55 protein-coding genes, 4 pseudogenes and 1 riboswitch (1 of these 60 running past the window's edge) are annotated in these 57671 nt (G+C 52.2%); of the genes and pseudogenes, 21 read left to right on the top strand and 38 right to left on the bottom strand.

Annotated features, from left to right (window positions below):
• The 3 genes in view from O9H85_RS05110 to O9H85_RS05100 are tightly spaced (each overlapping or abutting the next) and all read right to left on the bottom strand, a layout consistent with a single transcriptional unit that may run on beyond the window.
• Positions 1–1987, bottom strand: partial view of a hybrid sensor histidine kinase/response regulator gene (locus tag O9H85_RS05110; protein WP_269880210.1) — the 5' portion only. 1067 nt of this gene lie to the left of the window's left edge; only the first 1987 of its 3054 coding nucleotides appear in the window; the start codon lies at positions 1985–1987; its stop codon lies off the left edge, out of view.
• The gene (locus O9H85_RS05105) at positions 1984–2421 is read right to left on the bottom strand and encodes a bacterial transcriptional activator domain-containing protein (RefSeq protein ID WP_269880209.1); all 438 of its coding nucleotides are present in this window, start codon (positions 2419–2421) and stop codon (positions 1984–1986) included. The genes O9H85_RS05110 and O9H85_RS05105 overlap by 4 nt, the downstream gene beginning before the upstream one ends.
• The gene (locus tag O9H85_RS05100) at positions 2318–3142 is read right to left on the bottom strand and encodes a response regulator (RefSeq protein ID WP_269880208.1); all 825 of its coding nucleotides are present in this window, start codon (positions 3140–3142) and stop codon (positions 2318–2320) included. Before O9H85_RS05100 ends, O9H85_RS05105 begins: the two co-directional genes overlap by 104 nt.
• Before the next feature lie 408 nt (positions 3143–3550).
• Here O9H85_RS05100 and serS point away from each other — a divergent pair, with 408 nt between their 5' ends.
• Positions 3551–4849: a serine--tRNA ligase gene (gene serS / locus O9H85_RS05095; RefSeq protein WP_269880522.1), complete on the top strand. Its 1299-nt coding sequence runs from the start codon at positions 3551–3553 to the stop codon at positions 4847–4849.
• A 139-nt stretch (positions 4850–4988) separates the two neighbouring features.
• Here the strand turns inward: serS and O9H85_RS05090 are convergent, their stop codons facing one another.
• From O9H85_RS05090 to O9H85_RS05060, 7 genes and pseudogenes are all read right to left on the bottom strand, one after another.
• Positions 4989–5948: a methylenetetrahydrofolate reductase gene (locus O9H85_RS05090; protein ID WP_269880207.1), complete on the bottom strand. Its 960-nt coding sequence runs from the start codon at positions 5946–5948 to the stop codon at positions 4989–4991.
• Between the two features lie 320 nt (positions 5949–6268).
• Entirely contained in the window at positions 6269–6955 is a 687-nt protein-coding gene (locus O9H85_RS05085; protein WP_269880206.1) for a phosphatase PAP2 family protein, read from the bottom strand.
• A 23-nt stretch (positions 6956–6978) separates the two neighbouring features.
• Positions 6979–7377: pseudogene (locus O9H85_RS05080) on the bottom strand (magnesium transporter); the annotation flags it as partial.
• A gap of 22 nt (positions 7378–7399) precedes the next feature.
• On the bottom strand, positions 7400–8536 hold the full coding sequence (gene ftsW / locus O9H85_RS05075; protein WP_269880205.1) for a putative lipid II flippase FtsW: 1137 nt from the start codon (positions 8534–8536) through the stop codon (positions 7400–7402).
• 14 nt (positions 8537–8550) lie between these two features.
• Positions 8551–9084, bottom strand: coding sequence for an FG-GAP repeat domain-containing protein (locus tag O9H85_RS05070; protein ID WP_269880204.1), 534 nt, complete (start codon positions 9082–9084; stop codon positions 8551–8553).
• Between the two features lie 72 nt (positions 9085–9156).
• The gene (locus O9H85_RS05065; RefSeq protein WP_269880203.1) at positions 9157–10554 is read right to left on the bottom strand and encodes a sensor histidine kinase; all 1398 of its coding nucleotides are present in this window, start codon (positions 10552–10554) and stop codon (positions 9157–9159) included.
• A gap of 4 nt (positions 10555–10558) precedes the next feature.
• A complete protein-coding gene (locus O9H85_RS05060; RefSeq protein WP_269880202.1) occupies positions 10559–11269 on the bottom strand; it encodes a response regulator transcription factor in 711 nt (236 codons plus the stop codon).
• Positions 11270–11563: 294 nt separating this feature from the next.
• Here O9H85_RS05060 and O9H85_RS05055 point away from each other — a divergent pair, with 294 nt between their 5' ends.
• Entirely contained in the window at positions 11564–12235 is a 672-nt protein-coding gene (locus O9H85_RS05055; protein ID WP_269880201.1) for an MBL fold metallo-hydrolase, read from the top strand.
• Positions 12236–12374: 139 nt separating this feature from the next.
• Here O9H85_RS05055 and O9H85_RS05050 read toward each other — a convergent pair.
• Positions 12375–13604, bottom strand: a pseudogene (locus tag O9H85_RS05050) (SulP family inorganic anion transporter); the annotation flags it as partial.
• 158 nt (positions 13605–13762) lie between these two features.
• Complete coding sequence (locus O9H85_RS05045; RefSeq protein ID WP_269880200.1) at positions 13763–14089, bottom strand: ArsR/SmtB family transcription factor; 327 nt, start codon at positions 14087–14089, stop codon at positions 13763–13765.
• A gap of 267 nt (positions 14090–14356) precedes the next feature.
• Here O9H85_RS05045 and O9H85_RS05040 point away from each other — a divergent pair, with 267 nt between their 5' ends.
• From O9H85_RS05040 to O9H85_RS05030, 3 genes are all read left to right on the top strand, one after another.
• Entirely contained in the window at positions 14357–14785 is a 429-nt protein-coding gene (locus O9H85_RS05040) for an exosporium protein C (RefSeq protein WP_269880521.1), read from the top strand.
• A gap of 155 nt (positions 14786–14940) precedes the next feature.
• On the top strand, positions 14941–15267 hold the full coding sequence (locus tag O9H85_RS05035) for a YnfA family protein (RefSeq protein WP_269880199.1): 327 nt from the start codon (positions 14941–14943) through the stop codon (positions 15265–15267).
• 182 nt (positions 15268–15449) lie between these two features.
• Positions 15450–15591: riboswitch (cyclic di-AMP (ydaO/yuaA leader) on the top strand.
• 110 nt (positions 15592–15701) lie between these two features.
• Positions 15702–17537 carry an APC family permease gene (locus O9H85_RS05030; protein WP_269880198.1) on the top strand — a complete coding sequence of 612 codons (1836 nt, stop codon included), beginning with the start codon at positions 15702–15704 and terminating at the stop codon, positions 17535–17537.
• Positions 17538–17791: 254 nt separating this feature from the next.
• Here the strand turns inward: O9H85_RS05030 and O9H85_RS05025 are convergent, their stop codons facing one another.
• Complete coding sequence (locus O9H85_RS05025; RefSeq protein WP_269880197.1) at positions 17792–17914, bottom strand: hypothetical protein; 123 nt, start codon at positions 17912–17914, stop codon at positions 17792–17794.
• A 340-nt stretch (positions 17915–18254) separates the two neighbouring features.
• Here O9H85_RS05025 and O9H85_RS05020 point away from each other — a divergent pair, with 340 nt between their 5' ends.
• Both O9H85_RS05020 and O9H85_RS05015 read left to right on the top strand, forming a co-directional pair.
• Positions 18255–19028 (top strand): alpha/beta fold hydrolase, encoded by a 774-nt coding sequence (locus tag O9H85_RS05020; protein ID WP_269880196.1) that lies wholly within the window; start codon positions 18255–18257, stop codon positions 19026–19028.
• Positions 19029–19168: 140 nt separating this feature from the next.
• A complete protein-coding gene (locus tag O9H85_RS05015) occupies positions 19169–19753 on the top strand; it encodes a DUF421 domain-containing protein (protein ID WP_269880195.1) in 585 nt (194 codons plus the stop codon).
• Positions 19754–19922: 169 nt separating this feature from the next.
• Here O9H85_RS05015 and O9H85_RS05010 read toward each other — a convergent pair whose 3' ends face one another.
• From O9H85_RS05010 to O9H85_RS05000, 3 genes are read right to left on the bottom strand one after another with little or no spacing between them, the layout of a single operon-like run.
• Positions 19923–20819 (bottom strand): glycine betaine ABC transporter substrate-binding protein, encoded by an 897-nt coding sequence (locus O9H85_RS05010; protein WP_269880194.1) that lies wholly within the window; start codon positions 20817–20819, stop codon positions 19923–19925.
• Positions 20820–20822: 3 nt separating this feature from the next.
• A complete protein-coding gene (locus O9H85_RS05005) occupies positions 20823–21662 on the bottom strand; it encodes an ABC transporter permease (protein ID WP_269880193.1) in 840 nt (279 codons plus the stop codon).
• Complete coding sequence (locus O9H85_RS05000; protein ID WP_269880192.1) at positions 21637–22857, bottom strand: quaternary amine ABC transporter ATP-binding protein; 1221 nt, start codon at positions 22855–22857, stop codon at positions 21637–21639. Before O9H85_RS05000 ends, O9H85_RS05005 begins: the two co-directional genes overlap by 26 nt.
• Before the next feature lie 253 nt (positions 22858–23110).
• Here O9H85_RS05000 and O9H85_RS04995 point away from each other — a divergent pair, with 253 nt between their 5' ends.
• A complete protein-coding gene (locus O9H85_RS04995) occupies positions 23111–23695 on the top strand; it encodes a GbsR/MarR family transcriptional regulator (protein ID WP_269880191.1) in 585 nt (194 codons plus the stop codon).
• Positions 23696–23980: 285 nt separating this feature from the next.
• On the opposite strand, the gene O9H85_RS04990 is transcribed toward O9H85_RS04995, so the two are convergent.
• The 5 genes from O9H85_RS04990 to O9H85_RS04970 all read right to left on the bottom strand — a co-directional run bounded on the left by O9H85_RS04990 (position 23981) and on the right by O9H85_RS04970 (position 29079).
• Positions 23981–24754 carry a spermidine synthase gene (locus tag O9H85_RS04990; protein ID WP_409348105.1) on the bottom strand — a complete coding sequence of 258 codons (774 nt, stop codon included), beginning with the start codon at positions 24752–24754 and terminating at the stop codon, positions 23981–23983.
• 423 nt (positions 24755–25177) lie between these two features.
• On the bottom strand, positions 25178–25681 hold the full coding sequence (locus O9H85_RS04985; RefSeq protein WP_269880190.1) for a DinB family protein: 504 nt from the start codon (positions 25679–25681) through the stop codon (positions 25178–25180).
• A 429-nt stretch (positions 25682–26110) separates the two neighbouring features.
• The gene (locus O9H85_RS04980) at positions 26111–26686 is read right to left on the bottom strand and encodes a dihydrofolate reductase family protein (RefSeq protein WP_269880189.1); all 576 of its coding nucleotides are present in this window, start codon (positions 26684–26686) and stop codon (positions 26111–26113) included.
• 50 nt (positions 26687–26736) lie between these two features.
• Entirely contained in the window at positions 26737–28140 is a 1404-nt protein-coding gene (locus O9H85_RS04975; RefSeq protein WP_269880188.1) for an MFS transporter, read from the bottom strand.
• 129 nt (positions 28141–28269) lie between these two features.
• Complete coding sequence (locus tag O9H85_RS04970; RefSeq protein WP_269880187.1) at positions 28270–29079, bottom strand: helix-turn-helix domain-containing protein; 810 nt, start codon at positions 29077–29079, stop codon at positions 28270–28272.
• 330 nt (positions 29080–29409) lie between these two features.
• Between O9H85_RS04970 and O9H85_RS04965 the strand changes: the two genes are divergently transcribed.
• A complete protein-coding gene (locus tag O9H85_RS04965) occupies positions 29410–29817 on the top strand; it encodes a hypothetical protein (protein WP_269880186.1) in 408 nt (135 codons plus the stop codon).
• Positions 29818–29886: 69 nt separating this feature from the next.
• Here O9H85_RS04965 and O9H85_RS04960 read toward each other — a convergent pair whose 3' ends face one another.
• The gene (locus tag O9H85_RS04960) at positions 29887–30789 is read right to left on the bottom strand and encodes an SGNH/GDSL hydrolase family protein (RefSeq protein ID WP_269880185.1); all 903 of its coding nucleotides are present in this window, start codon (positions 30787–30789) and stop codon (positions 29887–29889) included.
• Positions 30790–30990: 201 nt separating this feature from the next.
• Positions 30991–31755, bottom strand: coding sequence for an NRDE family protein (locus O9H85_RS04955; RefSeq protein WP_269880184.1), 765 nt, complete (start codon positions 31753–31755; stop codon positions 30991–30993).
• A gap of 186 nt (positions 31756–31941) precedes the next feature.
• Here O9H85_RS04955 and O9H85_RS04950 point away from each other — a divergent pair, with 186 nt between their 5' ends.
• Together O9H85_RS04950 and O9H85_RS04945 are read left to right on the top strand one after the other, a co-directional pair.
• A complete protein-coding gene (locus O9H85_RS04950; RefSeq protein ID WP_269880183.1) occupies positions 31942–32112 on the top strand; it encodes a hypothetical protein in 171 nt (56 codons plus the stop codon).
• A gap of 136 nt (positions 32113–32248) precedes the next feature.
• Positions 32249–32536, top strand: a complete 288-nt coding sequence (locus tag O9H85_RS04945) for a hypothetical protein (protein ID WP_269880182.1) — start codon at positions 32249–32251, stop codon at positions 32534–32536.
• A gap of 66 nt (positions 32537–32602) precedes the next feature.
• On the opposite strand, the gene O9H85_RS04940 is transcribed toward O9H85_RS04945, so the two are convergent.
• A complete protein-coding gene (locus O9H85_RS04940) occupies positions 32603–34579 on the bottom strand; it encodes an amidase family protein (protein ID WP_269880181.1) in 1977 nt (658 codons plus the stop codon).
• 465 nt (positions 34580–35044) lie between these two features.
• Here O9H85_RS04940 and O9H85_RS04935 point away from each other — a divergent pair, with 465 nt between their 5' ends.
• The 3 genes from O9H85_RS04935 (at position 35045) to O9H85_RS04925 (ending at position 38375) form a co-directional block, all read left to right on the top strand.
• The gene (locus O9H85_RS04935) at positions 35045–36340 is read left to right on the top strand and encodes an MFS transporter (protein ID WP_269880180.1); all 1296 of its coding nucleotides are present in this window, start codon (positions 35045–35047) and stop codon (positions 36338–36340) included.
• 79 nt (positions 36341–36419) lie between these two features.
• Complete coding sequence (locus O9H85_RS04930) at positions 36420–37625, top strand: MFS transporter (protein WP_269880179.1); 1206 nt, start codon at positions 36420–36422, stop codon at positions 37623–37625.
• A gap of 153 nt (positions 37626–37778) precedes the next feature.
• On the top strand, positions 37779–38375 hold the full coding sequence (locus O9H85_RS04925; RefSeq protein ID WP_269880178.1) for a hypothetical protein: 597 nt from the start codon (positions 37779–37781) through the stop codon (positions 38373–38375).
• A 79-nt stretch (positions 38376–38454) separates the two neighbouring features.
• Here the strand turns inward: O9H85_RS04925 and O9H85_RS04920 are convergent, their stop codons facing one another.
• From O9H85_RS04920 to O9H85_RS04905, 4 genes are all read right to left on the bottom strand, one after another.
• On the bottom strand, positions 38455–39870 hold the full coding sequence (locus tag O9H85_RS04920; RefSeq protein ID WP_269880177.1) for a family 43 glycosylhydrolase: 1416 nt from the start codon (positions 39868–39870) through the stop codon (positions 38455–38457).
• Positions 39871–39921: 51 nt separating this feature from the next.
• Positions 39922–40842, bottom strand: coding sequence for an ABC transporter substrate-binding protein (locus O9H85_RS04915; protein WP_269880176.1), 921 nt, complete (start codon positions 40840–40842; stop codon positions 39922–39924).
• A gap of 77 nt (positions 40843–40919) precedes the next feature.
• Complete coding sequence (locus O9H85_RS04910; RefSeq protein WP_269880175.1) at positions 40920–41243, bottom strand: hypothetical protein; 324 nt, start codon at positions 41241–41243, stop codon at positions 40920–40922.
• A gap of 127 nt (positions 41244–41370) precedes the next feature.
• On the bottom strand, positions 41371–42210 hold the full coding sequence (locus O9H85_RS04905) for an AraC family transcriptional regulator (protein WP_269880174.1): 840 nt from the start codon (positions 42208–42210) through the stop codon (positions 41371–41373).
• 137 nt (positions 42211–42347) lie between these two features.
• Between O9H85_RS04905 and O9H85_RS04900 the strand changes: the two genes are divergently transcribed.
• A complete protein-coding gene (locus tag O9H85_RS04900; protein ID WP_269880173.1) occupies positions 42348–42512 on the top strand; it encodes a hypothetical protein in 165 nt (54 codons plus the stop codon).
• Between the two features lie 59 nt (positions 42513–42571).
• Here O9H85_RS04900 and O9H85_RS04895 read toward each other — a convergent pair whose 3' ends face one another.
• Together O9H85_RS04895 and O9H85_RS04890 are read right to left on the bottom strand one after the other, a co-directional pair.
• On the bottom strand, positions 42572–43327 hold the full coding sequence (locus O9H85_RS04895; RefSeq protein ID WP_269880172.1) for a divergent polysaccharide deacetylase family protein: 756 nt from the start codon (positions 43325–43327) through the stop codon (positions 42572–42574).
• Between the two features lie 113 nt (positions 43328–43440).
• On the bottom strand, positions 43441–45054 hold the full coding sequence (locus O9H85_RS04890; protein ID WP_269880171.1) for an S-layer homology domain-containing protein: 1614 nt from the start codon (positions 45052–45054) through the stop codon (positions 43441–43443).
• Positions 45055–45326: 272 nt separating this feature from the next.
• Here O9H85_RS04890 and O9H85_RS04885 point away from each other — a divergent pair, with 272 nt between their 5' ends.
• The 3 genes and pseudogenes from O9H85_RS04885 to O9H85_RS04875 all read left to right on the top strand — a co-directional run bounded on the left by O9H85_RS04885 (position 45327) and on the right by O9H85_RS04875 (position 47161).
• A complete protein-coding gene (locus O9H85_RS04885; protein ID WP_269880519.1) occupies positions 45327–45923 on the top strand; it encodes a bifunctional transcriptional activator/DNA repair enzyme AdaA in 597 nt (198 codons plus the stop codon).
• Positions 45907–46455, top strand: a pseudogene (locus O9H85_RS04880) (methylated-DNA--[protein]-cysteine S-methyltransferase). The gene O9H85_RS04885 and the pseudogene O9H85_RS04880 overlap by 17 nt, the downstream one beginning before the upstream one ends.
• Complete coding sequence (locus O9H85_RS04875) at positions 46448–47161, top strand: 2OG-Fe(II) oxygenase (protein ID WP_269880170.1); 714 nt, start codon at positions 46448–46450, stop codon at positions 47159–47161. Before O9H85_RS04880 ends, O9H85_RS04875 begins: the two are co-directional and overlap by 8 nt.
• A gap of 350 nt (positions 47162–47511) precedes the next feature.
• On the opposite strand, the gene ytaF is transcribed toward O9H85_RS04875, so the two are convergent.
• The gene (gene ytaF, locus O9H85_RS04870) at positions 47512–48246 is read right to left on the bottom strand and encodes a sporulation membrane protein YtaF (protein WP_269880518.1); all 735 of its coding nucleotides are present in this window, start codon (positions 48244–48246) and stop codon (positions 47512–47514) included.
• Positions 48247–48280: 34 nt separating this feature from the next.
• Here ytaF and O9H85_RS04865 point away from each other — a divergent pair, with 34 nt between their 5' ends.
• Positions 48281–48937, top strand: coding sequence for a DUF1232 domain-containing protein (locus tag O9H85_RS04865; RefSeq protein WP_269880169.1), 657 nt, complete (start codon positions 48281–48283; stop codon positions 48935–48937).
• Positions 48938–48961: 24 nt separating this feature from the next.
• Here O9H85_RS04865 and O9H85_RS04860 read toward each other — a convergent pair whose 3' ends face one another.
• The 7 genes from O9H85_RS04860 to O9H85_RS04830 all read right to left on the bottom strand — a co-directional run bounded on the left by O9H85_RS04860 (position 48962) and on the right by O9H85_RS04830 (position 56782).
• Entirely contained in the window at positions 48962–49378 is a 417-nt protein-coding gene (locus O9H85_RS04860; RefSeq protein ID WP_269880168.1) for a DHHW family protein, read from the bottom strand.
• A 116-nt stretch (positions 49379–49494) separates the two neighbouring features.
• Positions 49495–50118 carry a HutD/Ves family protein gene (locus tag O9H85_RS04855; RefSeq protein WP_269880167.1) on the bottom strand — a complete coding sequence of 208 codons (624 nt, stop codon included), beginning with the start codon at positions 50116–50118 and terminating at the stop codon, positions 49495–49497.
• 24 nt (positions 50119–50142) lie between these two features.
• Positions 50143–51420, bottom strand: a complete 1278-nt coding sequence (locus O9H85_RS04850; protein WP_269880166.1) for an NAD(P)-dependent malic enzyme — start codon at positions 51418–51420, stop codon at positions 50143–50145.
• A 39-nt stretch (positions 51421–51459) separates the two neighbouring features.
• Positions 51460–52740, bottom strand: coding sequence for a Glu/Leu/Phe/Val family dehydrogenase (locus O9H85_RS04845; protein ID WP_269880165.1), 1281 nt, complete (start codon positions 52738–52740; stop codon positions 51460–51462).
• Between the two features lie 31 nt (positions 52741–52771).
• Positions 52772–54055, bottom strand: a complete 1284-nt coding sequence (gene hutI, locus O9H85_RS04840) for an imidazolonepropionase (RefSeq protein WP_269880164.1) — start codon at positions 54053–54055, stop codon at positions 52772–52774.
• Between the two features lie 64 nt (positions 54056–54119).
• Positions 54120–55784, bottom strand: coding sequence for a urocanate hydratase (gene hutU, locus O9H85_RS04835; protein ID WP_269880163.1), 1665 nt, complete (start codon positions 55782–55784; stop codon positions 54120–54122).
• Between the two features lie 29 nt (positions 55785–55813).
• The gene (locus O9H85_RS04830) at positions 55814–56782 is read right to left on the bottom strand and encodes an agmatinase family protein (protein ID WP_269880517.1); all 969 of its coding nucleotides are present in this window, start codon (positions 56780–56782) and stop codon (positions 55814–55816) included.
• Between the two features lie 116 nt (positions 56783–56898).
• Here O9H85_RS04830 and O9H85_RS04825 point away from each other — a divergent pair, with 116 nt between their 5' ends.
• The gene (locus tag O9H85_RS04825) at positions 56899–57123 is read left to right on the top strand and encodes a rhodanese-like domain-containing protein (protein WP_333474169.1); all 225 of its coding nucleotides are present in this window, start codon (positions 56899–56901) and stop codon (positions 57121–57123) included.
• A 304-nt stretch (positions 57124–57427) separates the two neighbouring features.
• Positions 57428–57671 (top strand): annotated as a pseudogene (locus tag O9H85_RS04820) (class II aldolase/adducin family protein); the annotation flags it as partial.

The following is a 57671-nucleotide window of genomic DNA, read 5'->3' as shown; positions in this document are numbered from 1 at the left end:
AGCGCAGTTCAACCGCCAATTCGTCGCCTCGCTGAAATCGCGCGCTCTCCTCCGGCCGGGCAAGCGGGAGGCTGAACGTAAACGTCGTTCCTTCTCCCAGGCGGGAGGCGACCCGGATCCGCCCGTTCTGCAGCTCCACCAGCTGCTTGACGATCGGCAGGCCCAGGCCGAAGCTGCGGTCGGCATCTGCGCTCAGCGACTTGAACGGCTCGAAGATGAACGCGAGGTCGTTCTCCCCGATCCCTTCGCCCGTATCCGTTACGGAGACCTCCAGCATGTCTCCGTGAACGGCTGCACCGACTGCGATCATCCCGAAATGCGTATGCTTCGCGGCGTTGTCGAGCAGGTTGCTGAGAATTTGCTGGAACCGGCTTTCGTCCGCCAGCGCGAGCGGAAGATGCTGCGGTACGTTGTTTACCAGCTGAACCGGCTTGCCGTCCGTCAGGAAGGACAGCACCTTGACGATGACTTCCGAAGCGGAACGGACGTCGAGCGGAGCGCATTCCACCTTCATTTCCCCGCGGGTCAGCCTTGACAAATCCAATATATCGTATACGAGCCGGGATAACCGTCCGGCAATGTCGGAAATGAGCTCCAGCTTCTCCCTCTGGCCTGCGGTAGCCGGATGGCGTTCGTCGGTCATCATGGACTGCGCGATATGGATCATGCCGTGAAGCGGCGTCTTGAACTCATGCGCCGTCCTGGTTAAGAAATCGTCCTTCAGCTTATCCATCTCTATGAGCCTTGAGGAGAGCTTCTCATTTTGTTTATAGGCATTCGAGAAGCGTAGCGACATTAACAAGGCAAGCATCAGGAGAAAAACGAACACTTCCGCCGGAGGAAATAAAAAGACGGGAACCGCGAAATAAACGTTGGCGTTGATCAGAAACGCGTGCACGTTCAGGGCAAGCGCGGCGACGGCCAAATAAAGACTTCCCTCCGATCTTCTTAAGGCGGCCGATAAGAAGACGTAAAGAGCATAAAATACAGAGAATGACGAGTATACGGAATGGAGCGTCAGCGTCAACCGGTGATAGGCGATGTTGAAGAAGCCGACGCTGAGCACCAGGAAAGCGAACCCGAGCGCCAGAGATATGCGGATCACTTGGCTAGAGCAGTAGGGACGAAACGCCGAATAGACGTAAGATAACAGACCCATGCCTACGGCAAGCGAGGAAACCAGCTGAAGCCGCAAAAAGAGTCCCGCCGGAAGCCGCCCGAACATGTCGTAGATGATTCGTTCTCCGCTCGTCGCCGAGAATACCGCCAAGAACAGACAGACCAAGCCGAAGATGAACAGGAAATTATCCTTCCTTCGCTGCGAATACAAGCCGATGAAATAAAGCCCGATGATTAGAAACGAAGAAACGGTAATCCAATCGTGGGCGAGCGCCTTGGATTGTAGAGCGGCGATTTGTTCCTGGGTCCCCAAGTAAATCGAATTATTGATGCCGCTGCTCCCCGGAAAGTCGTAATTGGCGACTTGGACGATCAATTCGTTCCGTCCCTGCTTCAACGGAAAATAAGCGGCCACGGTTTTATTCATACCGGCATAATCCTTCGGGTTATCCGCCGGCTGCCCGCTTCCGCCGATCGGCTTGCCGTTTACGAAAATGCGGGAGGCCATCTGAATGGATAGTGTCTTCAGCCCGTACCATTCGCCTTCGTCGCGTACATTGACCAGCAACCGGTAGGTGGCGGTTCCGAGCGTCCCGGTCTTGGCAGCCCATGATCCCGGCACCGTGATCGTCTGGGGAGCGGCACCTCTGAAATCGCCGGCCGCCATCAGGCGTCCAGGATAAAACTCCCACTCGCCGTCCAGCTTGACGGGTCCGCCTTCCGCGAAGTTCCATCCGGACAGGTCGATAACGCCTCCGGCGGCTTTGGGCGCTCCGTTGTCGCCGTACTTCTGAAGAAGCGGGATGGTGCCGTATGTACAAAGCAGCATCCCGGCCATAATCAGGATGGCCAGCCAGCGACGGCTCATGGCATCCTCCCGCTTCCGGAAGAGGAAGAAATCATTTCGAGGTACAACCTCGCCGTTTCATCCTCCAGCTCGATGTCCAGCCGCTCTCTCACCGAGCGCTCCAGCTCCTTGAAGACTTTCATGGCCCCGCTCCGGTTGCCTCCCTCCAGATACAGCTTGATCAGCTCGCGTCCGTCCTTCTCGGAATCCGGAGCGATCGCCAGCAGACGGTGCAGGCATTCGGCCGCGTAGGCGGGCTGATTATTCATTTTAAAGAACGAGCACAGCCGCGTTAATGCCTCCGCATACCGTCCGGACAGCTGATCCCTTCTTCCGTGACTCCACCGGTAATCACAATCCATGAAATAATCCCCCTTGTATAAAGCGGCCAGCCGTTCCAGCCTTACGGCGCCAAGCTGATCTCCCCTCAGCGTTTTGTCCAGCAGCTCGTCCAATTCCGCGGCATCGCAGTGGATATCGCCAAGCTGGAGGGCATAATCCGTTCCCTATTTTGTTGACGGTCAGCGGCAGGCCGTGGGAGCGCAGGTTTTTTCTCTGTAACGAGATGCAAGTATAAAGATAAGTTCTGGCCTTATCCGCATCGGATTCAGGCCACAGCGCCTCCATGATGACGGATTGCTCGACGGCCTGGCCGCCCCGGTGAACGAGAAACGCGCACAGCTCCTTTTCTTTGGTGGTACGCCAGGAGAGCTGACCCCGTCTAGCAGTCCCCAGCTGTACGGCAAAGCCGCCCAAGCATTGAAGGGCCGGCTCCGCAGCCGCCGCAGCTCTGTGAATCACCCGGGCCTCCCGGATCCGCTGAACGCTCTGGCGCAGCCTTTCCAAACGGATAGGCTTCAATAAATAATCGATCGCCCGGAACTCGAACGCTTCGATCGCATGCTCGGCATAGGCCGTTGTAAACACGACCTGGAGCTTCGGCCGGGCCGCCTGAAACGCTCTGGCCAGGTCCAATCCGTTCATGCCGGGCATTTCGATATCCAAGAACACCCCGTCTGCCTGAAGATGCTGCAGCGCATCCAGTGCCTCCAGAGGATTCGTATAGGTTCCGACTACGGCTACACCGCCGATTTCACGCAGCAGTATATCCATCATCCCGAACGCATGCTCCTCGTCGTCCACGAGCATGACTCGTATGTTCTCCGCCCCTTCCACCGGACTTCTCCTTTCGGTTAACTATTGTTTCATTTATCATACCATCTTCTATTCGCCTCTTGTACAATCCGGCCAAGACAATTTTCGGCGGGGCATGACTGCCGGATTAGAACTGTCGCCGCGATGGGCCCCCGCCCTTGATTTAGCTCCAAAAATGTAGTATGCTACGTCAAAATGAATGATTCAATCATGCCTGTGAAGAGCATCCAACTCGGAGGCGTTCTCGTCAAGGGACATCTTGTCCCCTAAGTTTACCGGACCCGCCCGTTATCGCGGAACCAAAGCGGATCGGACCTGCATGTCCGGTCAAGTTGGGTGGCACCGCGAGTCCTAGCGCTCCTCGTCCCATACGGATGAGGGCGCTTTTTGCGTTTTTTTAATACAAGAAACCGGAAAGGGACGATGACCATACTTAACATTGGGTGGATTCGGGACAACAGGGACCAAGTGCAGCAAGCGGCCGATCACAAGGGGATCGAGGTGAACATCTCCGAGCTGCTTCGGTGTGATAATCGCAGACGCGCTCTCCTGCAGCAGGTGGAGAGCTTAAGGCAAATCCGCAATCAAATCTCGCAGCAGATTCCCGGTTGGCTGAGGCAGGGCCTTACGGAGGAGACGGAGAAGGCGAAGATGAAGGTGAAGGAAGTCAACCGGGAGCTTCGGGAGCTGGAAGAGGGGCTCGCCGAGACGGAGCTGGAATGGAACAAACGGATGCTGGAGGTGCCAAACATCGTCTCTCCCGACACGCCAAGAGGCCGATCGGATGCGGATAACGTGGAAATTGCGCGGTACGGCGAGCCTCCGGCCTTCGGCTTCCCACCGCTCGACCATATCGCTCTGGGCGAAATGCATCGGATGCTCGATCTTCCGCGCGGCGTGAAGACCGCCGGTACCCGCAGCTATTATTTGTGCGGCGCGGGCGCCCTGCTGCACAGGGCGGTTCAGCAGCTTGCCCTGGATGTGCTGCTAGCCAGCGGCTTCACTCTGCTGGAGGTGCCTCTGATCGCGCGTACGGAAGCGCTGGTCCATACCGGCTTCCTCCCGGCGGGAGAGGACCAGACCTACCGCCTGGAAGGCATGGACCTGCGTCTCGTCGGCACCTCGGAGGTGCCGCTCGTAAGCTATTACAGCGGTGAGATCGTTGACGTCGCGCAGCCCGTCAAGCTGGCGGCCGCCTCGCAATGCTTCCGGAGCGAGGCGGGCTCGGCGGGCCGGGATGTGCACGGGCTGTACCGGGTCCACCAATTCGCCAAGGTGGAACAGGTCGTGCTGTGCGAAGCCAATCTGGAGACGGCGGAGCGGCTGCTGCAGGAAATAACGGCTCATTCGGAGAGCGTTCTGCGGCAGCTGGAGCTGCCTTACCGGGTGGTAGCGGTATGCACAGGAGATATGGCGGCGAAAACCTACAAGCAGTACGATCTGGAAGCCTGGATGCCCAGCCGCGGAGCTTACGGCGAAACCCACTCGTCCTCCAACCTGCTGGACTTCCAGGCCCGCCGCGCCGGGATCCGTTATCGGGATCAGAGCGGCGGGCTGAGCTACTGCTATACATTGAACAATACCGCAGTCGCCTCGCCGCGAATCCTTATTCCGCTGCTGGAAAACCATCAGCAGGAGGACGGATCGATCCGCATTCCCGCCGCTTTGCGGCCCTATATGAACGGCTTGGAACGACTGGTCCCCCCTGCCGCACACGAGCAGCCGTAGCCCCAGGATAAACGGCTACGCCGTCCTTGTCTTACAAGGACCAGCGCATTTACCAAGGTTGATGCGAAGCTATAAGCTACGAAAACTTATAAATTCTTATCAATGAACAAAACAAAGGAGCCGCAGCGGCTCCTTCTTTTTATGATTGCATGACGGGCTGATCCGGTTCAGTCGGCTCCAGCTTTTTCGCGATGCTGCTTTGAATGTCTTTCACCAATTGAATCGAAGCTTCGATCTCCACTTTCCGGGTCGATACGCTTTCCACGCTGCAGCCGATCGGAATGCCCTTTTCCAGTCCGAACTCGAAGATTTCCTCGAATATTTTGTGTGTCACCCGGATGGACTTATCCAAAATATCGTTGGAATGCATCAGATCGTTTTCGAGCCATCTGGGCAAGCTGATCCCCAGCCATTTCATAAACCCCAACGTTTTGGAAGAGCCGCAAGGGGCGATGTTGAACAAGATGGGTACCATCTCGATTTCATTGCGCTCGCAGTAATAATAATAATCGGACAAAAAGTTCTTGGAGGCTTCGACGTTGTAAGTAGCCTGCGTTACGAAAAACCGGCAGCCGCTTTGGGCTTTGTCGATAACCCGGAGGTGCTCGTCCCGGCGGGCGGTATGCCTTTCGGGAATAAGCACGCCGCCCAGAAGCAGACGATCGTTTAACCTATGACTCATGGCATAGGCATCCGGCAGCCTCAATCGGATCTGCTGCTTGCTGGAGGAAGCGCCTACAAAAACGGCATACCGGTCCTGACTGGAGTCTGAGGCGATCCATTCGCTCAATTCCCGCTCAGTATATTTACCCACGCAGCGATAGATGATTTTGGGTACCTTCAGCTCGTCTAAATACGCATTGCTGTAAAGCGTCGGTTCCAAGGTCGGAAGATAGGGGAACGGCCGTTCCTGCTCCTGCCTTTCCGCTTCATCCTGCACATCGTAAATAATCAACGCATCCATATCGATCCCGCTCAATCGTTCCAGCTGCTTTTGTGCGATTTCACTTATCTTTTCCGGCGTATGGCTTTGCTTTGGCGGCGTGATCCCATAGGTTAAGATGCCGGGTTTTCTGTTGACGATCTTATCTTTCAGCATGGTCCCCGTCCTTCCTCGAAGCGCTCCCTGCTCCGTCCTTCCATTATACCTCTTTATTCGATCAGATTGGAAGGAATTTTACCTGCGCCGCACTGCGAAGTGGCGAACCGGCTGCAGAGCGATATCAGCCGCTTCAAGGTGTAAGAATCACGGGGCAGCAGCCGATGCAATCCAGGATAAACGGCTACGCCGTCCTTGTCTTACAAGGACCAGCGCGTTTATCAAGGTTGATGCGAAGCTGTAAGTTGTGAAAACTTATAAATTCTTATTAACAAATAAAACAGCAGCCTGCCGAACCGGCAGGCTGCTGCTGTTGTTTATCAGGAATCCGCGGCTTTATTTGCCGATGGCGCAGGGTGGGCCTGCAGCTTGGCAAATTCCGTACTCCATTGGAATAACCAGATGACAAGAGCGATCCAGAAGCCGCTTGCCAGCAGCGCTCCGATAATATCGCTTGGATAGTTCACGCCAAGATAAACCCGGCTTAAGCAGATCATCAGAATGACGAAGCCGCAAACGGACAGGAGCAAACTGCGTCCCCGCCGCGTAGAGACATGGCGCCACAGCAAATAGGCAAGGGCTCCGTATAACGCGAACGCTCCGATGGCATGACCGCTCGGAAAGCTGTAACCGGACTCTTCAATCAAACGGAGCACGGTCGGGCGCTCCCGGTGAAAGCCTTCTTTTAACAATGAATTCAATACCGCCGCCCCGCCTAATGCAGCGCAGAAGAATAGGATCTCCGCCCTGTGCCGTAGCACGAAAAACAAAAAGGCCATGATGCCGGCGGCAATGATAACGGAGCTTTTCGCTGAGCCGATGATAGTGAAGATTTCCATTACTTGTGTTAAGCCGGGAGAAACGACGCTTTGTACGACTGCGGCAACGGTTCTATCAAATGAATTGGACGGCTGGCTGCAGACGGTCATGGCCAAGGCGCCAAAGCCGATAATCAGCAGCAGTCCTGCAAACATGTAATATGGATTAGGTCTTTCTGTTCCTTTCAATCCAATAGCCCTCTTTCTTTCCGCTATAGATGAAGAATAATCTTGGCTATCGTGAAATAAATGATAAGTCCCGTACCGTCCACCAGGGTCGTGATGAATGGACTGGAGACGACCGCCGGGTCCGCCTTCAGCTTATGCAGCAGCAAGGGGAGAATCGCCACCACAAAGGACGCCCATAAGACGATGGTGAGCGCCGTGATGGCCACCACCAGCCCGACGTTCCATTCCACTCCGAGAAACCAAGCCCTGCCGTATGCGACAAGGGAAACCGAGGCTCCCGTCATCAGCCCTGTGGCGACTTCCTTCCTGATCACCTTGAGCATATCGCGGAATTGGACTTCCCCTACGGCGAGCGCCCGAACCAGGGTAGACACTGTCTGTGTCCCTGTGTTCCCTCCGATTCCGATCAGGAGAGGAATAAAAACACCGGCCGGGAGGGGCTTCTTATCGCGCGGATTGCGATGCTTGCTGTTGATCCAGACGCCTTCGATGATTATCCCGAGAAATGTTCAGCAGTATGCCGGTGCAAGCCATGCATAAGATCAACGAGGAACCTCCGTAGCTGGTCAAAGGGAGCGGTACTCCGGTGATCGGCAGCATGCCTGTCACCGCCCCGAGATTGAGCAAAAATTGAATAAAAATCATCGAGACGATCCCCATGCCAAGCATGTGCGCAAAAGGATCCTGGCTTCTGACTGCAGTAATAAATCCGCGCCAAATGAAAAGGAAGAACACGAGCAGGAACAAGGACGACCCAACGAAGCCCATCTCCTCGCCGATTACCGCAAATATGAAATCCGTGTGTGCTTCCGGCAAATAAAACAATTTTTGAACGCTTTTCCCTAGCCCGGTACCCGTAAAGCCACCGTGTCCTAGAGCATACAAAGATTGAATGAGCTGATAACCGGAATCGGATTGATTCTCGAACGGATTCAAAAAGGAGCTTAGCCGTTTGAAACGGTAGCTTTTGCTTACGGCCAGAAAAACAAATAAGGGGATAACAGCGATGCAGAGCAGCGCAAAATGGCGTAAATTAACGCCGCCTACGAGCAGGATCGAACATGAAATAAACGCCAAAATCATGACCGTGCCGAAATCCGGCTGCTTCATGACAAGCAGAAGCATGAAACCGATCATCAGGAGCAAGGGCAGCAGCCCCCGTCTAAACGATTGAAACTTGGGACCCTTCTTGCTGATCATAGCGGATAAATAAACGATGATGGCCAGCTTGGAAAATTCCGCCGGCTGGAAGTTGAAGCTTCCGACGACAAACCACCTTTTCGCACCATTGATGTTCACGCCGGCAACTAATACAAGAACAAGCAGCAGCAGTGAGAACACCAAGAGGAAAGGCGCGGTTTTTTTCCAGAAGGGGTAAGGAATCGCCATAAAGAACAGCATGATGATAAAACCAGCCAGAGCGAATATCCCTTGTTTGTAAACGTAATACAATGGACTGCCATATTTGTAATAAGCTGTAGCCGAGCTGGCGCTAAAAATCATCACCATGCCGAAGCCGACCAGCAGCAAAATAAGGAACAGAAGCAAAAAATCCGGACGGCCTCTTACAGTGCCATTCAATGGGGAAAAGCCTCCTAGTTCAGATCGAGTGATTCGATATTAAAATGTCCTTGGTATCCCTTTTTAATCCTTAAATTCAATGTATTGTTTCCCCACTCATAAATATCCAGTCCGTTTTGTCCGCCGCCGAGGGACCAACCGAGCAGAATTTCGGGATGGCCGTCCTTGTTCACGTCGGCGACTCCAGCATAATCCAAATCGTAGCCGAAGCCCTTCGTATCCCATACGATCCGCCATTTCTCATTCTGCTTCATGACCAGGGCCGCCTTTAAATCCTTCCCACGATTCACGTTTTCTTCATAAACGACGATCGCCTCGTCCGTGCCGTCTCCATCCAAATCACCGAAGGAAAGGTCGTGGGCGGAGGTTAAGAGGCGCGCTCCCTCGGGCAGCAAATCTTTCAGGATCGCGTCCCACTTATCCTGCGGGACAACCCCTTCCGAAACGGGCGGCTTTATTAAATTGATAGGAGCCGCAGGCATCCCGCATCCGCTTGCCCCGAGCAAATCTACCAGCACAGCACATGTCATCAATAGCCTTCGAAACATAGCCTGCTCCCAGCCTTCGCTATTCTGTAGTTTATTTTACATGCCAGTGAAACGAAAATGGTTATGAAAGGGTTAAACTTGTTCATTCGCTTCAAGCGGCAGAACGATTTCGACCCTTGTTCCCTTCCCCACTTGACTTTGAACCGTTAATTCGCCGCCATGCAGCTTGACGATTTCCTCCGAGATGGACAGTCCAAGCCCACTCCCTGCCGCTTGGCCGCTTCCTTTGTAAAACTTCTGAAAAATCTTGCCCAGCTCATATTCCGTGATGCCGACCCCGGTATCCGTCACCGCGATGACAGCCTTCCCCCGGTCCGGCCGGACGGCAAGCGTAATGCTTCCTCCCTTATCCGTGAATTTGAGCGCATTGTCGACCAGATTAATCAGCACCTGCTTCAGCCGGCTCGGGTCCGCAAAAATGTTCGGAACCGGGACATCCGCCTCCACCTGCAGCTTGATGCCTTGCCGGTCCGCTCTGGGCATAAGCTGCTTGGCGACATGCCGAAGCAGTTCCGGCAGCGGGAACGAGGTGCGGCGGAGCTCGATCCGGCCGTTATCCAGCTTCGAGAAATCCAGCAGCTCGTCCACCAGCCGCGTTAACCTGTCCGTCTCTTCCTCAATGACGTCAAATCCGTCCTCCAGCAGCAAACGATCTTCCAGACTGGATTTCAGCGTAACGACCCAGCCTTTGATCGACGTTAACGGGGTACGGATCTCATGAGAAACGGAGGAAATAAACTCGCTCTTGAGCCGCTCGTTTTGCTTCACTTTTTCCGCCATCGTATTGAGCGTATCCGCTAACGTGCCAAGTTCGTCCCGATACCGTTTTTTCGCTCTGACTGAGAAATCCCCCTCCGCCATCCGTTCCGCAGCCCGCTTCAGCTCGGTGATGGAGCTTGTGATGGTTCTGGATAACCATAAGCCTAGCACGGCTACGATGACGATGACGACGAACCCCGAAGAGATGTAGACGGAGGCGATGTATTGCACGGTCTTGTTCGTTTCGGTCATCGAGGTGACGAACCGGACGAGCCCCACCGTCTTCTCCCCGGCTTTCAGCGGGTAAGAAACCGCCATCACCGGCTCCTTCGTTAACGGCTCAGGACCTCTCCAAATAGAGGAGGTCCCGCTCATAGCCTGCCGGACGTCCTCGTAGCCGTTCATGTCTTTGCCCGGAGGCTGACCGGCAGAATCCTGCAGAAGCCGTCCCGACGGGCCGATGATCTGAACCTGTGCGGAGGAATTTTCGGCGAATCCGCTCAGGAGGCGTTCCGACTGCTTCTCGAGATCCTGGTCGGCAAAATATTGGTGAAAGAAGGAGGCGGATATTTGAGCCTGATTTATTAAAATCCGCTCCACGTTGCGATCATAGTAAAACTTCACAAAGCTGATCGCCAGTCCCTCCAGGATCGCAACCGTAACCAGAATAACCGCCAGGTAACTGCCTACCAATCGTTTTTGGATACCCAACCTTTCAGCCGTCCTTTCTCCACCTGTAACCGAGCCCCCAGATAGTTTCGATCAACGTCGGTTTGGAGCAGTCGTCCTCCAGCTTCTCCCGCAGCTTGCGGACGTGAACGTCCACCGTTTTGATATCGCCCACGAAATTTTCACCCCAAATCAGGTTAAGCAGCTCATTTCTGGATAATGCCTTGTCCGGATGTTCCATAAACGCTTTGACCATTTGGTATTCCTTCGGCGTTAATTCGATCCGGCTGTCTTGTTTAAACACCTGGTTTGAGTCCAGATCCAGCCGGATAGAGCCGGAGTAAAGGATGTTTCTTTGCGCTTTCGCCCCTTTCCGGGTGCGGCGCAGGACGGTCCGGATTCTGGCTACGAGCTCCATCGGGTTGAACGGCTTGACGATATAGTCGTCCGCCCCGAGCTCGAGCCCATTGATCTTGTCCAAATCCTGTCCCCGTGCCGTCAAAAACACGATGACGATGTCAGGGTCCGTTTCCCTAAGCCTTCGGCAAATTTCAAAGCCGTCCATATCCGGAAGCATGATATCCAGCACCACCGCATCGGGCCTGCTTGCGCTAGCGGCAAGCGCCCCCAAAGCCGCTTCCCCGCTGGCGGCCTCCGTTACCGTAAACCCGTTCCTTTCCAAGAAAATCGTCACAAAACGCCTAATATGTTCATCGTCCTCAACGACAAGCACACGATAACGGTAAGAAGAATCCATGACTGCCTCCCCGGCCTTCCGCTCATTCCCAATAAGCGGGAAAAGAATAAAAGGAGCCTTCTCCTGCAAGGCTCCTCCGATACAATCTATAAGTAACAACATAGAAATTATACATGAGTTCCGGTGCGCTTACAAACACATTTTCTGCCGAACGGCAGCTCCCTGAGGCGGCTAAGTTGCGGAGTAAAGACCGGTCCGGCCGTACCGCTTGGAACGAATAAGGCGTACTGTTGAACTGTCCGTTCCCGATCGATACAATTAAAAAGTAAGCTAATAGGATGGAGGATGGGTTCGATGGCCAATAACGAGATCAATGCCGTTCAGTTGGAGATGGATGCCGGAGGGCGCACGTTCCTTGTTCATGCGGCGCTTCTAAAGGATGAACGCGACGCTATTCTTGTGGATACGGGGATCCCCGGGCAATTGGAAGTGATTCGCCAAGCCCTCGAGCGGCAGGGTCTGCCTTTCGGGAAGCTGACGAAAATCATCATAACCCATCAGGATCTGGATCATGTCGGGAGCTTGCCCGATTTGGTCAACGCTTCGGGCGGACATCTTGAAGTACTCGCTCATGAGCTGTCCAAGCCTTACATTCTGGGTGAAGCGCCTTTGATCAAAAGAGGCATCACCGTGCAGGCTTCCAAAGTAGACGTTACGCTTCAGGACGGCGACTTGCTTCCTTATTGCGGGGGAATCCGCGTCATCTTCACGCCCGGTCACACGCCGGACCACATCTGCTTGTACCACGTTCCAAGCAAAACGTTGATTTCCGGGGATGCGCTGACCTCGGTCGACGGTGTCCTCATGCCGCCGAATCCCGACTTTACGCCGGATATGGCAACCGCCCTCAAGTCGGTCGCCAAGCTGCTCGATTACGACATCGAGACGGTCATTACTTATCACGGCGGGGTTTGCACGAACCGCATCAAAGAGCGGCTAGCCGAGATCGCAGAAGGAAAAAAATAAGGTAGACCGGACGCTTCGCGCATCAAAGCCGGGCATTCGTTACGGTGCGATGAAGGAATAAAAGAATAGGCATGCTGCCAGTGCGGCATGCCTATTCCTTCTCGCTGTCTCCGATCAGCCGCTTCCCCCGGTCCCGTATCATGCCTGCTGCATAGATGAGGCCTGACAAAGCCGTCCCGACCGCAATGGCAATCGTCAGATCCGTCAAGACCGTGCAAAGGAACGTGACCAGCAATACCGGAGCATCGGCCGGCTTGGACTTCAACACGTGAACAAACTCTTTCCTTTCGCTCATATTCCAGGCGACCGTCATTAAGATTGGGGCCATACTCGCCAGAGGAATGCCCGAGGCGTAAGGAGCGAAAAAAATCAGGACCAGCAGGACGACCACCCCGTGCACTATCCCGGACAGAGGAGACACGGCGCCGCTTTTAATATTGGTCGCCGTTCGGGCGATCGCGCCTGTCGCAGGAATCCCGCCGAATAACGGAGTTAACATATTTGCGATGCCTTGCCCCATCAATTCCCGGTTGCTGTTATGCCTCGTTCCCGACATCCCGTCCGCTACGACGGCCGACAGCAAGGATTCTATGCCGCCCAGCATGGCGATCATGAAAGCCGGCTTGAGCAGCGATTGAAGATGATCCGCTTGAAAGGCGGGAAGATGCAGGCTCGGCAAGCTGCTCGGAATGCCGCCGTACGTTGAACCGATGGTGGCGACCTGACCCGGATAGAACAACACCGCTGCGACGGTTGAAATCAATAGTCCTACCAACGAACCGGGACATTTCGGTAACAGCCTCGGCGTCAGGACGATCATCCCCAAACAAAGGATAGCCGTCAGCATACTGTAGCTATGGATTGTTGAAAGGTGAAGGCCTAATTCCTTCATATTCGACAAAAAGTCCTCGTGCTTCTGAAGACCCCGCAATCCGAAGAAATTCGCGATTTGACCAGTAAATATAATAACGGCAATACCCGCGGTAAACCCTGTCGTAACGGGCTTTGGAATGAACTTGATTATACCGCCCAGCTTGCATGCCCCCATGAGAAACAGCATGAGGCCCGCCATAAAACCGGCTATCAGCAAATTGTCATACCCATACTGCATGACGATTGCAAACAATATGGGTACGAATGCACCGGTAGGGCCGCCGATCTGAAATCTCGAGCCCCCGAATAAGGAAATGCAGATCCCCGCGATGATCGTTGTAAATAGTCCATATTCAGGCTTGACTCCCGATGCAATAGCAAACGCCATTCCTAATGGAATGGCGACAATGCCGACCATGAAGCCGGCGAAGAGATCTTTGAGGAATGAATTGAAATGATATCCCAGATACCTGCCTTTAAAAAAGGATCGTTTCATATCGGACTCACATATCCATAAACATTTGATTATTTGAATATATGAATGATCATAAATCCAAATGACCAAATCGTCAATCGCATGATGATTCGATATTGGAATAGTTGAAATAAGAATGGGCCCCCTGGTTCATCCCCGGCGGCCCCTTCCGAATTCGATTATTGATTCTTAATATTTTCCAATAGCGTTATCGCGTTAATGAGATGGTTGTCGAAAATTTGTTTGGCTACTTTCAGCAAATCCTTTATCAAAGGATCTCTTAAGGAGTAAATGACCGAGGTTCCGTCCTTCGTCCCCACAACCACATTCTTACTTCGCAAAACGGCAAGCTGCTGCGACACGGCGGAGCCCTCGCTGCCTAACAGGGTTTGCAGTTCATTCACCGTTTTATCCCCTTCGGACAGCAGTTCAAGAATTCTTATCCTTAACGGATGGGATAACGCTTTGAAAAACTCCGCTTTGAATTGCTGGACCTCTTGGTACATGGTGTTCTCCTCTAACCGTTTGAAGATTTAATTACTATTCATAATAGCATATTTTGATATGAATGCGTAATGACCATGAGCGAAACGCAGCTATTGCCTCCAGGGGCCGTTCACGAAGGAGACGGTCCGTTCCCCGTTCCCCTCTCTCCTCCTGTTCCTCATCGCGGTCCGCACTTGTTGATTTCACGAGCGGCTGGATTTGCGCACAAACCCGTTCGAACCATGAGACATATATTAAACTATCAAACTATTAAGGAGATGATCCTTGTGGCCCGTATTCTTGATTATCAAGCCGTTGAGCCGCTTCGCCGCTTTAATAAAGCCAAGTCCTTCATCATTCCGCGGTCTCCAAAAAGAGCCAGACTGGCATCGATTCAATTACGTATTCCTGCCAATGCCAGCTTGAATAATAAAGTGGAGTTAATTGCCACTGTCGGCGTGCAGGGAGTTACCGGCATCGCGCAGCTTGTGTTTCGAATTTTTCGCGATGGAAAAGAAATATTCAGAACTCAGCAAGGCGTAGAATCAGCGGGATCCGAGCAAAACTATGTCGTTGCATTCCAAGCCATCGATTTCAATTTAAGATCGGGGGCTCATGTCTTCACCCTAACCGTTGAAAATATTACGGCAGGAACGAGAGCGGACGTCGTCGGGCCCATTTCCTTCAGCGGTAAAGCGATCAAGAGAAACGGATAAAGCAAGCTTGCATGGAATAGCCTGGAGCCAGGATCGCCGGTGCCCGCGGTTGCGGCCCGGCTTTTTCTTATTGAGTGTATTCCCGCCTTTGCCGCATAATAGCATTGACAGGCCGTTACCGGCCGGCTAAAGTACGATTAAGGAGTACAAAGACGATGCTTAAAGCAGCCCTATTGTTTATATTGGCCGGATTGGCTGAGATTGGCGGAGGCTATTTGATCTGGCTTTGGCTGCGCGAGTCCAGGCCGTTCTGGTATGGCTTATTAGGCGCGGTCATTCTGGTGCTGTACGGGATAGTGCCGACCCTGCAGACGTTCCCTTCTTTCGGGCGTGTCTATGCCGCTTATGGCGGTGTCTTTATTATACTGGCCGTATTTTGGGGATGGTGGGTGGATAAGCAAACACCCGATACGTATGATTGGATCGGCATGCTGCTTTGCGTTGCCGGAGTTTCGGTTATGTTATGGGGACCCCGGAATTAAGCGTCTGCCGCAACTATTTTTTCAAGAAGTAAAGCTAATGAATAAAATAGTGAGCTTGAAGCCGCATAGCCATTATGAAAACGCTTTTTCGACTTGTTTTAAAACCAGTGCAGCCCCATATTCATAGTTCAGCGGTTTTACTTTGGTTGAAATAGAAAGTAATATTCAATTCGTACTTCAAAAATTTCATACCGCTGAATTTTCATTTATGAAGAACGGGGGACCCGGGTAAGTGGGGTGAATCCTATGCCAGGAGCATGGGAAGGGCGAGCTTCTCACAGCCCTAATCCGACAGCTAACCTCGTAAGCGCCGAGTGAGAAGGAGAGATGAACACAAGACTCTAGCCTTGTGTTTTTTATGTTTTTCTAGGGACATATCAAACACGAAATCTTATAGAATAAGCTAACTATTCACTCAACTGAGGTGCACAAGAATGACGACAGATTCTATAAAAAGGGTGATCTTCGGCCGACCGCTCAAATCCAACGAGCTGGAGCACGAGAAGATGCCCGTATGGAAGGCTCTCCCGATCTTATCTTCGGATGCCTTGTCCTCCGTGGCTTATGGAACGGAGCAGATCCTAATCGCTCTCGCAGCCGTAGGAGCCGCGTCGGCCTCTGCTTTTTCACTTCCTATAGCCATTGCCATTATCCTGCTGATCACCATTCTTGTCGTCAGCTATAGACAGGTCATCGATGCCTATCCGCAAGGCGGCGGTGCCTATATGGTTTCCAAGGAAAATCTGGGCATGTCCTTCGGAAGGCTGACCGGCGTCTCGTTATTGATCGATTACACGCTGACGGTAGCGGTTTCCGTCTCGGCCGGCGTTCAGGCCGTTACATCCGCTTTTCCCGCTGCGATTCCTTATATCGTACCGATCGCTCTTTGTCTGGTCTGGCTTATGGTATGGCTGAACCTGAGAGGAACTTCGGAATCGGGTACCGTGTTTGCCTTCCCGACTTATTTCTTTATTCTCTGCGTGCTGGCTTTAATCGGTAAAGGGATGTTTGATTTGGTAACCGGAACCGGTCATGCGGCTGAGATCCATCTCATCCCTCCCGCCGCACCGACGGGGCTAACCTTGTTCGTTTTGCTAAAAGCTTTTTCTTCCGGCTGCTCTGCCGTCACGGGGATTGAAGCTATCTCGGAAGCTGTTCCCCATTTTAAAACTCCTTCCAAGGACAATGCTAAACGGACTCTGGTTTCCTTGGGAATTTTGCTAGCGGTTATATTCGGAGGGGTTACACTCTTAACGATGGCCTACGGCATCACGCCGGATCCGAAGGGGCACACCTCCGTATTATCCATGGTAACGGAAAGCGCATTTGGCCGGGGAACGCTGTACTACGCTACTCAGATCGCCACGATGATGATCTTGACCTTGGCCGCCAATACCAGCTTTAACGGATTTCCGATTCTAGCGTCGATTATGGCGCAGGACAAGAACTTTCCGCGGATGTTCGCCAATCGGGGAGACCGGTTATCCTTTCACTTCGGAATCATAACATTGGGCATTCTGGCCAGCGTGCTGCTGATTGCGTTTCAGGGTAAGACCGATGCCTTAATCCCCCTCTATGCCATCGGCGTTTTCTTATCCTTTACGCTGGCACAAAGCGGTCTCGTTCGCAAGTGGCTGAAGGAAAAGCAAAAGGGCTGGCAGGCCCGGTTCATCGTTAACGGAATAGGCGCTCTGGTCTCATTTGCCGTACTTATTATCTTCTGTGTTACCAAATTTATCGAAGGCGCTTGGATTGTCATCGTTTTGACGCCGATCCTCTTGTGGTTTATTACCAAAATCTACAATCACTATGAGGATGTGGCGGACCAGCTTCGGATCAATCTGGAAGAGCCATTGCCCCACAAGGAATCGATTATTATTATTCCGATCGCCGGGATTCACCGGGTCGTTGCCTCCACGATTGCTTATGCCAAAACGCTGTCCCCAAACGTTGTGGCCTTCTATATTTCCTTCTCCGATGAGGATGAGGAGAAAATGGAGAAGAAATGGGAGCAATGGAACCCCGGAGTGCGTCTCGTCGTATTCCGTTCCAGATATAGAATCATCGTCAAACCGCTGGTCGAATTTATTGAACGGATTGATACTCATGTGAAGGAGAAGCAGACCGTGATGGTCCTTCTGCCTCAATTCGTCGCCAAAACATGGTGGCAGCGGCTGCTTCATAATCAATCGGCCTACCGCATCCGTTCGACGCTGTTAAGAGAGAAGGATGTCGTCGTGGCTACCGTTCCTTATCATTTAAGCGAATAGAGCGAAGCCGGTAGCGAACGCCGGTTCAGTAAACTCTCGGTTATCGCGTGCTAAATACTCGGTTTTCCCAACGCGCGCCTCTCCAGGCGAACGTTACGGCGCTGCACGGCGGGCGGGCAGACCCCATGCTGGTCACGTCTACGCCGGCTCGAAGTGAACCTCCGGGCGCTTAGAGCGAAGCCGAGATCACCAGCAGTACTCGCTATACCACAATGTGCGGCAAAGGAAAAGAGAGAGCTCTCTCTTTTTTCTTTTTATTCTTCGTCTTCATCTTCGATGCAATCGTTGGGAACGACAACATATGTATTTTCACCGACCGTTACGGACCAATCCTCTTGCGACTGAAACAGCTCGCGCAGCAGAGTGTCCAGCTCCACGGATGACTCACTTCCTTATGTTAGGCTTCCATCTAAGGTTAAACCTTTTATATTAAAGTAACCTTAACGCAGGATTAGTATTCCGTGACATTACATTGAAGCTATCCAGCACGATCGCGAGGTCCTTCTCACCGGTTATATCCAGAAATAGGAACGGCATTTTCGTGCTCCCGATTACGGTACCCGCGATCACATTCTTCGCGATGATGCCATAATTACCAAATATTACTATAATGGAGATTATAAATTATAGCAAAATTGTTAATCCTAAACATCGGCTCTTTGATGATTCAAATAAGATGCCTGCATATCACTACATCCTAAGGAGAAACCGGAACTCATGCCTAACGATACGATTAATGGAGCCTCCATTTATTATAGAGACATGGGAAAAGGTACGGCCGTTATTTTTATCCACCCGCCCGTTCTCACCAGCTTAACCTTTAAACACCAATATCGCGGTTTATCCGGCCAATTCCGCCTCATCGGATTGGACATCCGCGGGCACGGAAAAAGCCTTCCTTCCGGACAAGCTGTGACTTATCCGCTTATTGTAGAAGATATTAAAGCTTTAATGGACCTGCTGAACATTGAAAAAGCTTTCATTTGCGGCTACTCCACAGGCGGGTCGGTTGTGCTTGAATTTTTGCTGACTTATCCGGACAAGGCGTTAGGCGGCATCGTGATTGGAGGCATGTCGGAAGTCAACGATTTGAAGTTAAAAAACAAAATTTCTATCGGCATCGTGCTTGCCAAAGCGGGTTGCGTCGGTACGATCGCTTTAGCCAATGCTTGGTCCAATTCGCAAAGCTTGAGCTATTTTCGGGAATTATTCCTCGATGGAAAAAACGGAAATGCCAACAATGCGGAACAATATTATCAATACAGCCTGCAATATAACTGCACCGCCCTGCTGGAAAAGATTCCACACCGAGTGTTACTCGTCTATGGAGAAAAGGATCCGCTCTTTCACCCGTATGCAAAATTATTGCACGAGCGGCTGCCGAACAATCAATTGGTTTATGTCAAGCAAATGGACCACCGGATTCCCGCCAAGGCAGCCGAGCAATTGAACGGATTGATCACAACCTTTATTCGTGAGAACCTTCAATAATAATCGTATTTAAGTACACACGCATAAACATATACCGCGTACACGGATGAGTTCGATAAGAATAACAGGCATCTCCAAGGGGTAAATTATGGGAATCATGGGATGAAGGGAACGGATTATTTCACTAAGGGGTGCCGGGTATGACTTTTATGTGGGAAGCCTTGCTAATATTATTCGTCGGTTTTTGCTTGCTCCGTGTTGCAGGCAAAAAAACCGTATCGGAAATGACGGGTCTTGAAATCATAACTCTGTTATCCATAGCGTCGGTTATAGGCCATGCCGTGTCGGAAGGAGGGCTATGGGAAACGATCGTGACCATTTGCATTTTTGTATCGCTTTTAATAACGGTCCAATACTTGGCGATTAAATTTAATTTAATAGAAAAAATATTTATGGGACATGCAACCCTCGTCATTCAAGACGGCAAAATCATTCCTAAAAACTTGAAAAAATTGCGCATGTCCGTTGATCAACTCGAGACAAGATTCCGTGAAAAAGGCCTCTCCTCCATCTCCGATGTAAAAAGCGCCACCATTGAAATCAACGGAAGCCTTGGATACGAGCTGATGAGACATGCCAAGCCCGTAACCGTCAGCGAATTGGAACAATTGCTGGCCAAGCTTCCCTTCCATCTACAACTGCAGAAACCGACGCCTCAAGATAATCTTTTTGACGAAATCGTGAATCACTCCCATCAAAAAGAGATTTCGCCGGACCTTCAATGATGGGATGGAACAAACATGGCTTAAATGAAGATGATAAATCTTGCTGCTGTTCAATACCTTCACCTCTGGTGCGAGGATCATCGAAATCCGAAAAAATGGAACAGGAGCAGTCCCGCCGGGACGGACTCTCTCCTATTCCTTCTAAGAAAATGTCTAAGCAATTATTTACCTATTTTTTCTTTAAGTCTTCAATCGACTTTATATTCATATAGGATGGTACGACAAGACCGATCCTCGTTCCCTTGAGATTCACGCCAAGGTCCTCATATTTCCCCTTGAATTTATCGTAATAGTCCTTATGGGTGGTCGGCAGCCAAGCGGCGACGGTTGCGTCGACATCCCCGCTCGATATGCCCGCCCACATCGGACCGGCTTCAACCTGCATAAGCTCCACCTTCATCCCGAGCTTGTTTTCCAGTACTTGCTTGATCACGTTGGTGCTGGCGATCTCGGAGTCCCATGCCACGTAAGCTAGCTTGATCTTCTTCCCCTCTTGTTTGTCGATCCCTTTCACCCATTCATCCGCTTTGGCCGCATTGGATTTCAGCCACTCGGCCGCCGCCTCCTCCGGCTTCTTGCCCTCTTGGATGGAAATCATCACCTTGGCCATGTCGTCCGGAGTCCACTTGAAAGCACTCAGCAACCGGTACGCTGAAGGAAGGTCGTTCTTCAACCCGTTCCTTGCAATCGTATGAATCTCTTCGTCTCCCCCGTATACCCCTTTAGGATCCTCCAAATATTTCAGGTCATATTTGGCAAACATCCAGTGAGGGGTCCAGCCGGTAACAATGATCGGCTTCTTGCTCTTATAAGCTTTATCCAGCGCTGCCGCCATGGCCGCACCGGACCCTTCAACAAGCTTCCAATCCTTCAAGTCGTAGGTCTGGAGAGCCTTCTCGGTTGCATTCATAATTCCCGCGCCCGGGTCGATCCCAATAATTTGGTATTTCACTTGATCTCCGACGAACGCCGAATCGGCTGCTGCAGGTTTATCATGGGCGCACCCCGACAAGATCGCCGTGCTGAGAAGAGAAAGCATCGCGATCGATTTCATCGTTCTTTTCATCTATTACACGCTCCTTTTTTGTTTGCCTCTCATTAAATATTGGGTCAACCGGTCTAGCAGAATGGCCAAGATGACAATCGCCAGGCCGGCCTCGAAGCCCTGCCCTGTCTTGATTTGTGTGACGGCCCGGTACACATCCGCCCCGATGCCCTGGGCTCCGATCATCGAGGCGATGACCACCATGGACAAGGCAAGCATAATCGTTTGATTGATCCCTGCCATCATGGAAGGCACTGCCAGGGGGAGTTGGACCTTAAACAGCTTCTGGGCGGCGGTCGAGCCGAATGCTTCCGATGCCTCCACCAGATCGGACGGCACTTGGCGGATGCCCAGGTTCGTCAGCCGGATGGTCGGAGGGACGGCGAAGATAACGGAGGCGATCACCCCAGGTACGACGCCGAGACCGAAGAACGTAACGGCCGGGATCAAATACACGAAGGCCGGCATCGTCTGCATGAAATCCAGCACCGGCGTGAGAACGTTCTGGGACCTGTTGCTGCTTGCGCAGAGGATGCCGAGCGGCACGCCCAAGACGATAGAGATGAAGGCGGAAGTCATCACAAGAGCCAGGGTATCCATGGTCGGCTCCCAATAACCGAGGTCGGATATGAGCAGAAGACCCAGAAGCGTGAAGAGCCCTAAGGTCCATCTCGTTAACCAGAATGCGGCCACCGTCAGAATGACAATCATCAGCCATGCCGGAGGGAAATGAAAGATGAAGGAAAATAAGCCGACCACTCCTCCGATGAAGGAAGAGACCGCATCAAATAGCGGTGAGAAGTGTCGTTCCAATGCATCCACCCCAGCTTCGACCCAATCAGCTAAAGGAAGCTTCGGCAACATGCGACTCCACCTCCTTTTCCGGCGCATGACCCGCCAGAGCGCCCAGTACGGCTCCGCGGACAATAACGCCTTGAATACGCCCGTTCTCGTTCACGACGCCGACCGGGTACTTCGATGTCCCGCAGATGTCGAACAAGTCATGGAGCAGCACGCCGGGAGTCACTACCGGAGTATCCCGGATGACGATGTCCTCCAGTGTACGTCCTTCCTTGGCGGCGACCGATGCATCGTCGGCGGTGATGACGCCGATCAGCTTCTTACCGCGGTCCACGACGAACAGATTCGAAATGCCGCTGTCCCTCATCAGCTGCAGAGCAACCCTCGGTCCCCGGTCCAAACCGATCGTTTCCGGTCGGCGCATGACATGCGAGGCGGTCAACACCTTAGACAGATCGACATCCTCCACGAATCGCTCGACATATTCGTTGGCCGGGTTAATCATGATCTCCTCCGGCGTGCCGATCTGGATGACGGCTCCGTCCTTCATCAGGGCAATCCGGTCCCCGATCCGCAGCGCTTCATCCAAATCATGCGTAATGAATACAATCGTTTTCTTCATCTTATCTTGCAGCTCGAGCAGTTCATCCTGCATATCCTTGCGGATTAATGGGTCCAATGCGCTGAACGCCTCATCCATCAGCAGAATGTCCGGATCATTGGCCAAAGCTCTCGCCAGTCCGACACGCTGCTGCATCCCGCCGCTGAGCTGATCGGGATAGCTCTTCTCCCAAGCCTCCAATCCGACCAGACGCAAAGCTTCGGAGGCTCTCGTCTGTCTTTCCTTCTTCGGAAGCCCCTGCACCTCTAGCCCGTATTCCGCGTTCTCGAGTACGGTCCGGTGCGGGAACAAAGCGAATTTTTGAAACACCATGGAAATGGTGCTGCGCCTTAGCTGCCGAAGCTGCTCCGCACTCATCTTCATCAGATCCTCGCCATGGATGGCGATGCTTCCCTGCGTCGGTTCGATCAGGCGGTTCAGCAAGCGCACCAATGTCGATTTTCCGCTGCCCGATAGCCCCATAATGACGAAAATTTCTCCAGCCTCAATGGTGAATTGAACCCGGTTAACCCCCACGGTCAGCTTGGTTTCCTTAAGAATTTTCTCTTTGCTCCAACCTTCGGCGAGGAGCGGCAAAGCCCTTTCGGGTTCGCTCCCGAATACCTTGGTCAGCTCTTTCACCTCAATAATGGCCACAGGAACACCTCATTCTATTTCGTTTCCAGCACTCTTACTTCAGTCTAAAGACAGAAAAAGAAAGTGTCAACCGTTTTATACGTTTATATTGTATGTACAGAAAAAACTTTATAGACTTTTATTTTAAAATGCTGTATTATTCTATCGAATGCTCACGTATTAGCTTCTTTACTTTGTCTTTAATGTTTCTTACAATGAATCACAGCGACATGATTTGAAGAGATGGTCACCGACAGAGGAGCGGGTAGGAACGATGCACAGTGCAATGGGGAATAGTTCTGAACAAGAACAAATTATAGAAAAAGCGAGAAAGCGCGTAATTGAAGCGATCGGCAAGAACATGGACCTGTACGGCATTACGCTTTCCACGGGGCTGCTGTATGGATTGATGTTTTTCCAGGACAAGCCGATGACCCTCGACGAAATGGGAGAAGCCATGGAAATGAGCAAGACTAGCATGAGTACAGGGATTCGCACGCTGGTCGATTTAAATATGGTGAACAAAGTATGGGAGAAGGGTTCGCGGAAGGACTTATACGAGGTGGAACGCGATTGGCACCAGAATTTCACGGATTTCTTCGTGATTAAATGGCGCAAGGCGGTTGAAATGAATTTACAGGCGATCCGGAAATCGTTGTCGGAGCTCCGCAGCCTGTCAGGCAAGCATACGGAGGAAGACCCTCTTCCAAATGTCCGCTTGCAAGCGGACATTTGGAAGCTCACCCAAGCCGAGAGCTACTATTTATGGCTGGACCGCTTGATCGATACGATGGAATCCGGGGAAATTTACAATCTCGTACCGAAAGAAGCGGACGAACCTGTGCAACCTAAGCCGTAAACTGCGTACGGGAACAAGAGGAACAAAAAAGCAGCAGCCTTCCTGCCTTTGGCCTCTGGGGGATTATACTTGAAAAGATCTAATTGCGGTATTAATTTATTGTTTAGATGTACAAAATAGCATTCTGGGGCGCCTTATTCGGTCAACTCGAGGCAGCACCGAGTTGACCGAGAGCCAGGTCCTAATCCGACTACGCGTTTCCGGGCCTAACTAGGAATGAACTATAAACGGCAGCCGAAGAACATGAAATTCCTGTTCTCGGCTGCCGCCGCTTTTTCTATGGAGCTATAAAGACCGCCTTCCATCAGGATCTCTTGGAACACTGTCCATGATCACATGACCTTGCTCTAATTCAATCTCAACAAAGCCTGCCATTTCCCGCGGCTGGCCTTCGAAAGCGTTGTTGCTGCCGATCACAAGGATATTCCGTATGTCGAACGCCCCTTTACCCGGCAAGCAAAATGCTTTGGAATAGGCATAGGCTTCCTTCAGCGTCGTGTGAATGGCATTGATTAGCTTGTCGTTCCTGATCTTCCCCATAAGATTCATCATAATCGATCCGTGGGAGCGGAGCTTCTCCGAGGTCATCTTGAAAAATTCCACGGTTGTCAAATGGGACGGCGTCCCCTTTTTGTTAAAGGCGTCCAAGATAATATAATCAAACGTATCCGGCGCTTCCTCCGAAAGGATCCGGCGTCCGTCCCCAATCATCACATTCTCCTTCTCGTATCCAAAAAAAGCCTTGCTTAACTCTACGACTTTCCCGTCGATTTCAGCAACCGTAAACCTCTTCTCCGGGTAATGGCCGGCGATCGTTCCGATCCCGTGCCCGATGACAAATACGTTGTCGAACGCCGGACGGTAGAACTCCATGAAATGGATCATCGCCCTTGGGTATTCCATCACGATGCGCTTCGGATTACTCAAGTCGATTGCGCCTTGTACGGCATCATCCGAAAACTGCAGCCATCTATATCTTCCGAGTTCCCCTTCGAAGTTAGCGGCTTCGTAAACGCTAATCTCATGATAAGTGCTGTATTCCTTGGCTAGCAGATGCAAGTGTTCGATCTCCTTCAGGATCATTTTTGCCGATTCTTATTAAACTCCTTTGGAAAGGCGTATCTATTGTATTCAAGGTCCGGGTTCAATCTCCTTGTTGAACAGCGACGTGATGCAATCCAAGATTACCTGAAGCAGCTTCATCCCAGCGAAAAAAAGCCGCGATTTTGCGGCTTCGAATGGGTCTCTATCCTACGTGCATCTAACGCGCTTTTCTGTTCCGTCGACGAAAAACGAACCATGCGATTCCGGCGATACTGGCTGCAAGCAATAAGCTGAATGCGATGATGTAGCTCAGATGAAATAGACTCATGCCGTTCCATCCCTCCTTATTAAGAAAGCTACACTTATAGGATGAAAAAGAATCGCTATATTATTCGGGCTTTGGGATTGGAGGGCCAAGCTATGTCTCGAATGCACCTATTATGTTGAATACCAAAACAGCGCATACTCCGTCATAACGGAAGCGTGGCCCAGCTGCCTCATCATGGCCGTAATGTTGCCTCGGTGATACGTTCCATGATTCACGATCTGAAGAACGATTTCCGAATATTTCGTTTCCCGTATTCCGGCATAAGGATTATCCAGCACCATGGTTTGATCAAGGTTTTCGTGTTGGCTGAAGAACGATTTATACCGCTGAGCTAATTCGATAAACATTGTTCCCAACTCCTCAATCGACTTGCTTCCGATAGGCTCCTTTAATGAATTGGCTATTGCTATTGCTTCCTTCATGCTTATGCCTGACAGAATGTCCAACCAGCAAGAATCGGTCATATAAATATGGGGCATCACTTTGGATATCGATGGAAAAACGCTGACGATCTCCTGTTCGTAAAGCTCTTTTGGAAGCTCTTGTAATCGTTTGAGTATGGTTTGATTGGCCCACACGTGGTAATCGAACATTTCTAAAGCAGGATGCGGCATAAAATAGTAACCTCCTATATCGCTATCGTTTTATGATTACCTGAATCATAACACGACGACCCTGACAGCTATCTGTCAAGGTTGATTCCCTCAACGCAAAAAGCTGCCTTCCGGCAGCTCCAGGCTGTAGAGAAACCCATGAAGTAAAGAAATCTGCTTCGATACCCCGATGGGGTATCCCCTTCCGGCCGCTGTTGTTATCGGAAAATATTCAATTTATTCGCTTTTGCAGCGGTCATTTTCCGATAACAAAGGCGGACGCTATCGCTCCTACAGGGGATACCCCACCTATACCTTAGCATTTTTCCTGCATATCCGGGTTTCTCGTCAGTGTGAAGCTGCCTTCCGGCAGCTCAGCTTTTATTGCGTTTAACGATTGGAGCAAGGAACGAACATAAGTTCGCTCCAATGAACATAACGCCAGAAGCGTTATTCTTTCCTGTCCGGTCGGTAGGTGAGTACAACGATGCCGGAACGGAACGTCTTGGTCTCTACAAGCGTCATTACCTTCTTACCGGTTCCCTCCTGGAAGAATCGCTTGCCGCTCCCAAGGACAACAGGATGAACCATGAGCCGGTACTCATCGATCAGATCATGCTGCATCAGCATATGTACCAGTTGTCTGCTGCCAGCGACCAGAATGTCCTGACCCGGCTGCCGCTTCAGCTCGTTCAACGCTTCCGCGATATTTCCCTTGATCAGTATGGAATTGTTCCACTCCAGCTCTTCCAGAGTCGATGAAACAACGTACTTGGGAAGGCTGTTCATTCGGTCGGCAAAATCATCGTCACTCTTCCTGGAAGGCCATGCTGCCGCAAAGCCCTGATAGGTTACCCGCCCCAGCAGAAGGGCGCCGCTATCAAATAGCTCATCGCGTTTATATTTCATATATTCTTCGTTGAAGAATGGAAAGCTCCAGCCTCCGTGCTCAAAGCCTTCGCCGCCGCCGGGGTCTTCCATCACGCCATCCAGTGTCAAGAACGCCGACACAATAATTTTTCGCATATCGATCTCCTTTGGTTTGGAATAGTTCATTCAATAAGCGCCGCTATTGCTTAGGCCGGTTCTTTGGCTGGCTGAGGGGCTCTTTTACCGAATACGAAGAAATAAAAGAGCGCACTGGCCGCAACCACAAAGCTTAATATCAGAATGAGGTTGCCGTACAAATAAGCATGCGGGTCGGAAATCAACGGATGGAGGTGAAAAGAGAGCAGCTGCCGCTCCATGGCTTTGGCGACCAAAGCCGTTACGACTGCGCCGGAGATCGTCGATGTCATATTGAACAGTCCCATGCCGACACCGATTTGTTGAACGGGCAGAATCTGCGTAACGCTCTCCGTTAGTGCGGTTTGCACAAAGGAAAATCCGATGTACATCAGGATAAGGGCCGTCCCGATGAACCATACCCAAAGCCCGATGGAGGAGGATTGGACCAGAAGACTAATTGCAATGGAAGCCAGCCCCAGGTACACGACAAAATGGCTCCCGCGCTTGACCGTCATCCGGCCGGCTACTCCTCCGAAGACGACTGCGCTGATGGCTCCCGGAAACATGATAAGCCCGATGTTTTCCGTGCTCAGGCCATACATTTTATTTAACATAAGCGGAATGACAAACATGACGGACATCACGGTGCCGAAGATAAGAAAGCCGATGATCAGCCCGCTCCGGTATCGCGAATTCGTGAAAAGGGCGGGATCGACGAACGGTTCCTCCGTCCGGCGAATCTGGACGATAAACAGGACAAGAGCCAGAAGGGCTGTGAGCAAATAAAGCCAGCTCGCAGCTGTCGTAAATAAAATCAGCATCGTCACGACAAGGCCTAGCAGAACGGCTCCTACCAGATCCAGCTTGCCCTGTCTGCGTTGTTCGTCCGGCAGAAACTTCCGGAAGAAAGGAATGGCGAAGATCGCGGGAAGCGAAAGAAGAAACAAATAAGCCCAGTGAAACGATCCCGAGATATATCCGCCGAGTACCGGGCCGATTCCTACCGCGAAAGAAGCTATCGAAGTTATCATTCCAAACATCTTGCCGCGTTCTTCCACCGTAAAGAATCGGGCTACCATGACAAAGACCAATGCCGGGATGGCCGACCCGCCGATCCCTTGAACCGCCCGTGCGGCAATGACGGCAGGGTACCAGGCTTGCAAGACAAAGCCTAGAATGGATCCCAGACAGTACAGGCTGATTCCGATTGTAATCAGCTTCTTAACGCTAAACATATCGGACAGCTTTCCGAAGATGACCATGCCCATGCCGAAAACGATAAAAAAGATCGTCACGATCCAGCTTACGCCGGGGGCATCCAGCCCGAACTGCTTGGCTATGCTTGGGGTGGATACGTTGAAGACCGATTCGTTCAGTACGGCAAAAAAGATGACGTAATAAATCCAGAGCACGCTTTTCTTTATTTCTGTAGTGCCCCCCACTGCTTTAGTATGGCTCTCCATAGCTTTCATTATATATGCTTCCTCCTTCTATTCCTGGCTCCTATGCGGCTAGCATCGTCAGCAGGCTGCTTGATTCCGGCATTATAAGTGAATGCAGTACACCTCCTTATTCTAACATGCGGCGAATACGGTAATTTCTTACCGATTGCGGTTTTCTCTGACCCGATTGAGGAAATTGTTCATCAACAAGGGAAGGGAAATAAGAATGGGCGGATCGTCAGGACGCGGAAGGTAGAGTGTAACCTGCTGATAAGGGACGGCGGAATGGGGTCTGACGACAATCGGCTGCTTCGACCGGGTGCGTAAGGTCGTATGCGGAAGCAGGATATCCATCGCATTCGACTCCCAAGCGACGGATGTGGCCATTAGGAAGTATGTCCCCGGTTTGACGTCCGTAAAACAAAAATGTCCCAAAGAAGACAGCACCGTTCCGTATAGGGGGAATCCCTCGGGAATCGGTTTGGCAAACAAGCCGATCAGAATAACGCCCTCGAACGGAACCTCCGCCTGGACCGTTCCTTGGATTACGGCCCGCGCGGCGGAACCGGGAGCTGAGAACGGAGGCGATGGCCGCCAAGCTTTCAGCTTGCGCAAGGAACGGAAGTGCCGGTCAGCAAAATGCATGGAATTCCTGAATTCGGACGGAGTCATACCGACCCTTTCCGTAAATCGGGTCGTGAAGGTTCCAAGACTTTGCTGTCCGATCTCCAATCCGATATCCCGGACGCTCAAATTCGTGTGCAGCAGCAAATCCTTGGCCTTCTGCAGCCGGAGGGAAGAGACATAGTACAGCGGCGGGAGGCCGATTCTTTCTTTAAAAATGCGCGTAAAATGGTACGGACTATAGGCTGCATAACCGGCCAACCGGGATAATGGAAGCGGCTCATCTAGATGCTGATATATATAATCGATCACCTCGTCAATTTCGGTATACTGTCCTGTCAGCACTCCCGCACCTTCTTTCCATACTTTAGTTCGGCCGAACGATAAGGAACAATTGTTCGCATTTATATTACCACAAATTTCATGTTATTGGAACCATCAACATTTTGGGTGCTGTTCGGTCATGTATGTCAGAAGGATCCGAGCTTGAACCACGACAGATTCTGCTCTACGGGACATGAGCAGCGGTTCATCCCCCCCCACCATCCTGGACCTTAGTCGGGGGCAAAACAGAACGCGAGTCCAAGGCGAACCGGCACGGCTAATGCTAAACTTTACTTAACTAAACTATGCGCAGAATTTATAATTCATTTTGACGGAAAAGAGGATGCTCCCATGAACCCAAAACAAGCTTTCGTAGCCGGTAGCGTGGCGCTTACGATCACCTTCGTCGGAGGAGGCTGGATCAGTAAAGATAGTCATGCCGCTCTCTACAACCGGCTGGAGAAATCCGAGCCCACCAATGTCCGGATGGCCGCGAAGGATGATTTCTTACAAGCGCTCGGGGCCGCTTCCGAAGAAGAGGTGTACCACTCCCTGCTGCAGGGCCAATCGCTGGCTGATATCGCCGGGACTCACCAGAAGGATATCGAGCAGCTGATTCATCTACAAACTGCGGAATTGACGGCACAATTGGACGCCCGGCTCGCGAACGGAAGCTTGCCAGCAGAGGTCTATGAAGCTCAGAAGGCAGAATTGACGGAAATGATAAGGAAGAGCGTATATGGAGTAACGAATGCATAGCGGGGCGGGCGAGGAGCTTGCGGAAGCCGCGTCATACATCAAAAAGATAAATCCTTCCGAAGCTTGTGTTCACTCCAACTGCTGTCCGCTTAACCTCCGGATTTCATTGGCCATTCGATGCCAGTGTTCCCTTCCCTCCTGCGAGGTTTCCTTGGCATAGTTCTCCTTGCATAGCTCTAAGATGGGGGCGGCCTCCCCCTGGCTCAACCCCGCATCCCTTGACTTGCCCGAGATGCGGCTGACAAGAGCATTCGCGATCGCCCGGTAGCCTTCCTCATTCGGATGCAATATATCCTGCATCAGCGGGTGCTTGGGCAACGCCGTGCGGCCGAAGACCAGACTCGGGATATCGATGATATCGAGACGGTCGCTGTAGCCTTTGAAGCTCTCGTATACTTCCCATAATTGATCGGAACACAGCTGCGCATTCTCGATGGGGGAGAGATAAGGATATTCGGAGGAATTCGCGCTAAGAAACGTATTCGGAATGCGCAGAAGGATGAACCCGTTCGTCTCCTGGAGCAGTCGGTCCACGGCCTTCTTCAGGTCTGCTTTTATTTGCTGCATGGTGCTTCCGGCCGCGTCCGCGCTCCCGCGGATATCGTTAATGCCGTAGGAAAGGACGTATAGGTCCGCTTTATCCCGGATGACCCGATCCAGCGTATTTCCGTTGGCGGCGATGTTGTTTACGAAGCGATTCAACGTGTTCCCGCTGTCTCCGCGGTTACGGATGGTTGCTCCCTCTAGCGGCCCCCCCGGGACGGCATATTGCTGGGCGATGCGGTCATACATGCCCTTAGCGGCTTCCGTCGTGCTGTCGCCGACAAAATCAATGACTTTGCCGGCCTTAGGGCTTTCATAGAATAAAGCGATACGGCCGCCATCCATCGAAGCCATGGATTGTGCAGGCATCAGGGATGGGCTAATCACGGCAACCAGACACAGCTTGACTAATTTGCGATACATAGACATTTTATGAGTTCCTCTCTATGATGAATATCCCCATATAAATCATTACCCATTAGCCGGGGATTTAAAAGTGTCCTTCCCATACTTACCAGGTAATAACATGGAGCGCAGCGGCTCGCACGCCAAAAAACGCCGTTAGGCTTCGCCTCCCAGCGTTTTATGTTTAACTCCTAATCGTCCGGTCAGCCCGCGTCATCCTCCACACTACCGATTTTGGAGGGCAATGTCGAACTTCCGTTCGTTTATTCCTTCCTTCGTGTAAACCAGCTCCCGTATCATCATATTCTCTTCCGTTACCAGTACCACGGCAGAGCTCCTTGTTCCATACGCTTCGCTCCGGATGAACATCGGAGAAAGCCTGCGCTCCCATTCCAGGGAAACGCCGGTGCTTGGCAGCAGGTGATCGGGAGCCGGATCCGCCGTCTGAAGGAAGCTGAACAGTCGGTCCGTGAGTCCCTCGCGTTCTTCGCCCAGGATTCTCGCCAGCCCCTCGCGGCCCTGCCTCACCTTCGGCCAATCGGTATTCAGCAAATGATTGCTGATCCCATAGATCCCCGGTTCCAATCTCCGGACCCTATCCTCGATATTCGAGTAATAATAAAGCTCCTTCGAATCTCCAGCCAGCAAATTATATCCCGGATAGAAATGACGTTTCGAGGCTGCAGCCTGCATATACTGTTCGGGGGATGTCTGATCCGTTAAATAATCCGCGACCAGCTCTCCCCGTGAGCGCTTGCCTTCCGTGTTCTCCTTCGGATTCCGATAGTTCGTCAATGCCGCGAAACGGCCCGTTCTCGACACCCCCAGCCAAGTACCCATCTTGAGCAAATCCCGCCCGGCCAGCACCCCGGGATGGTCCTCCCAATAATGAAGCGGCGCCGTCGGCCGGTCGTAAAATTCATCGCGATTGGCGGCAACGACAAGCTTATAAGCGGGATGAGCGCGATAAGCAAACAAAATTAAACACATTACAAATCCCCGCTTTCTAATATTATAGTGGAGCGGCTCTCGATCATTAGACTCCATGGGCCTCAAAAGGTTTCGTCTGCCGGAACGAGCTAATTCCCTTGCTTTCCTTCCGTCCGTCATAGTATAATCAGAACTCATGTTCCTCTCCCTATCCAGCTGGAACGCAAACAACAAGAAGGTGATCTGATGGAACCGCAGCAATTTTACGAAGAGCTGGCAGCCCGCCAAGGGGAAGACCGGGCCCGATTGGTCATGAAACGGATCCGTTTGATTGAAGAACAGAAAAAGCATAAGAAATGGTGGCAGAAGCTGGCTCGATCGCGGAAACCGAAGGTTACCCCAAGTCCGTGGATATAACTCATGCTCATGCAGGAATCGCGCGACCAAGGACTGCCGTGCGGCAGAACAAATGACAGCTTCTTGGGGGCGGCCGATTCAGCTTTAATGCGTACTATCTGTGATATTTTGAATATGTCCCGCGAGGAGGGATGCTATGAAAGTATTTCTTACGATAAGCCAACTGATTTATGCGCTTTGCCTTGTGCCATGGCTTTTCGTATGGGGGATGTCCGTAATGGTATTCGATGCCGGCATTCACTTCTGGAATTCCTATTATTTTACTATCATCAGCCTGTTTCCCGTCGCTGCTCTCGGCTGCTCCATTCTAGCCTGGATCTTGCGCGTCCGGCGAAAACGCGCCGCCGTTCTCATCAATTTGATTCCGATGCTCTGGATCGTCGGTTTCGGAGTGATCCTTCTAGCCTTTCTGCAGCTGCGATAACAAAAAACAAGCCCCAGCCATCGCGCTTAAGCGTGAAAGCCGGGGCTTGCTTTTGTCTTACAGTGACTACGGTGTTGAAACCGGTGCCTTGCGATGATGCGTTCCTTGTTCATATGAATAGCCGAGCTTAATCAACGTCGGTTCGTCATACGCCCGGGCCAGGAACTCGATGCCGACCGGCAGACCCTCCGGGGTGAAACCGGCGGGTACCGTAATCGCCGGGAAGCCGGTAAAGGCGCTGAGGCGGTTATTATTGCCTGAGGTCTGCCCTTTGCCGATCAAAGCCGCGGGCTGGGAGGTCGACGGGTAAACCAAGGCATCCAAGCGCTGATCGGCCATCAGCTTCAAGAGCGACTGCTGGGTTGTACGCGTCCGGAAGAGCACGATGTCCTTGTATTCGGCAGTGTCCAGCGACGTCCGCACGTTGCGATCGATCATCGATTGCTTCTGGCTCTGATCGAACTGTCCGGAATCTATGATTTCGCCGAGCGAATGCATCGGGGCATTCGGCCCCAGCTTCGCCAAGTATTCATTCAGCTGGAACTTGAATTCCCATGAACTTAAGCTCGGGTATTTTACGATTTTGTCATAATCGGGCAGGGTGACCGGAAGCACTTCGGCTCCAAGCTTTCTCATCTCGTCCAAGGCTTGATACGTCACCTGGTTTACGGAGGCGGCCTCCGGCTTATCTTCGAGCAGCTGCGTGACGAACCCGATCCTTGCGCCCTTCAAGCCGTCCTCTTGCAGGTACTGCGTATAGCTGACGGGGATGTGCCCCACGCTTCCGGCCGTGACCACATCGTCCGGATCGTATCCTGCCGTAGCATCGAGCAGAATTGCCGCATCCGTTACAGTCTTCGCAATCGGCCCCCCGACGTCCTGAGTCAGCGCCAACGGGATAATGCCGCTCCGGCTGGACAATCCGATGGTCGGGCGGATCCCCACGAGACTATTGAAGGAGGAAGGAATCCGGATGGAGCCGCCGGTATCCGTTCCCATCCCGGCAGCAGCGAAATTCGATGCGATCGAGGCTCCGGTCCCTCCGCTCGAACCGCCCGGCGTCCGGTCCAGCGCATACGGGTTCAAGGTCTGTCCGCCAAGGGAGCTTTGCGTCGTGATGCCGAAGGCGAATTCATGCAGGTTCGCTTTGGCCAAAATGATGGCTCCCGCATCCTTCAGCTTTTTGATTTGAAACGCGTCCTCCGGAGGAACCGAGGTTTTCAGGCACAAGCAGCCTGCGCTCGTAACCATGTCCGCCGTATCAAAATTGTCTTTCACGATAATCGGGATGCCGTGAAGCGGTCCCCGAGGCCCTTTCTCCTTCCGCTCTTGATCCAGCTGAGCAGCGATTTCGAGCGCCTTCGGATTCACGGTAATGAGGGAATTGATGCTCGGCCCTTGATGATCGTACTTGGCGATGCGGTCCAAATATTGGCGCACAAGCTGCTCGGACGTGATCTTGCCGCTGGTCATCGCTTCCTGAAGGTCCGGAATGCCGGCTTCGAGCAGCTCAAAGGGCTTGACGTAATCATATAAACGAAGTGCAACTGCGGCAGCCTGGCCTCGGGTCATCGTATCTCCGAAACCGAACCGGCCGGAGCCGTATCCGCCCATGATGCCCGCTTCGGAAATTTTGCCGATCGCACCCGCATACGGGCTGTCATCCGGAACATCCGCAAAATCTTCGCCGGCGCTGCCGGTCTGAAGCGCAGCGCCGAGCATGGCGGCCGCTTCCTCCCTCTTGATCGGCGTATTGTCGCCGGACGGAGCGGGCGGCGTGATTCCCGTCCGCTGCGCGACATGTGCGACCAAGGCGGCAAATTCGGACCTCGAGATCGCCTTGTTCGGCTGGAAGGAACCGTCCGGGTAGCCTTCTACGAGCTGCAGGCTGTAAGAGCGGCCGATTTCGTCCGATAACGCGCCGGAAACATCCTTGAACGGTGCATTTATACCGGACTGGGCAAAGAGCGTACCGGGCATAGCAAGAAGCAGGCCCACACAAACCAAAGTTGAGAGAAATTTCTTCACGTTTCGTTTACTCATCGTATTCCTCCATCGCCTCTTCAATTATGTAATATAAATTAACATTATAGTAACCTTAATTTAATTTATGTAAGGTTATATTACAAATTGGAAAAACGCGAAGAAAGCGATAAATAAGCTATCTTACTTAAAATTACATCCATTTACTTTTGAAATCGAATATTCTCATAAATGGTTATGCGCGATGATTTTATGTCATGTTTTATAACATATAAATAAGCAATCTTATCGGAAAGTCATATCCAACCAAGAATAAAAGACTCCCGCTCTTTCCAAGCAAGGATATAAAATAGCAAGATAGTGCATGGTTCGAGGCATGTAAATCCATGGTTTCTTCCATTTATTCGGAGTAAGCTAAGAAGGAATGAATTGCTTGGTTATCTCCATGAGGCGCTTATGCTACTGCAATCTATGGAAATCCATACGGAAATCCATACAATTTACTAGTAAAGAAGGTCGCTTCAGGTGGACGGATGGAAACGGAATCTTGTGATTTTATGGTTCGGCAGTTTCTTCAGCTCGGTCGGCATCGGCATGATCATCCCCTTCCTGCCGCTGTATGTCCAGGAGCTGGGCATTCATGACGTGAAACAGGCCGCGCTCTGGGCCGCGATGATCTTCGGTATCAATCATTTGATGATTGCGCTTGTGTCTCCCTTTTGGGGCAAATTCTCGGATATGTACGGCCAAAAGCCGACGATGATCCGTTCCGGCTTTGGCCTAGCCGTGATCATCGCGGCCATGGGTCTCGTTCATACCCCGCTGCAGCTGCTCCTGCTCCGCGCCGTCTTCGGCACGATGGGCGGCTTTGCGACCTGCGCCGTCGCTTTGATGGCTATCGAGACGCCGAAGGAGCATGTGGGCAAAGCCCTCGGAACATTGCAAACCGGACAGGTGACCGGGCAGCTGCTTGGCCCGTTGCTTGGAGGCATCATGGCGGAATGGCTGGGGATGCGAAATTCGTTCTTTTTTACGGGATTTTTCATTCTGGTCGCAGCGCTGCTGGTCTTGTTCGGCGTTCATGAATCAAGAACGTATCCCCGTTTCCGGTTCCGGCGAATGAAATCGACGGACGGACCTGACCGGGCGGATGCCGGAACGGCTTCCGCTAAGAAAACGCAGCTGCACGACGTTGTCAAGCAGACGCCTGCGATCGTCACGCTGTTCGTCTCCACCTTCCTGATCTCCGCCAGCTTTCAGAGCATCAGTCCGATCATTACGCTGTACGTGAAGAGCATGCACATCGATAAGCATGTCGAGATCATGGCGGGTCTGATCTTCGCTTCAAGCGCGCTCGGTACCATGATTGCGGCTCCCGTTCTCGGAAGGCTCGGCGACCGGTACGGGCATTTGAGGGTTCTCATGTGCTCACTGTTCCTGATTTCCCTGCTGTACATCCCGCAGGCCCGGATCACGGACCCGTGGGTTCTCATGGGAGCGCGCTTCCTCTCAGGGTTGTGCGTCGGAGGTCTGATCCCTGCGATCAGCTCGCTGCTCAGGAGCCTGACGCCTTCCAATATCCAAGGCAGCGTATTTTCTTATAACGCCAGCGCCAATTCCCTGGGGAACGTCATCGGCTCGTTGTTCGGCGGGATTGTTACAAGTCACTTGGGCATACCGGTCATCTTTTTTATCATTTCGGGCGTGTTTTTCCTTCATTTTGTTATGCTGGTCTTTCAGGCCAAAAGGATCCGCCAAGGGCGCACCAGCATGGATACATCCGTTCCGAACCCGAGAACACCGGGGCTCGGTACGAAATAAAAGGAACGGCAGCCGGCCTCTTGTTCCCATTTTTTTGCATCCAATACGATATCAGAGTTAGAACAGAAGGAGCGGCACCATGGAAAAACACATGACAATGGCAGCGGTCAACCGTTCGCAAACCGAAAGACTATCTAAAGCGCTTGTTCTATTAATGGCGATCTCGTGCGGCTTGACCGTCGCCAATTTGTACTATAACCAGCCTTTGCTGGCTGAAATCGGCAAAACCTTCGACGTAGACGCCCGGCACGCGGGCTTGATCTCGATGCTGACGCAAAGCGGATACGCCGCAGGCATGTTTCTATTCATCCCGCTCGGCGACATCAAGGAGCGACGAACGCTTATCAGCCTTCTTCTACTTGCGGTCGGCGTAGCCTTGATCGGCGTGGCGACGGCACAAAGCTTACCGTGGATTTATGCGGCAAGCTTTGCCGTCGGTCTCACCACCGTGGCGCCGCAAATGATCATCCCCCTTGCGGCCCAACTAGCGGGGCCCCAGGAGCGGGGCAGAGTGATCGGAAACGTGATGAGCGGTCTCCTGATCGGAATATTGCTCGCCCGCACGGTCTCCGGCTGGATCGGGGAGCTGTTCGGATGGCGCTCCATGTACGGGCTTGCCGCCCTCATGATGGTTGCGCTGGCTTTCGTATTGTGGCGGGCGCTGCCTGTCAGCCGTCCGGACGTTCAGCTGTCCTATCCCGGACTTATCCGATCGATGGGCACGCTGATTGCGGAGCAGCGTCTGCTTCGTGAAGCTGCCCTGATCGGCTTGTTCATGTTCGGCTCTTTCAGTGTGTTCTGGACGACGCTTACTTTTTACCTGGAAGGACCGAATTACGGGTACGGCAGCGGCGTAGCGGGTCTTTTCGGGCTGGTCGGGTTGGCGGGAGCGGCCGCCGCGTCGATCATTGGCCGGCTGGCCGACCGGGTCAATCCCGGGACGATGGTAGGGGTTATGATTGGAGCGGCCCTCTTGTCTTACCTTTCTCTGGGACTGATGGGTTCAAGATTGGCGGGACTCATCGTCGGAGTCATTCTGCTGGATCTTGGCGTTCAAGGAGGTCAAGTATCCAACCAAACACGGATTTACAGTCTCATACCGGAAGCCAGAAGCCGGCTCAACACCGTCTTTATGGTGAGCACCTTCATCGGCGGGGCGATAGGCTCATCCATCGGCAGCTTGGCCTGGGGCCAGTGGGGCTGGACCGGCGTCTGCTGGACCGGAGGAGGCATGGCGCTGATCGCCTTCTTCATCTGGTCGGGGCACAGGCTGCCAAGAAGATGATCGGTACGTATCATCTGCCGGAATAAAGGTTCATCTCACGGTATGGGTGCTTGACCTGAATGGCTCCATGAGGCTATCGGTCAAGCACCCGTCATATCTTTACAGGAACCGGAATACGGTATTATATAGAACGAAGAAAGGGGGCTTAAAGGAATGCTTGCCTTCAAACCATGGACCAGCCTTATCGGCCGAGGGAAGCAGGACTCCTCCCTTACCGTTCACGTTACCGCTCCCTCCGATTACTTTAAACGCGCGGACGCTTTTATCGAGGATGTCAAATATTTGACAAAGCAGGAGCTGCGGGGATTGAATAAGGCCTTTCTTGCGAAGCTCTTGTTTGATAATTTTTTGGACAAGATCCGGGAAGGCATCGATCTGTATGACTATCTGTTGTCCTTGCGCGAGGCCCACGGGAGCCTGCTGGAGATGAGCCGCGAGACCGCGGCAAGCAAGAAGGCATCCGGCAAAGCCGACAACTCCCGCTTCCAGTGGAATCTGTCTTCTACAAGCTGTAAAGCGGAGTCGGACGGGTATTGGATGCTCCCGATAAAGCTGCATTCCCACGAGGCAGCCCGTGTGGACGTGTTCTTCGATGATTTGCTTTGGAAGGGCCTGCCGCTGCATATGGAGCTGGAGGAGCTTCTTTCTTTGCTGTTCATTGAATTTATCCACGCGGTGCGGACCGGCTTTAGCGATGAAACGAAACAAGAAATTATCGATTTCATCTTGAGCAAATGGGAGGAGCACTAGGGCCGTCCGGTTCGCCTTTGTGCCTGCAGTTGGTATCGAATGGATGCTTGCCCCTAAACAAGCCAAAAAACCACACCAGTCAGCTTGGTGTGGTTTCTTTAGAATAAACGCCATAATGCTCGGCTAACAAAAATGTCTGATCTTTGCTTGCTTTAGGATCAGCTTGCCGAGGGGCCGTATGCAGCACCCCATCGAACTGCTCGTTTAAGGCGAGCACTTGCCCTGTAGCTGAATTTTGAATGGAGCATCGCCCCGACGATTCATCCGTTAAGATGCTCCAAAGCTGCGTCGGGCGGTCCGACGCATCCATGAGCATGACCTCAGAAATATCTTTACTTTGATCGTGAAGGCGAGACTCCAAGCAGAAGCCGGTGGCCTTATTTTTAATCCTGACAAATCCGCCGTCAGCAGCCTCCTGCATCCACAGTTGGGAGTCCGAAGCATAAGATAGCTTCTGAGCCGCTACACTCGACTGCGCTTCCCCTTGAGGCGCCAAATACCGGTTCGTGCCGTTCCGGATTCGCCATAGCCCGCTCATTTCCCGTCGTCCGGCGGCAATCAACCCGGTTTCCGGTTTCCATTCAACTGCGTCCGCCCAACGCATCGTTACTTTCTTGTCTTCCGGAAACTCCAATGGAAGAATAACGTAAGAGGAGCTATGATAATCGGAAGGATCCCACCGGTCTCCAACATAATAGTAGCTCGTCGTATGGCTTCCCTTGATCAGCAAAATATACGTCGGCTGCGTATCGAATGTCGTGGGTCCCCCAAAATCGAACAGCTCCGACCACTCTCCCGTAATGCTGTCGGCGTAGGCATACTTCCCCTGGTTCGGCTCCCAACCCGTGCAGCCCGACGTAAGCAGAAAGTAAACGCCTTCGCGTTTGACAAGCGCCGGAGCTTCCCGGTATTGGCCGGGCCACAGCGACTTGACATGCTCCTCAACGGCCAAATAATCTTCGCTGAGCCGGTAAATGTGCAGGTCCGCATTCCCGCGCGCCGCCGACACGAAATATGCGGTTCCGTCCTCGTCGACGAAGAGCGTGCAATCCCTCGACATCTCCCCTGCCGGATTGAAGCTCCCATGATATACATAATCTCCGTCTACCGTATCACAGGAGGCTACCGCGCAGCGGGCGGCCGAATAATCCTTCCCGTTCTCCCAATGCATCCACATGACGAATTTGCCGGTATTCGGATTGTAAATGACCTTCGGCCGCTCAATGTTAACCCCTCTGCCGCTTGCCGAATCGGTTATGAGCTCGGGCGCAGCCTGCGTTCCGGTCGGTTGGAAAGGGGAATCCAAGGTAAGCACGTCTCCTCGGAATTCCCAGTCGGTCAAATGCTTCGAGCGATAACAGGATACCCGTTTCCTTCCTTGCCGGTTTTCCCCGAACCAATAGACATGTTCGCCGATCTGCAGCATTCCGCCGCCGTGCGCGTGAATCGGTTGGCCGGAACAATCCGGCCATAAACAGCCATTTTCAATATGCAAGCTTTATTCCTCCACAGACTCAATTTTTGCTGCTGCCCGGATCTCTTTTCCCTACTTCTTTCCTGCACCGGCTTCGACCTGGCGTATATGGTTTTGAATTCCTTCATTGGCCACACGCAGAGCGGTATTGACATCCTGCTCGCCTTTCATGAACTTGGTCACTTCCTGACTGAATATTTTTCCGGCATCCGGGTATTTATTCGTTGCCGTATAGGCGGGAATATACTTGCCTTTAAAAATCGCTTCCATGTGCTTCCCCTTCAGGCTGGACATATCCGCTCCCAGCTCATTTCTGATATCCTGATTTCTTAGCACCGACAGCTTGCCGGAGGCTCTCGTGAGCTTCTTCTGAATTTCGTCCGAGGTTAACGTTTCGAGCACTTTAAACGCTTCGTCTTTGTGCTTGCTTTGCTTCGTTACGAACATGACATGCTCATCGACCATTCCGGCCACATTCGGTTTGTCAGGATATGACGGGTACTCGGCGATATCCCAATTCAAGCCTTTGGCCGCATCCGATTGCAGCAGGTTGAAATTGTTTCCCGTCGCAAACATGGCAAGCGTCCGGTCTTTAATAAACTGATTGCGCTGATGAACGTTAGGAACGGCCTCATTCGATGGGATGGAATCGATTTTTTTCTGAAGCTCGAGCACGTTTTTCCATTGTTCGTTATTCACATTGGATTTTCCGTCCTGGACGGCCGGCAAAGCTAACTGCAAGGCCAGCTTTCCATACCCGTCGGTATCCAAACCGCGGTAACGAACGCCCTGCTCCTCCCGGCTCACGCGCTTGGCCAGTTCAATCGTTTGTTCCCACGTCATCCCGTCTTTGGGATATTCCACGCCGAATTTATCAAAAATATCTTTATTGTAATAAATGACATTGAAATTCGCGTCATAAGGAATTGCGACCAGTCCGCCTTTGTTATATCCTCGGATCGTATCCAAATATGTATTCTCAAACCGGTTCAAGTCAAAATTATTTTTTTAATGAGCGGTGCCATATCCTCCACCAAATCGAGATCCTGATAGTCGGGAATGAGATTCACTCATGTCGCAACGAGATCGGGAACGGTTCCCGCCGCGATCATTTCCTTTATGTTTTCCCCCTTGAGCAGCTCAATTTCGATATTCGGATACTTTTGCTTCAAAGGTTCGACAATCAACGATTTAAAATCGGCCTCGGTGATTTCCGACCATTTTTGCGCCATTAACAATTTCACGGGTTCTTTGCTCTCAGGGGCAGCAGCTGCAGGCTTGTCTTGCTCCGAATTCCCGCCTTTCGCCTGCTTGGAATCGCCTTGACTGCAGCCGGCGGCCAAGATCAGTGTCATACCCGCAGCAGCCAGCAAGGTGAATTGCCGTATTTTCATACCTTCTCTCCCTCCGGAATCCATCATATGTAAGCGTTATCTTACAATGGTACAATTTTATCACTAACGCTCCGAGGGCTACAATTTACAAAAGAAAGGAGAAATATCACTTTTGCAACCTTGTCCGTTATCCACCCGACCGGTATTTGAGCGGAGTCACTCCTACATGGGTCCGAAAAAATTTGCAAAAATAAGCCGATGATGAAAAGCGTAACGTATCCGCGATATGCTCGATAGACATCGAAGTTTCTTGCAGGAGCTTTTTGGCCTTTCCGATCTTAACTTTATTCAAATAATGCTTCGGCGACATGCCGTATACTTCCTTAAAGCTGTTCGCTACGTAGTTTCGGTGTACGTGCAGACGAGCGGATAACTCCGAGATGAGCACGCTTTCCGTCCCTCCGTGCGTTTCCAGCAAATAAGCGGTCTCCGTTGCAATCTGATATCGGGACAGCGATGCGGGGGAATCCCCTTGCACATTAGGGATGACGGTTCTCTCCAGCACAAAGGCAAGAAACTGCATCATAAGGGACTGCAGCATCATTTTTTGAGTAAATGACAGCTCCTCCTGTGTAGTAAACAAACCGATCAAGCGGATCATCCAGCTCCGGATTTCACCCTGAATTTCGGGCGGTTGCTCGGCACTGACAATGGGTTTGCGCAGCCGGTGCAGCAAGGTATGCAATTCGCGAGGCTCCACGTCGAAATGGAAGTTAAAGAAACGGCTCTCTTCGTGGGATTCCAAATAATGGAGCGATCCCGAGTTAATGAGAATGAAATCGCCTGCCTGCAATCGATTTTCAACGCCATTCACCCATTCGCTCATGGCTCCGGACTCGCAATATAAAATCTCAAAAAGAGGATGCTTATGATAAGGAAACGAGGAGCCCTTCTCTGCATTTTTATAAAGGACATTCCAAATATAAAACGACGTAAAAAAACCGGAATGAAAGAAACGCTCTTTCATGGATCCGTCCCCTTTTCATTGCGAATATGACGTGAATATATCATAAAAACGAATGATTCGGTAGAAAGATTCGGAATGAAAAACATTTAATAAGGATAACCTACACTTTGTTTCTATAAAAAAAGGAGGTGCCCGGCGTGGCTGATTCAAAAAATCAAGCATCCAAGGCGGAAGTTCAGACTACGAAATTAAATAGAATAACGGATTCGACGGTAGACGATACCGAGTTTTCCGCTGAGGAGGCGGCGGAGGTATTCAAAGCAAATCCAACCTCGGCAAGAAAAGCCGACAAACAAGAATAAAAAGGAATCCCCTTAGCGGACTCACTAAGGGGATTTATTATTTTTGACGGGAGCAACGACTACTTCTTCATCAATTCGCTAATGCGTACAAATTCGATTTCATTGGTTAACGGGGGGATCGCTTCTTTAAGCACGCCGGCCGTTTTCCTCCCGGTCCCTACGTGCCCGATCACAACGCATTGATCATGATCCTTGAGGTAATCTCTCAGCCACCCAATTTGCTTAACCACGTGGCGCTTGGTGTTTGTATCGTCCAGAAACCATTGATTTTCAATGCAGGGTACTCCCATGTTCGATGCGTTTTTTAACACAATGCTCCGGTAATTCGTATGGCTGTCCAGAAAATACAACCCTCTCTTCTTGCATTCCTCCAAAATGATCCGGATCACTCGGGGATCCGCAGTTACCTTGGAGCCCATATGATTATTGATGCCTACGGCGTAGGGCACATCATCAACCGCCGCATTCACGCGGCGGCGAATTTCATCATCGGGAAGGTCTGTCGTAATGGCGCCGGGGCCGAGCCACTTATCCTTGCGCCCCGACAACGGCTCCATGGGAAGATGGACGATCACTTCATGTCCGGCTTGATGGGCCCACTCCGCATCCCTTTTGGTTGTCGGCAAAAAGGGCATAATCGCCGTTGTGATGGGAAAGGGCAAGCTCATCATTTCCTTGGTACCCTGCATATCGTTACCGAAATCGTCGATGACGATGGCGGCCCGTTTCGCCGGAGCGGCCCATGCGGGAGCATTCACAGCCGTGATCCATAAAGCAATTAAGCAAAGCACTATACCCGTTATTCTCAACTTCATGACGTTTAATTCCTTCCGGTTCCTGAGATATCCATAGGATGATAAGAATGAGCCCAAATTATGTATGGCCCAAACGATCTCAGGAATACCGGATGAAAAATTAGAACGGATCGCTAAAAATGATAAGAATCATATTTCATTACATTGTTCAGGCTCACCCAAATATCCGGGCTTTCGCTGCCGATATACCAATAAGCGACGCCGGCAACGTGGTCCGCTAAACTGGCTTGAAGCTTCGCCGCAAGCGAGCGGCTGTCTTCCATCCATATTTGATGCTGCTGCCCGGCTTGAGTAAAACTGACGACATATTGGCTTACGCCCGGATTCCATACGGCATTCAGCCCCAAAGACGGAATGAGCCGATTTTGCTCCTCCAAGTTCAATTCGGCGCTTGCCGTAATTCCGTTGCTCACGGCCCAGTCCTGGGTATACAAGGGGAGGGCTTCAATGATCTTTTGGGCCGGCATCACCTTAATTAAATGCTCCAGAACGCTTCGAAACCAGGGTAAGGAAGAGACCGACCCGGCAGTCTCATCCCCGCTCCAATGCTCATCATAGGCCATCAGAACCGTATAATCCGCGCTGCTGCCTATCGCGGCATAATCGAACGCTTCCGTCCAGTCGGTTCCCATATCGGGCGATACGCATACGGACAATACCGCATTCACGGCATGCATCTCTTTAGCCAAATCTTGAATGAATGAAGTCAATAATGCCCGGTCCTTCGGATCGACATTCTCAAAATCGAGATTCAACCCGTCGAACTGGCGGTTTTGGACGTAGGATATCAACTGCTTAATGGCTGATGCGCCATGGTCCGGCTGGGATAATAATTGATGCGTCAGCTCTTTATCCGAATGATTTCCCACCATGGCCCAAATTTTTTTATTATGCTGCTTAGCCCAAGCAATAAGAGACGGATCCGATTCATCGGTAAATAAGCTGTCTTTCCCAAGAAAAAACCATCTTGGCGAAAGGGTATTGATACCCGAGGTAAATACCGCTTGCTCATACTCCGCAGTGGTCAGATTGTACTGCCATCCCAATTGAATCAGATTCGGGGAAGCATTCGAGCTGAGCGGCTTTGCCCATTGCTCCGCCGTGATCAGTTTATCCAGCACGACGGCCGTTTCTTGGCGGGTGATCGGATCACCCGGGCGGAACAGATTCATATCCCCCGACATCAGCCCAAGCCGATTGACCGAATCGACATAAGGCTTGGCCCATGCAGCTACCCGATCAGAATCGCTGAACGGCAGCGAGACCGCCCCCTCCTCGCTGACCGTTTGCTTCAATCCCCTGGTTAAGAGCGCAGCCGCTTCTTGTCTTGTAATGAAATTCTGGGGCTCAAACCGGTCCGGGCCCGTTCCGTCGATCAAGCCCAGCTGCAGGCCCGCTTCAACCGGTCCATAGAACCATGCATCCTTGGACACATCCTGGAAGGCCGGAATTTCCGCGTTCACCGGTTCGATATTCATCACACGGTTCAATAGGGTAACAAATTCTGAACGAGTGATCGGTTTATCGGGCTCGAACGTCCGGTAACCGGTACCCGTGATTTTATTTTTGTTGAATAAATCGATGATTTGAGCTTGGGCATAACTGTCGGAAATGTCGTCAAACGGCGTACCGGCTTCCGCGGAAACCATTCGATCGGTATTCGCAAACAGGAGGAGCGTGAAGATCAAAAGAATAGCGCCGCACTTTCGATAGATCGGCTTGTTCAAGAAGCGTTCTTTCCTTTCCTGGAACCATTCCTCATTTGTAGAACAATATACTGGATTAACATTAAATGTTACTTAAAAAATACGGAATGGGAACAGGGAAACCGTGGAAATCCCTACTTCAGCCTGAATTTCGTTATCTTGCTAATCCATTCGGGAATGCGTACAAACGTTCATGGTTGAGGTTATACTGATCTTGGAGGTGAACGATCGTGGCGAAACGAATGAAGCGGGAGCCGGAGGCGATTTTCCTAACCCAGGACGATGAGGCTGTCATGCGGGAACCGGAACCGGTGACGGACGAACAATGGCAGGCCATTATCAGCAACGATGCTGCTTACGATAATCAATTTTTTTACGCGGTTACAACGACGGGCATTTTTTGCCGTCCCTCCTGCAAATCCAAGCCTCCGAAAAAAGAGAATATCGGGCTGTTCCGAACCGCCGAGCAGGCGATGGCCGCCAAATTTCGTCCGTGCAAGCGATGCAAGCCTACCGGTGGGCGCTTGCCTGATGACGAATGGGTCGCGCTCGCGACAGAATACATCGACAAGAATTACATGGAGAATGTATCGCTGAACCTTCTCGCGGCGAGCTGCCATGGCAGTCCGTACCATCTTCATCGAACCTTCAAGAAAATCAAGGGCATCACGCCGGCTGAGTATATCCGGCACCGACGGATCGAGAGGGCCAAGGAATTGCTTCTTAAGACGGCAAATGCCGTTGCCGAGGTTGGACTGAGCGTGGGCTTGCCCAACACGCCTTATTTTATAACCTTGTTCAAGAAGAAAACCGGCTGCACGCCGGCAGCTTACCGTCAAATTCGGAACCAACACCTGAGTGAGGCAGCCGATCATGGGAAACCGAACTGATTCACCGATCTATTGGACATTACTTACACAGGAAGACTGGAATATGCACGTTGCAGCTACGTCCGAGGGGCTTTGTTATGTAGGATCTCCCAATCAGCCCTTGGAACGAATGGCCGAATGGGCAGCTGCCCGGTATCCGGACAACCAGCTGCACCGGGATGACGTGAAGCTGCAGCCGTATGCAGACGAGCTTATCGAATATTTGCAGGGAAGACGCAGAAGCTTTACGCTGTCCATCGACGTTCACGGTACGCCTTTTCAATTGGCCGTATGGAACGCGCTTCGCAGCATCCCCTATGGACAAACCAAAACTTATTCGGATCTTGCCGATTAGCTCCGGAATCCGTCCGCCGTCCGTGCTGTCGGCGCTGCTATTGGTGCAAATCCCGTTCTGATGGCCATTCCGTGTCATCGCGTCATCGGTAAGAACGGCGCACTGACCGGCTATCGCGGGGGCATCGGGATGAAAACCCGGCTTCTGCAGCTCGAACGGGACGGCTTGCAAACGGATGGAGGCCTGCCGTATGTCTGATCGTCTCACGGAACGTGTGGCTGCACTTGACTGGAATTCCATCGGGGAATCGCTCGACGCGAACGGATATGCTAAACTGCCTGCTTTGTTAAATCCATCGGAGTGCGTGGAAATCATCGGCACTTACGGGGAGGAAGGCCGATTTCGAAGCACCGTGAATATGGCCAGATACCGCTTCGGGATCGGGGAGTACAAATATTACGGCGCTCCGCTTCCGGATTTGCTGCAGCAGCTGCGCGAAAGCTTGTATCCGGAGCTGGCCGAAACAGCCAACCGCTGGCTGAAGCAACTGGGCCAAGAACCGGTTTACCCGGCATCGCTGAACGATTTCCTGGCTCAATGCCATAGCGAGGAACAAATCCGCTCCACCCCGTTGATTCTGAAATATGAAGCCGGCGGATATAACTGTCTCCATCAGGATTTGTATGGGAAAGTATTCTTTCCCTTCCAGGTCGTATTCGCCCTCAATCAAAGAGGAGAAGATTATACGGGCGGAGAGTTTCTGCTGGTGGAGCAGCGGCCCCGGGCGCAAAGCCGAGGCCACGTCATCCCCCTGGAGCAGGGAGAAGGGCTTGTCTTTCCAACCAGTCACCGTCCGGTACAGGGAACGCGCGGCTATTATAAGACGACGCTTCGGCACGGCGTTAGCACGGTTCACTCCGGGACAAGGTACAGTCTGGGCATTATTTTCCATGACGCGAAGTAGCTTCCCCCTAAATTTCTCCAAACCAGGATAAACGGATACGCCGTCCTTGTCTTAACGCTACAGAAAGTTTAAGTTCGCTAAAGCTAAAGTGGACTGCAACTTTCTGTACCAAGAAAAACCTCCGCTAATAACGGTCTGGCTACTTTGAGGGACTTCGATAAGGAGTTTTTCTTACAAGGACCAGCGCGTTTATCAAGGTTGATGCGAAGCTATAAGTTACGAAAACTTATAAATTCTTATCAACCGAAAAAGCAGGCTCCCGCATCCCGGTGCCTGCTTCTCTTCTGGCATAACCTGCCCCATCCTATCGTAAAATGTAAAGACAAGTAATGCCAGGGACAAACGCTGCGTTACAAGAGCGAGTGACCCGCAATAATCAAGATAATGATACCGCTCAGCAGCGTACCGAATTGCCCGAGCGTTAAATTGCCGATTCGAACGGCTGCAACTCTGCGGCCCAGCGCAACTCCCGCCCAGACGGTAAGGAAGCTTCCGAGCGCCGCGGTCAGGGATATGGCTAGCGGCGACAACCCGAGCAAGCCCGCACCGAGTCCGTTGGTGACGGCGTTCGCGGAGAGCGCAACACCCAGAACGCATGCCTCGCTCAGCCCGATTTCTCCGGACTTGTCGACATCGGCAATTTCGGGATTTTTCAATATTCCCGAGATGCTTTTGGCCGGCGGTTCACTCGCTTCCGCTTGCTCGGGACCGCTATGCGGTTTACGAGGGACGGCTAATAAAATAATCCGGATGCCGATAATGAAGAGCAAGAACGCGCCAACCAGGATCGGAAAGATGCCGGGAAGAACGGCGGACAGCCATTGGCCGAAGAGAATACCGGTTTCGCTAAAAAGGAAGCAAATGATTGCGATGATCAGGTTTGAAAGAAACCCGATCCGAATGCCTCGAATACCATAAGATATGCCGACGCCTAAATTGTCGATGCTTGATGAAACGGCAAATCCAAGAATAATAAGCCATTGCATTTCTGTTTCACTCCTCCTGCTTAAGTTACTGTCATTGTATTGTGGGTGTTGAGAAATAGTGCTTATCCCGATCCAAAAGTGTTGAGAAAATTTCAACATCATGTACAATTTTGAGCCCCAAGGAGTGAAAGGTATGTCTAAAAACGGCGGGGAACCGGATCTCGGCACCGCGTTAAAAACGTTATTGAAGGAACGGTCCTTATCTATGCGAAAGCTGGGCGCGCTTACCGGTATCGATACGGCGACGATCTCCCGCATCGTGAACGGTAAGCAGCAGGCCAAGCCCGACCATTTGCAGCAATTCGCCATCCATCTCGACGTGCCGCTGGAGAGGCTTTTCAAGGCTGCAGGTTTTGACATCGGTGCCCCGGAAAGGAATCGGCCTTCGGATATTCACACCTCCATCGACTCTATTCAAAAGGCGCTCCTATCCTCCAACCTGTTTGATCACCATTTTACAACGGAACATGTCCAGAAGGAACTAGGAAAATATGAGCAGTATGCGTTAACGGAGGAAGGTAAAAACCTCATTATCGAAAGCTTTCATTCCAAAATCGATAGTGTAAACGGAGCAGGGCCGTTTATCGATCAGCTAAGGCAAATGTATGAGCTTTTTTGCCAGGATACGATCACCCTGGAAAAACGTGCGATCGTCGGGAGTGCGTTATTGTATTTTATTTTATCTGCGGACATCATCCCCGATTATGTTTTCCCCTTCGGCTATCTGGACGATGCGATCGCCGTTCAGCTCGTCCTGGAACGGCTGTCGCAAACTATGGATACGAATTAACTCACCTGTGCCCGAATCGTGATTTCAACGTTTCATCGATGCTGTGATGAGCTCGGTGAACTCCTGATTGGTCGTCGTCTCGGTGTTATTGAGAAACAGCACTTTACGGATGCCTTGCTTCTCCAGAAAACCGAGCAGCGGTTCGTTAAATTGACGCGGGTCGATCACGATAATCTCTTTGTAGTGCGGCAGCAGAAAAGGAATGAACGCGTTCCCGTAGGAGTCTTTGATGACGGCTAAGCGGCGGGCGCTGTCGGCTTCCGTTCGGATCTTCCCCCAAGGACGGTCTCCGCTTAGAAAGATCCGGTATTTGTTCTTCTTGGCCGCATGGCTCTGGTCCAGCGGCTCCATTCGGAGAGGACCGGCATAATGAACAACATATTCATGCTTCGTATAGGGCTTATACAGGACGATCGTATCCGGGTTCGCCTCCAGCTTCATCGGATCAGAACGGCAAAAAAGCCACCCTGGAACAAGGGTGGCTTGAACAGGCAGCCAGCGCGAATAGCGCTTGCTGTAAGGCTGATTTGCCGTTATACTGCTGCAGCATGCTTGATTTAGTACAAGACGCGTGCTCTTACTGCAAGTGCCGTCACTTCATCATGGCGGTTGTGAAGTACTATATTTAAAGGAGAATCCGTGCTTTCCCGGTTCACAAGAAGCAAGTCTCCTTCCTCTAAACACAGGGATTCACGATCATTGATTCTCACATCGATTAGGCCTCGGGTACAATAAAATGCTTCGGTTCCTTGCAAAATTCCGTTAAGGCCGGTCCTGCCGGCTATTTCTTGAACGCTTCCTTTCGTCAGATGCAGAGCCTCCAGCTCTCCCCTGCATCCCGCGCCCAGCATGAGATTAAAGTCCGTTGCTTTCCCCACGCTCCGGGTGACCCATCCGCCGCTGAAGCTTTCCCGCTCATAGGGTTTTAAGCGCACCCGGTGAAATCCTTCATACTCCAGTAGGAGTTCACCGTCCAGTACCATGATTAGCCGCCAATAATCAGGGAGGCGGGTAAACAAAGACTCCACCGTACGAATTTCGGCCGAACTGATTCGCCAGCAGAAATTTCGCTTGCTGTAATCCGCGCTTTCGGGGTAAATGGCAAGCTGCGTTGTCACGCCGCCTACCCACGCTGTCACGACCTGCTCATGCTTTTTAATGACTTTGATCGAATAAGACAAGTCGGCATCTCCTTGTGCTCTTTCTTATTCCGTTATGTCCACATACCAGGAAGAATACGAGCTTACCGCATCGATTTTCCGGATCAGCTTCTGCGTTCTCTTCTTCACATCCTCCGGGTTCACGCGGATTCGCGCGCAGCCCGATTCCATCGCAGCTTGGGCGACGGCGGCGGCCACATGGGGAGAAATCATCGGATGAAACGGATGCGGGATCACATAGTCCGGATTCAGCTGATGCTCCGGAACCAAATCGGTAATCGCATACACGGCCGCCAGCTTCATCGCCTCATTAATCTCTCTTGCCCGCACGTCCAGCACGCCGCGGAAAATTCCCGGAAACGCGAGCACATTGTTGATCTGGTTCGGAAAATCCGAACGGCCCGTTCCGATGACCGCGGCTCCGGCGGCTTTGGCATCCCCCGGCATAATCTCAGGTACCGGATTGGCCAAAGCGAATATAATGGAATCGCGGTTCATGGAGCGGACCATCTCCTGGGTCAGCGCCCCTGCCGCGGATACTCCGATGAAAACATCCGCTCCTTCCAGCGCATCGGCCAGCTTCCCAGTTATTTTTCTTTGATTGGTCATCCGCGCGATTTCCTGCTTGAACGGGTTCATTCCTTCTTGTCTTCCTTCATAAAGAATGCCCTTCGTATCGCACATCACGATATCCTGAACGCCCATATGACTCAGAAGCCTCATGGTCGCAATGCCGGCCGCCCCGGCGCCGTTCACGACTACGCGAATTTGATCCATCGTTTTGCCGACGAGCTTGAGGGCATTGATCAGCCCGGCCGCTACGACGATCGCCGTTCCGTGCTGGTCGTCATGGAATACGGGAATGCCGCATTCCTTTTTCAACCGCTCTTCAATTTCAAAGCAATCCGGCGCTGCAATGTCCTCCAGATTAATCCCGCCGAAGGAAGGCGCAAGCTGCTTGACCGTATCGATAATTTTCTCTTTATCGCTTTCAGCCAAACAAATCGGAATGGCATCCACCCCTGCGAAAGCCTTAAAAAGCAAAGCCTTTCCTTCCATCACCGGCATCGCCGCGTGCGGCCCGATATTCCCCAAGCCGAGCACGGCCGTGCCGTTGGAAACGACGGCAACCAGATTGCCTTTCATCGTATAATCGTATACTTTATCTTCATCGTTATAAATTTCTTTGCAAGGCTCTGCAACTCCGGGAGAATAGGCTAGACTCAAATCACGAATCGTCCCAACCGGAACCTTGGCCAGCAGCTCGAGCTTGCCGGTACGCTTCTTGTGCATGTGAAGACTTTCTTCACGTAAGTTGATCATGATCCCATCACCCTCCAAGGATATTCGTCAGAGCTTCCGTCAGATCCAGCCGCGCCATTTGACCGCTTCAACCATTCGTTTTAAACCGACGATATAGGCCGCTAGTCTCATATCGACTTTATTTTGCCGGGACAGCTGATAGACGTTATGGAACGATTGCTTCAAAATGGTCTGCAGCCTTTCATTCACTTCTTCCTCGTTCCAGTAATATCCTTGGTTGTTCTGGACCCATTCAAAGTAGGATACGATCACCCCGCCGGAGCTGGCAAGCACATCGGGAACGATCAGCACGCCTCTCTGCGTCAAAATTTCCGTAGCCTTCAGCGTCGTAGGCCCGTTGGCCGCTTCCACCAGAATCTTCGCCTTGATGTCCGGCGCATTCTGTTCCGTAATTTGGTTTTCGATCGCGGCCGGCACTAGAATATCGCAGTCTTTGATTAATAGCTCTTGATTGGAGATGACGTTCGGAAACAAATTCGTAACCGTTCCGAAGGAATCACGGCGGTCCAATAAATACTGCACATCCAAACCATCCGGATTATAGAGCGCCCCATGCGCATCCGAAATGCCTACCACTTTGGCCCCGGCTTCGTGAAGGAACCGGGCCAGGAAGCTGCCGGCATTGCCGAAGCCTTGGATAACGACCCGGGCGCCCTCAATCGGAATCCCCGCGACCTCAGCCGCTTCTCTAAGCAGCATCACGACGCCCATGGCGGTAGACGATTCTCTCCCGATCGATCCGCCCAGGACGATCGGCTTGCCGGTAATAAAGCCCGGCGAATCAAACTCGCGGATCCGGCTGTATTCATCCATCATCCACGCCATGATCTGCGAATTCGTGAACACATCCGGCGCCGGAATATCTTTAGTCGGTCCTACCAGCTGGCTGATAGCCCGAACATACCCCCGGCTTAGCCGCTCCAGTTCCCCGAAGGACAGCGTGCGCGGATCGCACTGGATTCCGCCCTTGCCCCCACCGTACGGAAGATCGGCAATGCCGCATTTGATGCTCATCCACATGGAAAGAGCCTTCACTTCTTCTTCGGTGACCCCGGGATGAAACCGGATCCCGCCTTTGGTCGGTCCGACCGCATCGTTGTGCTGCGCGCGGTATCCCGTAAACACCTTCACCGAGCCATCGTCCATCTTGACAGGAATGCGTACGGTCAACAACCGGAGCGGCTCCTTCAACAATTCGTACATCGATGTCGTGCACCCCATCGTCTCCAGTGCGGTTTGGATGACGTTCTGCGTCCGGGTCAGCACGTTTAAGTTTTCCCATACCTGCGGCTTCTCTTTTACTTCCGTCGTTGCCTCCACGAAGATCCCCCTCTTATGGCTTCCGTCCAATTTAACGAATCAACGTTCCGTCCGAGACCACCATGTTCCCCCGTTTAAGCACCGTATGGACATGGTTGATCCCAAAATGATAAGGCAGGTAGGCCAGTTTATCGGCCTTGAATATGACGAGATCCGCCTGTTTGCCTGCTTCTAGGCTTCCTACCGTATCCGCCTTCCCGATCGCATGAGCCGCATTGATGGTCACGGCCGTCAAGACCTCTTCCGGCGTCATCCCCAGGTTCAGGCATCCCAAGGTCATGACGAGCTGCAGCGATTCCGTAGGCGAGCTTCCCGGATTATAATCCGTGGACAAGGCTACAGCGAGCCCCATCTCGATCATCCTGCGCGCACGTGCATGCTGCTTCAGCCGCAGATTGAACGAAGTGGCAGGGAGACAGACGGCGACGACTCCCGCCTGACGCATGGCTTCCAGCCCTTCGTCCGATGCGGCAATCAAATGCTCGGCGGAGATGCAGCCCAGCTTGCCGGCTAGCTGCGCGCCTCCCATCGGCTCGATTTCATCCGCATGAATTTTTAGGCCGAAGCCCATCTCCTTGGCGGCAAGCAGGATTTGCTCCGATTCTTCCACGGAAAATACGCCGTGCTCGCAGAACACATCGCAAAATTCGGCAAGCCCCTGCCGCTTGACTTCCGGCAGCATTTGTTCGATGACCAGCCGGACGAATTCGCCGGACCGGCCTTTGTATTCTTCCGGCACCATATGGGCTCCCATAAAGGTAGATACCAAATCAACGGGATGCTCCTGATTCAGCCTGCGGGCGACCCGGAGCTGCTTGAGCTCGTCTTCCAATGTCAAGCCGTATCCGCTCTTGGCTTCCGCTGTCGTCACCCCGAGGGAGAGCATCGTATCCAAGCTTTGCTTCGCCTTCGAATACAGTTCCTCTTCCGTCGCCTGCCTGGTGGAACGGACGGTGCTAAGAATCCCTCCGCCTTGAGCCAATATTTCCAAATAGGAAACGCCCTTCAGCTTCAAATCCAGCTCATGCTCGCGGGAGCCGCCGTGAACCAAGTGGGTGTGCGGGTCGATGAGTCCCGGAGTCACCAGCCGGCCCTCGGCATCATGCTTGCGCTCTACCGGCAGTCCGCCGATTTGCGCCAGCACTTCGTCCTCCGGTCCTGCCGCTGCAATGATTCCGTCTCTGATCGCCACGGCCCCTCTTCTTACGGCCGCCACCTCGGACATTTCACTGCCTTTGCGCGTCTCCCGGTTTCCTTGCATGGTGATGAGCGTCCCGATGTTATGGATCAGCAGGTCAATCCGATTGTTTGCCATAGTTTTCACCTCTCGAAATACAGCAAGCCCGATCGGGCTTGCTGCATGTGATGATCCTTCTGTGTTATATGCCAAGCATCGGCACGCGGACTCCGCGCTCCTTGGCCGTTTCAATCGCAAGCTCATAGCCTGCGTCGGCGTGACGGATGACACCCATCCCCGGGTCCGTATTCAAGACGCGGGATAGTCTTTCCTCCGCTTCCTTGGAACCGTCCGCCACCACGACCATGCCTGCATGCAGGGAATAACCCATGCCGACGCCGCCGCCGTGATGGACGGAAACCCAGCTTGCGCCGGAAGCCGTATTCACCAGCGCATTCAATATCGCCCAGTCGCCGACCACATCGCTGCCGTCCTTCATCGACTCCGTCTCACGGTTAGGCGATGCGACGGAGCCGCAGTCCAGGTGATCCCGGCCGATAACAATCGGCGCGGAAATTTCCCCGCTACGCACCATTTCGTTGATGGCCAGACCCATCTTGACCCGTTCCCCGTAGCCCAGCCAGCAAATGCGGGCAGGCAAGCCTTGGAACGCGACTTTCTCCCTTGCCATTTCGATCCAACGGCGCAGATGGGCGTTTTCCGGGAACAGCTTGAGCGCAAGCTCATCTGTCTTATAAATGTCTTCCGGGTCTCCGGACAAGGCCGCCCAGCGGAACGGTCCTTTCCCTTCACAGAAGAGCGGACGAATATAGGCCGGTACAAAGCCGGGGAAGTTAAAGGCATCCTTGACCCCTTCATCGAGCGCCACTTGCCGGATATTGTTACCGTAATCGAATACGATCGAGCCCAGCTTCTGAAGATCGAGCATCGCCTGAACGTGGGCGGCCATCGACTTTTTGGACAGCTTCACATATTGCGCCGGGTCGGATTTGCGGAGCTCCGCAGCGGCTTCAAGCGAATATCCCGCCGGTACATAGCCGTTAAGCGGATCGTGAGCCGACGTTTGATCGGTTACGAAATCGGGTACGATGCCCCGCTTAACGAATTCCGCGAACACCTCCGCCGCGTTGCCTACAAGACCGATCGCGAGCGCTTTTCCCTGTGCCTTGGCATCGGCGGCAAGCTTCAGTGCCTCATCCAGATGATGAACCATGACGTCGCAGTAACGCGTGTTGATTCTGCGCTGAATCCGGGACGGATCGACGTCCACGCCGATCACGACGCCGTCGTTCATCGTTACGGCGAGAGGCTGTGCTCCGCCCATGCCGCCGAGTCCGGCCGTTAACGTCAGCGTTCCTCTCAAAGTACCGCCTCTGTGCTGACGGGCAGCCTCGGCGAAGGTCTCGTACGTTCCTTGCAGAATGCCTTGCGTACCGATATAAATCCAACTGCCGGCCGTCATTTGACCGTACATCATGAGTCCCTGCTTATCGAGCTCATGGAATGTATCCCAGTTGGCAAACGCCGGCACGATCACCGAGTTGGAAATCAGTACCCGAGGCGCATGCGCGTGCGTTCTGAATACGCCTACCGGCTTGCCCGATTGCACAAGCAGCGTTTCGTCCGCTTCCAGGTTCGTCAAGCATTCCACGATCTTGTCGTAGCACTCCCAGTTCCGCGCAGCCTTGCCGATTCCGCCATAGACGACCAGATCTTCCGGACGTTCCGCCACGTCCGGGTCCAGATTGTTCATTAACATCCGAAGAACGGCTTCCTGCTGCCAGCCCTTCGCCGTCAGCTTCGTTCCGTGCGCTGCTCGAATGGTGCGTTTGATCGTTTGTTCCATAGTTTATCTCTCCTCGTTGTTGGTTGGATTTACACTCGTTTCATCGTACCTGCCAAGAAAGTCAGGATCACATGCAAAGCGGTTCTGACTGTCGCTCTTCGGGGATCCTGCATCGGATCCACACAGACGATATCGAAGCCCTTGACCTTAGGATGCTGTCCTAGCAGGAATACAGCTTCGAGCAGCTGCCAGGATGTCATTCCGGCCGGAACCATCGCAGGCACGCCCGGCGCATAAGCTTGATCCAGCACATCCATGTCAACGGTTACATAAATCGCGTCGGTTCCGTCCCCGGCAATCTCGAGCCCCCGTTTCACCAAAGCTTCGATTCCGTCTTTGACGACCTGACGAGCCGTAAATTGGGTAATCCCCTGCGCTATGGCGTATTCATGGTAAGCTCTTGAATTGGCGAAGCTGTGAAGTCCGATTTGTGCAATATGACGGCCTAGGGCCGTCCCCGACTCGATCAATCCGCGGATCGGCGTACCGTTGGAGGGACCTCCGTCCTGAAGGTTCCGGACATCCATATGCGAATCCAACTGGACGATGCCTACCTTTCCGCCGATATGCTGTTTAAACGCTTTCACAGAAGGGCAAGTAATGGAATGATCGCCGCCGGCAATGATCGGGAACAAGTGAGGCATCGCTTCATACACATTCTTCAGCCCTTGCTCGATATTCGCATGGCAGCGCAGCAAATCCGTGACATGCATCTGAATATCGCCGAGATCTCGCGCCTGCAGCTCCTGCAAATCGACGCAGTGGTCGATGCTGTACGTCGTGACATTGGCGAACAATTCGCGCAATGCGTTCGGAGTCATCGAAGCGCCTGAAATGCTGATCGACGTCTTGGACAACGGAACCCCGATGAAGCCAATGTCGACGGGCTCCTCTCCATCCCAAGGGGTTAACCATTGAGACACCTTCGTCTCGTACCGGTCCCACCAATTGGCGCGCCGAACGAGCTCGGGCGGATTCAGTAATTCAATCTGTTTCATCACTGCTCTCCCCTCCTTGTAATGGATAACTGCAAGGTTTGTTGCTTTCCATGTCTTCATCATACTCAAAACAAGAGCGTCTGAATCTAGCTAAACTTGCGGAAAGGTAGCACGAAATTAAGGTTCTGTCCTTCATTCCGGGGGCGAAAAATATTCCCTTGTCCCAGTTGAGTCGCCGGATTGATGAAATCCCGAAGGATCGTGATCTCCTTCTATATTGCAGAAGCGGTATGCGAAGCAAAAGTGCGGCACGTATTCTTCGAAAAAGGGGTTTCGTCCGGTTGATCCTTTTACAAGGCGGCATTAATGCCTGGAGTGGTCAACTGATTCGTCCTAAATAACTTTTCATTTTATAATATTTAGGTCGACTGGGAATTCTAAACTCGCAGAATATTCTAGAACGATTGCTGCGAGGTGTAATAAATCATGGTAATCCTTCTTCGCTAACGGTTACTGCAGGAACAGCAACGGTACGCATTATGCGTAGTGAGACACATAAAACTGGTTTTGACAAAGCAGATTGCTTTTAGTATACTGTTTTATACAGTATGCTAATTATAACAGTATATTAATAGGTGGCAGCGCGCAGCCTTCGAGGCAGCCGGTGACCCGCCGAGACCTATCCTAGGGAGGAGAATCACGATTATGCAGGATATTGCCCAAGCCAAGAGCAGCATCATGAAAGCAGCCGAGAGCTTATTTAAAGCGAATGTCATGTTCCGCAGCGAGCATGCCAATTTATCGGCGAAGGTCGCTGACGATCACATTGTACTAACAAAGGGCGGCAGCATCGCCCAGCTAACCACAGATAGCTTCGCTGTTGTAAGGCTGGACGGCACCGTAGTCGATGGCGAGATTGACCCGGTCACCGCCGAAATTGTGGAGATGC

The sequence above is a fragment of the Paenibacillus gyeongsangnamensis genome (assembly GCF_027533625.1).
Lineage (GTDB): Bacteria > Bacillota > Bacilli > Paenibacillales > NBRC-103111 > Paenibacillus_G > Paenibacillus_G gyeongsangnamensis.
This window is presented reverse-complemented; position numbering and strand designations above follow the sequence as displayed.

Bases quoted from the DNA above. Each gene is read 5' to 3' on its own strand.
- O9H85_RS05090 (WP_269880207.1), bottom strand. From the start codon at position 5,948: ATGCTGAAAGATAAGATCGTCAACAGAAAACCCGGCATCTTAACCTAT.
- O9H85_RS05070 (WP_269880204.1), bottom strand. From the start codon at position 9,084: ATGTTTCGAAGGCTATTGATGACATGTGCTGTGCTGGTAGATTTGCTC.
- O9H85_RS05060 (WP_269880202.1), bottom strand. From the start codon at position 11,269: ATGGATTCTTCTTACCGTTATCGTGTGCTTGTCGTTGAGGACGATGAA.
- O9H85_RS05055 (WP_269880201.1), top strand. From the start codon at position 11,564: ATGGCCAATAACGAGATCAATGCCGTTCAGTTGGAGATGGATGCCGGA.
- O9H85_RS05045 (WP_269880200.1), bottom strand. From the start codon at position 14,089: ATGTACCAAGAGGTCCAGCAATTCAAAGCGGAGTTTTTCAAAGCGTTA.
- O9H85_RS05035 (WP_269880199.1), top strand. From the start codon at position 14,941: ATGCTTAAAGCAGCCCTATTGTTTATATTGGCCGGATTGGCTGAGATT.
- O9H85_RS05030 (WP_269880198.1), top strand. From the start codon at position 15,702: ATGACGACAGATTCTATAAAAAGGGTGATCTTCGGCCGACCGCTCAAA.
- O9H85_RS05020 (WP_269880196.1), top strand. From the start codon at position 18,255: ATGCCTAACGATACGATTAATGGAGCCTCCATTTATTATAGAGACATG.
- O9H85_RS05015 (WP_269880195.1), top strand. From the start codon at position 19,169: ATGACTTTTATGTGGGAAGCCTTGCTAATATTATTCGTCGGTTTTTGC.
- O9H85_RS05010 (WP_269880194.1), bottom strand. From the start codon at position 20,819: ATGAAAAGAACGATGAAATCGATCGCGATGCTTTCTCTTCTCAGCACG.
- O9H85_RS05005 (WP_269880193.1), bottom strand. From the start codon at position 21,662: ATGTTGCCGAAGCTTCCTTTAGCTGATTGGGTCGAAGCTGGGGTGGAT.
- O9H85_RS04995 (WP_269880191.1), top strand. From the start codon at position 23,111: ATGCACAGTGCAATGGGGAATAGTTCTGAACAAGAACAAATTATAGAA.
- O9H85_RS04985 (WP_269880190.1), bottom strand. From the start codon at position 25,681: ATGCCGCATCCTGCTTTAGAAATGTTCGATTACCACGTGTGGGCCAAT.
- O9H85_RS04980 (WP_269880189.1), bottom strand. From the start codon at position 26,686: ATGCGAAAAATTATTGTGTCGGCGTTCTTGACACTGGATGGCGTGATG.
- O9H85_RS04975 (WP_269880188.1), bottom strand. From the start codon at position 28,140: ATGAAAGCTATGGAGAGCCATACTAAAGCAGTGGGGGGCACTACAGAA.
- O9H85_RS04965 (WP_269880186.1), top strand. From the start codon at position 29,410: ATGAACCCAAAACAAGCTTTCGTAGCCGGTAGCGTGGCGCTTACGATC.
- O9H85_RS04960 (WP_269880185.1), bottom strand. From the start codon at position 30,789: ATGTCTATGTATCGCAAATTAGTCAAGCTGTGTCTGGTTGCCGTGATT.
- O9H85_RS04955 (WP_269880184.1), bottom strand. From the start codon at position 31,755: ATGTGTTTAATTTTGTTTGCTTATCGCGCTCATCCCGCTTATAAGCTT.
- O9H85_RS04950 (WP_269880183.1), top strand. From the start codon at position 31,942: ATGGAACCGCAGCAATTTTACGAAGAGCTGGCAGCCCGCCAAGGGGAA.
- O9H85_RS04945 (WP_269880182.1), top strand. From the start codon at position 32,249: ATGAAAGTATTTCTTACGATAAGCCAACTGATTTATGCGCTTTGCCTT.
- O9H85_RS04940 (WP_269880181.1), bottom strand. From the start codon at position 34,579: ATGAGTAAACGAAACGTGAAGAAATTTCTCTCAACTTTGGTTTGTGTG.
- O9H85_RS04930 (WP_269880179.1), top strand. From the start codon at position 36,420: ATGGAAAAACACATGACAATGGCAGCGGTCAACCGTTCGCAAACCGAA.
- O9H85_RS04925 (WP_269880178.1), top strand. From the start codon at position 37,779: ATGCTTGCCTTCAAACCATGGACCAGCCTTATCGGCCGAGGGAAGCAG.
- O9H85_RS04910 (WP_269880175.1), bottom strand. From the start codon at position 41,243: ATGAAAATACGGCAATTCACCTTGCTGGCTGCTGCGGGTATGACACTG.
- O9H85_RS04905 (WP_269880174.1), bottom strand. From the start codon at position 42,210: ATGAAAGAGCGTTTCTTTCATTCCGGTTTTTTTACGTCGTTTTATATT.
- O9H85_RS04895 (WP_269880172.1), bottom strand. From the start codon at position 43,327: ATGAAGTTGAGAATAACGGGTATAGTGCTTTGCTTAATTGCTTTATGG.
- O9H85_RS04885 (WP_269880519.1), top strand. From the start codon at position 45,327: ATGCGGGAACCGGAACCGGTGACGGACGAACAATGGCAGGCCATTATC.
- O9H85_RS04875 (WP_269880170.1), top strand. From the start codon at position 46,448: ATGTCTGATCGTCTCACGGAACGTGTGGCTGCACTTGACTGGAATTCC.
- ytaF (WP_269880518.1), bottom strand. From the start codon at position 48,246: ATGTTGAAATTTTCTCAACACTTTTGGATCGGGATAAGCACTATTTCT.
- O9H85_RS04865 (WP_269880169.1), top strand. From the start codon at position 48,281: ATGTCTAAAAACGGCGGGGAACCGGATCTCGGCACCGCGTTAAAAACG.
- O9H85_RS04860 (WP_269880168.1), bottom strand. From the start codon at position 49,378: ATGAAGCTGGAGGCGAACCCGGATACGATCGTCCTGTATAAGCCCTAT.
- O9H85_RS04850 (WP_269880166.1), bottom strand. From the start codon at position 51,420: ATGATCAACTTACGTGAAGAAAGTCTTCACATGCACAAGAAGCGTACC.
- hutI (WP_269880164.1), bottom strand. From the start codon at position 54,055: ATGGCAAACAATCGGATTGACCTGCTGATCCATAACATCGGGACGCTC.
- hutU (WP_269880163.1), bottom strand. From the start codon at position 55,784: ATGGAACAAACGATCAAACGCACCATTCGAGCAGCGCACGGAACGAAG.
- O9H85_RS04830 (WP_269880517.1), bottom strand. From the start codon at position 56,782: ATGAAACAGATTGAATTACTGAATCCGCCCGAGCTCGTTCGGCGCGCC.